The sequence below is a fragment of the Pseudomonas marvdashtae genome (genome assembly GCF_014268655.2).
Classification (GTDB): Bacteria; Pseudomonadota; Gammaproteobacteria; order Pseudomonadales; family Pseudomonadaceae; genus Aquipseudomonas; species Aquipseudomonas marvdashtae.
Map to the genome: position 1 here is coordinate 565,393 of NZ_JABWQX020000001.1, position 55,692 is coordinate 621,084.

The 55,692-nt window shown below is 61.1% G+C and carries 56 protein-coding genes (1 of these 56 only partly in view); 33 read left to right on the plus strand and 23 right to left on the minus strand.

Annotated elements, in window-relative coordinates:
• The first annotated feature begins 52 nt into the window (after positions 1-52).
• From HU742_RS02715 to HU742_RS02750, 8 genes are all read left to right on the plus strand, one after another.
• Complete coding sequence (locus HU742_RS02715; protein ID WP_186641401.1) at positions 53-1,483, plus strand: amino acid permease; 1,431 nt, start codon at positions 53-55, stop codon at positions 1,481-1,483.
• Between the two features lie 58 nt (positions 1,484-1,541).
• A complete protein-coding gene (locus tag HU742_RS02720) occupies positions 1,542-2,426 on the plus strand; it encodes a LysR substrate-binding domain-containing protein (RefSeq protein ID WP_186645343.1) in 885 nt (294 codons plus the stop codon).
• A 19-nt stretch (positions 2,427-2,445) separates the two neighbouring features.
• Positions 2,446-3,810 carry a threonine synthase gene (gene thrC / locus HU742_RS02725; RefSeq protein ID WP_186645341.1) on the plus strand — a complete coding sequence of 455 codons (1,365 nt, stop codon included), beginning with the start codon at positions 2,446-2,448 and terminating at the stop codon, positions 3,808-3,810.
• Positions 3,811-3,821: 11 nt separating this feature from the next.
• Complete coding sequence (locus HU742_RS02730) at positions 3,822-4,259, plus strand: Lrp/AsnC family transcriptional regulator (protein WP_186645338.1); 438 nt, start codon at positions 3,822-3,824, stop codon at positions 4,257-4,259.
• 266 nt (positions 4,260-4,525) lie between these two features.
• Positions 4,526-5,584 (plus strand): homoserine dehydrogenase, encoded by a 1,059-nt coding sequence (locus HU742_RS02735; protein WP_186645336.1) that lies wholly within the window; start codon positions 4,526-4,528, stop codon positions 5,582-5,584.
• The gene (locus tag HU742_RS02740; protein ID WP_186645334.1) at positions 5,581-6,993 is read left to right on the plus strand and encodes an aldehyde dehydrogenase family protein; all 1,413 of its coding nucleotides are present in this window, start codon (positions 5,581-5,583) and stop codon (positions 6,991-6,993) included. The genes HU742_RS02735 and HU742_RS02740 overlap by 4 nt, the downstream gene beginning before the upstream one ends.
• Positions 6,994-7,403: 410 nt before the next feature.
• The gene (fic, locus tag HU742_RS02745) at positions 7,404-8,525 is read left to right on the plus strand and encodes a protein adenylyltransferase Fic (RefSeq protein WP_186645332.1); all 1,122 of its coding nucleotides are present in this window, start codon (positions 7,404-7,406) and stop codon (positions 8,523-8,525) included.
• A gap of 393 nt (positions 8,526-8,918) precedes the next feature.
• Positions 8,919-9,278, plus strand: a complete 360-nt coding sequence (locus HU742_RS02750) for a DUF6124 family protein (protein ID WP_186645330.1) — start codon at positions 8,919-8,921, stop codon at positions 9,276-9,278.
• A gap of 68 nt (positions 9,279-9,346) precedes the next feature.
• Here the strand turns inward: HU742_RS02750 and HU742_RS02755 are convergent, their stop codons facing one another.
• The 13 genes from HU742_RS02755 to exaC all read right to left on the minus strand — a co-directional run bounded on the left by HU742_RS02755 (position 9,347) and on the right by exaC (position 24,584).
• On the minus strand, positions 9,347-9,913 hold the full coding sequence (locus HU742_RS02755; protein ID WP_186645328.1) for a hypothetical protein: 567 nt from the start codon (positions 9,911-9,913) through the stop codon (positions 9,347-9,349).
• Positions 9,914-10,343: 430 nt separating this feature from the next.
• Complete coding sequence (locus HU742_RS02760; RefSeq protein WP_186645326.1) at positions 10,344-11,255, minus strand: restriction endonuclease; 912 nt, start codon at positions 11,253-11,255, stop codon at positions 10,344-10,346.
• Between the two features lie 538 nt (positions 11,256-11,793).
• The gene (locus HU742_RS02765; RefSeq protein ID WP_186645324.1) at positions 11,794-12,711 is read right to left on the minus strand and encodes a XamI family restriction endonuclease; all 918 of its coding nucleotides are present in this window, start codon (positions 12,709-12,711) and stop codon (positions 11,794-11,796) included.
• Positions 12,708-14,303 carry an Eco57I restriction-modification methylase domain-containing protein gene (locus HU742_RS02770; RefSeq protein WP_186645322.1) on the minus strand — a complete coding sequence of 532 codons (1,596 nt, stop codon included), beginning with the start codon at positions 14,301-14,303 and terminating at the stop codon, positions 12,708-12,710. The genes HU742_RS02765 and HU742_RS02770 overlap by 4 nt, the downstream gene beginning before the upstream one ends.
• Positions 14,304-15,147: 844 nt before the next feature.
• Entirely contained in the window at positions 15,148-15,879 is a 732-nt protein-coding gene (locus HU742_RS02775) for a LexA family transcriptional regulator (RefSeq protein ID WP_186645320.1), read from the minus strand.
• A gap of 195 nt (positions 15,880-16,074) precedes the next feature.
• The gene (gene ppa, locus HU742_RS02780; protein ID WP_186641429.1) at positions 16,075-16,602 is read right to left on the minus strand and encodes an inorganic diphosphatase; all 528 of its coding nucleotides are present in this window, start codon (positions 16,600-16,602) and stop codon (positions 16,075-16,077) included.
• Positions 16,603-16,713: 111 nt separating this feature from the next.
• Positions 16,714-17,526 carry a M90 family metallopeptidase gene (locus HU742_RS02785; protein WP_186645318.1) on the minus strand — a complete coding sequence of 271 codons (813 nt, stop codon included), beginning with the start codon at positions 17,524-17,526 and terminating at the stop codon, positions 16,714-16,716.
• Between the two features lie 6 nt (positions 17,527-17,532).
• Positions 17,533-18,189, minus strand: a complete 657-nt coding sequence (locus HU742_RS02790; protein WP_186645316.1) for a DedA family protein — start codon at positions 18,187-18,189, stop codon at positions 17,533-17,535.
• A gap of 365 nt (positions 18,190-18,554) precedes the next feature.
• The gene (locus HU742_RS02795) at positions 18,555-19,016 is read right to left on the minus strand and encodes a GNAT family N-acetyltransferase (RefSeq protein WP_186641436.1); all 462 of its coding nucleotides are present in this window, start codon (positions 19,014-19,016) and stop codon (positions 18,555-18,557) included.
• 106 nt (positions 19,017-19,122) lie between these two features.
• Entirely contained in the window at positions 19,123-19,947 is an 825-nt protein-coding gene (gene eutC / locus HU742_RS02800; protein ID WP_186645140.1) for an ethanolamine ammonia-lyase subunit EutC, read from the minus strand.
• Between the two features lie 11 nt (positions 19,948-19,958).
• Entirely contained in the window at positions 19,959-21,353 is a 1,395-nt protein-coding gene (locus HU742_RS02805; RefSeq protein WP_186645138.1) for an ethanolamine ammonia-lyase subunit EutB, read from the minus strand.
• Positions 21,354-21,410: 57 nt separating this feature from the next.
• Positions 21,411-22,859 carry an ethanolamine permease gene (eat, locus tag HU742_RS02810; RefSeq protein ID WP_186641442.1) on the minus strand — a complete coding sequence of 483 codons (1,449 nt, stop codon included), beginning with the start codon at positions 22,857-22,859 and terminating at the stop codon, positions 21,411-21,413.
• Between the two features lie 204 nt (positions 22,860-23,063).
• Positions 23,064-24,584, minus strand: coding sequence for an acetaldehyde dehydrogenase ExaC (exaC, locus tag HU742_RS02815; RefSeq protein ID WP_186641444.1), 1,521 nt, complete (start codon positions 24,582-24,584; stop codon positions 23,064-23,066).
• Between the two features lie 470 nt (positions 24,585-25,054).
• On the opposite strand from exaC, the gene HU742_RS02820 reads away from it, so the two are divergent.
• From HU742_RS02820 to HU742_RS02835, 4 genes are all read left to right on the plus strand, one after another.
• Entirely contained in the window at positions 25,055-26,959 is a 1,905-nt protein-coding gene (locus HU742_RS02820) for a sigma-54-dependent Fis family transcriptional regulator (protein WP_186645136.1), read from the plus strand.
• A gap of 113 nt (positions 26,960-27,072) precedes the next feature.
• The gene (gene mpl / locus HU742_RS02825; protein WP_186645135.1) at positions 27,073-28,422 is read left to right on the plus strand and encodes a UDP-N-acetylmuramate:L-alanyl-gamma-D-glutamyl-meso-diaminopimelate ligase; all 1,350 of its coding nucleotides are present in this window, start codon (positions 27,073-27,075) and stop codon (positions 28,420-28,422) included.
• Positions 28,419-29,066, plus strand: a complete 648-nt coding sequence (gene ubiX, locus HU742_RS02830; protein ID WP_186645134.1) for a flavin prenyltransferase UbiX — start codon at positions 28,419-28,421, stop codon at positions 29,064-29,066. Before mpl ends, ubiX begins: the two co-directional genes overlap by 4 nt.
• Positions 29,059-29,343, plus strand: a complete 285-nt coding sequence (locus tag HU742_RS02835) for a YceK/YidQ family lipoprotein (RefSeq protein ID WP_186645132.1) — start codon at positions 29,059-29,061, stop codon at positions 29,341-29,343. The genes ubiX and HU742_RS02835 overlap by 8 nt, the downstream gene beginning before the upstream one ends.
• A gap of 141 nt (positions 29,344-29,484) precedes the next feature.
• On the opposite strand, the gene HU742_RS02840 is transcribed toward HU742_RS02835, so the two are convergent.
• From HU742_RS02840 to HU742_RS02850, 3 genes are all read right to left on the minus strand, one after another.
• Positions 29,485-30,126, minus strand: a complete 642-nt coding sequence (locus HU742_RS02840; protein ID WP_186645130.1) for an oxidoreductase — start codon at positions 30,124-30,126, stop codon at positions 29,485-29,487.
• Between the two features lie 27 nt (positions 30,127-30,153).
• Positions 30,154-31,872 (minus strand): C13 family peptidase, encoded by a 1,719-nt coding sequence (locus HU742_RS02845; RefSeq protein WP_186645129.1) that lies wholly within the window; start codon positions 31,870-31,872, stop codon positions 30,154-30,156.
• Between the two features lie 93 nt (positions 31,873-31,965).
• Positions 31,966-32,421, minus strand: coding sequence for a MaoC family dehydratase (locus HU742_RS02850; RefSeq protein ID WP_186641468.1), 456 nt, complete (start codon positions 32,419-32,421; stop codon positions 31,966-31,968).
• Positions 32,422-32,610: 189 nt separating this feature from the next.
• Here HU742_RS02850 and HU742_RS02855 point away from each other — a divergent pair, with 189 nt between their 5' ends.
• From HU742_RS02855 to HU742_RS02865, 3 genes are read left to right on the plus strand one after another with little or no spacing between them, the layout of a single operon-like run.
• Positions 32,611-32,976, plus strand: a complete 366-nt coding sequence (locus HU742_RS02855; protein ID WP_186641470.1) for a CidA/LrgA family protein — start codon at positions 32,611-32,613, stop codon at positions 32,974-32,976.
• On the plus strand, positions 32,973-33,689 hold the full coding sequence (locus HU742_RS02860) for an LrgB family protein (RefSeq protein ID WP_186613720.1): 717 nt from the start codon (positions 32,973-32,975) through the stop codon (positions 33,687-33,689). Before HU742_RS02855 ends, HU742_RS02860 begins: the two co-directional genes overlap by 4 nt.
• A 10-nt stretch (positions 33,690-33,699) precedes the next feature.
• A complete protein-coding gene (locus tag HU742_RS02865) occupies positions 33,700-34,290 on the plus strand; it encodes an LON peptidase substrate-binding domain-containing protein (RefSeq protein WP_186645127.1) in 591 nt (196 codons plus the stop codon).
• A gap of 18 nt (positions 34,291-34,308) precedes the next feature.
• On the opposite strand, the gene HU742_RS02870 is transcribed toward HU742_RS02865, so the two are convergent.
• The gene (locus tag HU742_RS02870; protein ID WP_186645119.1) at positions 34,309-35,625 is read right to left on the minus strand and encodes a bifunctional DedA family/phosphatase PAP2 family protein; all 1,317 of its coding nucleotides are present in this window, start codon (positions 35,623-35,625) and stop codon (positions 34,309-34,311) included.
• 60 nt (positions 35,626-35,685) lie between these two features.
• Positions 35,686-36,366, minus strand: a complete 681-nt coding sequence (locus HU742_RS02875; protein WP_186645117.1) for a DNA-3-methyladenine glycosylase — start codon at positions 36,364-36,366, stop codon at positions 35,686-35,688.
• A 198-nt stretch (positions 36,367-36,564) separates the two neighbouring features.
• On the opposite strand from HU742_RS02875, the gene HU742_RS02880 reads away from it, so the two are divergent.
• From HU742_RS02880 to lipA, 12 genes are all read left to right on the plus strand, one after another.
• A complete protein-coding gene (locus tag HU742_RS02880; RefSeq protein WP_186613712.1) occupies positions 36,565-37,836 on the plus strand; it encodes a glutamate-5-semialdehyde dehydrogenase in 1,272 nt (423 codons plus the stop codon).
• 28 nt (positions 37,837-37,864) lie between these two features.
• Complete coding sequence (gene nadD / locus HU742_RS02885; RefSeq protein WP_186641497.1) at positions 37,865-38,521, plus strand: nicotinate-nucleotide adenylyltransferase; 657 nt, start codon at positions 37,865-37,867, stop codon at positions 38,519-38,521.
• Positions 38,522-38,591: 70 nt separating this feature from the next.
• Positions 38,592-39,086 (plus strand): ribosome silencing factor, encoded by a 495-nt coding sequence (gene rsfS, locus HU742_RS02890; RefSeq protein ID WP_186613710.1) that lies wholly within the window; start codon positions 38,592-38,594, stop codon positions 39,084-39,086.
• A gap of 9 nt (positions 39,087-39,095) precedes the next feature.
• A complete protein-coding gene (rlmH, locus tag HU742_RS02895; protein WP_047229490.1) occupies positions 39,096-39,563 on the plus strand; it encodes a 23S rRNA (pseudouridine(1915)-N(3))-methyltransferase RlmH in 468 nt (155 codons plus the stop codon).
• Between the two features lie 10 nt (positions 39,564-39,573).
• Positions 39,574-41,469, plus strand: coding sequence for a penicillin-binding protein 2 (mrdA, locus tag HU742_RS02900; protein WP_186641483.1), 1,896 nt, complete (start codon positions 39,574-39,576; stop codon positions 41,467-41,469).
• 31 nt (positions 41,470-41,500) lie between these two features.
• Positions 41,501-42,604, plus strand: coding sequence for a rod shape-determining protein RodA (rodA, locus tag HU742_RS02905; protein WP_186641499.1), 1,104 nt, complete (start codon positions 41,501-41,503; stop codon positions 42,602-42,604).
• Between the two features lie 17 nt (positions 42,605-42,621).
• On the plus strand, positions 42,622-43,632 hold the full coding sequence (gene mltB, locus HU742_RS02910) for a lytic murein transglycosylase B (RefSeq protein ID WP_186641485.1): 1,011 nt from the start codon (positions 42,622-42,624) through the stop codon (positions 43,630-43,632).
• Complete coding sequence (locus HU742_RS02915) at positions 43,632-44,660, plus strand: septal ring lytic transglycosylase RlpA family protein (protein ID WP_186641487.1); 1,029 nt, start codon at positions 43,632-43,634, stop codon at positions 44,658-44,660. The genes mltB and HU742_RS02915 overlap by 1 nt, the downstream gene beginning before the upstream one ends.
• 168 nt (positions 44,661-44,828) lie before the next feature.
• Positions 44,829-45,986 carry a D-alanyl-D-alanine carboxypeptidase family protein gene (locus tag HU742_RS02920; RefSeq protein WP_186613701.1) on the plus strand — a complete coding sequence of 386 codons (1,158 nt, stop codon included), beginning with the start codon at positions 44,829-44,831 and terminating at the stop codon, positions 45,984-45,986.
• A gap of 81 nt (positions 45,987-46,067) precedes the next feature.
• A complete protein-coding gene (locus HU742_RS02925) occupies positions 46,068-46,340 on the plus strand; it encodes a DUF493 domain-containing protein (protein WP_186641491.1) in 273 nt (90 codons plus the stop codon).
• Positions 46,340-46,987: a lipoyl(octanoyl) transferase LipB gene (gene lipB / locus HU742_RS02930; protein WP_186645115.1), complete on the plus strand. Its 648-nt coding sequence runs from the start codon at positions 46,340-46,342 to the stop codon at positions 46,985-46,987. Before HU742_RS02925 ends, lipB begins: the two co-directional genes overlap by 1 nt.
• A 1-nt stretch (position 46,988) precedes the next feature.
• Positions 46,989-48,011 (plus strand): lipoyl synthase, encoded by a 1,023-nt coding sequence (lipA, locus tag HU742_RS02935; protein ID WP_434560820.1) that lies wholly within the window; start codon positions 46,989-46,991, stop codon positions 48,009-48,011.
• Positions 48,012-48,064: 53 nt separating this feature from the next.
• On the opposite strand, the gene HU742_RS02940 is transcribed toward lipA, so the two are convergent.
• The gene (locus tag HU742_RS02940; RefSeq protein ID WP_186645113.1) at positions 48,065-48,235 is read right to left on the minus strand and encodes a hypothetical protein; all 171 of its coding nucleotides are present in this window, start codon (positions 48,233-48,235) and stop codon (positions 48,065-48,067) included.
• 91 nt (positions 48,236-48,326) lie between these two features.
• Between HU742_RS02940 and HU742_RS02945 the strand changes: the two genes are divergently transcribed.
• Both HU742_RS02945 and HU742_RS02950 read left to right on the plus strand, forming a co-directional pair.
• Complete coding sequence (locus HU742_RS02945) at positions 48,327-49,637, plus strand: contractile injection system protein, VgrG/Pvc8 family (RefSeq protein WP_186645112.1); 1,311 nt, start codon at positions 48,327-48,329, stop codon at positions 49,635-49,637.
• Complete coding sequence (locus HU742_RS02950) at positions 49,634-50,431, plus strand: DUF4123 domain-containing protein (RefSeq protein ID WP_186645111.1); 798 nt, start codon at positions 49,634-49,636, stop codon at positions 50,429-50,431. The genes HU742_RS02945 and HU742_RS02950 overlap by 4 nt, the downstream gene beginning before the upstream one ends.
• 4 nt (positions 50,432-50,435) lie before the next feature.
• Here the strand turns inward: HU742_RS02950 and HU742_RS02955 are convergent, their stop codons facing one another.
• Positions 50,436-51,785: an MATE family efflux transporter gene (locus HU742_RS02955; RefSeq protein WP_186645110.1), complete on the minus strand. Its 1,350-nt coding sequence runs from the start codon at positions 51,783-51,785 to the stop codon at positions 50,436-50,438.
• 127 nt (positions 51,786-51,912) lie between these two features.
• Positions 51,913-52,206: a hypothetical protein gene (locus HU742_RS02960; protein WP_003197447.1), complete on the minus strand. Its 294-nt coding sequence runs from the start codon at positions 52,204-52,206 to the stop codon at positions 51,913-51,915.
• Positions 52,207-52,369: 163 nt separating this feature from the next.
• Here HU742_RS02960 and HU742_RS02965 point away from each other — a divergent pair, with 163 nt between their 5' ends.
• From HU742_RS02965 to HU742_RS02980, 4 genes are read left to right on the plus strand one after another with little or no spacing between them, the layout of a single operon-like run.
• Positions 52,370-52,678 carry a MazG-like family protein gene (locus tag HU742_RS02965; protein ID WP_186641789.1) on the plus strand — a complete coding sequence of 103 codons (309 nt, stop codon included), beginning with the start codon at positions 52,370-52,372 and terminating at the stop codon, positions 52,676-52,678.
• The gene (locus HU742_RS02970) at positions 52,671-53,420 is read left to right on the plus strand and encodes a methyltransferase (protein ID WP_186641791.1); all 750 of its coding nucleotides are present in this window, start codon (positions 52,671-52,673) and stop codon (positions 53,418-53,420) included. Before HU742_RS02965 ends, HU742_RS02970 begins: the two co-directional genes overlap by 8 nt.
• 12 nt (positions 53,421-53,432) lie before the next feature.
• Entirely contained in the window at positions 53,433-54,041 is a 609-nt protein-coding gene (locus HU742_RS02975) for a DUF4136 domain-containing protein (protein WP_186641792.1), read from the plus strand.
• Positions 54,042-54,061: 20 nt separating this feature from the next.
• Complete coding sequence (locus HU742_RS02980) at positions 54,062-54,619, plus strand: DUF4136 domain-containing protein (RefSeq protein ID WP_186645109.1); 558 nt, start codon at positions 54,062-54,064, stop codon at positions 54,617-54,619.
• Positions 54,620-54,691: 72 nt separating this feature from the next.
• On the opposite strand, the gene HU742_RS02985 is transcribed toward HU742_RS02980, so the two are convergent.
• Both HU742_RS02985 and HU742_RS02990 read right to left on the minus strand, forming a co-directional pair.
• Positions 54,692-55,549, minus strand: a complete 858-nt coding sequence (locus tag HU742_RS02985; RefSeq protein WP_186645108.1) for a MaoC family dehydratase — start codon at positions 55,547-55,549, stop codon at positions 54,692-54,694.
• Positions 55,550-55,551: 2 nt separating this feature from the next.
• Positions 55,552-55,692, minus strand: the 3' portion of a protein-coding gene (locus HU742_RS02990; protein ID WP_186645107.1) for a 3-oxoacyl-ACP reductase. Its footprint extends 1,212 nt past the window's final position; the window shows 141 of its 1,353 coding nt (coding positions 1,213-1,353); its start codon lies beyond the right edge, outside the window; the stop codon is at positions 55,552-55,554.

Below are 55,692 nucleotides of genomic sequence, written 5' to 3' on the forward strand. Positions count from 1 at the left end.
GTCTTACTCGCGCAGACGCAGATGCGCGCCCTGGCATTTCATGAGAACAACCATGTCCATAACAGAACAACAACTCAATACGCGGGCCGGCTTCAAGCAGGAAATGCAGACGCGCCATATTGTCATGCTGGCCTTGGGCGGCGTGATCGGCACCGGGCTGTTCCTGACCTCCGGCTACACCGTCAACCAGGCAGGGCCGATGGGCGCGGTGATCGCCTATATCATCGGCGCGCTGATGGTCTACATGGTGATGATGTGCCTGGGTGAACTGGCGGTGCAGATGCCGGAAACCGGTTCGTTCAGCACCTACGCCACGCGCTTCCTCGGCCCCGGCACCGGCTACACCGTGGCGTGGCTGTATTGGCTGACGTGGACGGTGGCGATCGGTTCGGAATTCACCGCCGCCGGCATCCTCATGACCCGATGGTTTCCCGACACACCGGTGTGGATCTGGAGCGCACTGTTCGCGGGCTTGGTGTTTTTGACCAACGTGATTTCGGTGCGGCTGTTCGCCGAAACCGAGTTCTGGCTTTCGCTGATCAAAGTGCTGACCGTGGTGGTGTTCCTGCTGATCGGCGGTGGCGCGATTCTGGGCCTGTTGAACATCGACCAGGCCCACAGCATCGGCTTGAGTAACTTCACTCGTGAGGGACTTTTTCCTACCGGCTTCATGCCGATTGCGATGACGCTGTTGGCGGTGTCCTTCGCCTTCTCCGGCACTGAACTGATCGGCATCGCCGCCGGCGAAACCAAGGACCCGCAACGCAACGTGCCGCGCGCCATCCGCACCACGGTGCTGCGCCTGGCGGTGTTTTTCGTCGGGACAATTTTTGTCCTGGCGACGCTGCTGCCGCGCGAACAGGCCGGTCTGGTGGAGAGCCCGTTCGTCACCGTCTTCACCTACATCGGCATTCCGTATTCGGCCGACATCATGAACTTCGTGATCATCACCGCCTTGCTGTCGGCGGCCAACTCCGGTCTGTACGCCGCCTCGCGGATGCTCTGGACCCTCAGCGACCAAGGCCACCTGCCCAAGCAGTTCTCGTCCCTGACCCGCATGGGCACGCCGCTCAATGCGATTATCGTCAGCATGGCCGGTGGCGCGGCCTCGTTGCTCAGCAGCGTGTTTGCCGCCGACACCATCTACCTGGCGCTGGTGTCGATTTCCGGCCTGGCCGTGGTGGTGGTGTGGATGAGCATCGCCGCGAGCCAGATAGCGTTCCGTCGACACTTCGTCGCCAACGGCGGCGATGTGCGCGACCTGACGTTCCGCGTCCGTGGTTATCCGTGGGTGCCGCTGGGAGCGCTGGTCTGCTGCAGCCTGGCGTGCGTGGGCATTGCCTTCGACCCAGAGCAGCGGGTGGCGCTGTACTTCGGCTTGCCCTTCATCGCCTGGTGTTACTTCGTGTATTACATTACCCGCAAAGGCCGCCAGCGACGCTTGTCGGTCGCCCTTGCGGCACAACCGTCCGACGCGTTCTAGGCTCCGTCGGCGGGACGGGCAACCTGCTCGGTGCGTGGGGGTCAACGAGGTCCAGACCATGAAGCAAAAAACGCTGCCCCCCTTGAACTGGCTCCGGGCGTTCGAAGTGTCCGCCCGCTGCCTGAACTTCACCCACGCCGCCGACGAATTGTTTTTGACCCAAGGTGCGGTCAGCCAGCAGATCCGCCAACTGGAAAGTCACTTGGGCGTGGCGCTGTTCAAGCGGTTGCCCCGTGGCCTGGGCCTGACCGAAGAAGGCCAGGCCTTCCTGCCCGTGGTCCAGGACGCGATCACGCGATTGGCGGTGGGCACCAACGAGATCTTCGGCCAGCACAAACGCCGGCCGATCAAGGTGCGCGGCAGCCTGGCGTTTTTCGTGCATTGGCTGGCGCCGAAACTGGTGGATTTTCGCCAGGCTCATCCGCAGGTCGACATCCGCTACATCAGCAACATCTGGGTCAAGGAGCTGGACGGTGAGGACGACATGGAAATCCGCTGGGGCCACGGTCAATGGCCTGGCCTGGTGTCGCAGCGCCTGACCTGGGACAGCTTGTTCCCGGTGTGCGCGCCAGCCTTGATGACAACGCTGAAGGAACCGGCAGACGTGGCCAAGCATCCGCTGCTGCACGTGCTGGGCTACGAAGAAGGTTGGGGTTATTGGTTGAACAGGGTCGGCGCGGACTCGGTTGATTCCTCGACCGGCATGCAGTTCGACACGCTGGTCTGCACCTTGCGCATGGCCGAGCTGGGGCAGGGGATTGCCTTGGCGCGGTCGTCGATGGTCAGTGACTTGCTGGCGGACGGACGTCTGGTCGAACCCTTCGCCCAGCGCATCGAAGCCAGCGAATCGTTTTACCTGGTGCGCAGTTCCGGGGCCGAGCAACACCCGGACGCGGCGAAGTTTTCCACCTGGTTGGTGGAGCAGGCGCATCGTTTCAAATGAAGTGTTTACGGAGTTGACCATGCGCTATGTGAGTACCCGAAATTCCGCCGTGCAGGTCGATTTCGAAAAAGTCGTGCTGTCGGCCATCGCCGAGGACGGCGGGCTGTTCGTCCCCACCGAATTGCCGCAATTCGAACCCCAGGACATCGCCAATTGGTCCACTTTGTCCTATGACGAACTGGCCTATCGAGTGATGCGTCCGTTCGTGGGCGAGGCGATCCCGGAAGATGATTTCAAGCGTCTGCTCAAGGAGGCCGGCAGCCAGTTCAGCCATCGCTCCCTGGCGCCTTTGCATCAAGTCGATCGCAACGAATGGGTGCTGGAATTGTTCCACGGCCCGACCCGTTCCTCGAAGGATTTCGCCGCGCAATTGCAGGCGCGGCTGGTGCAATATTTTCTGCGCAAACGCGGACGCCGCGCCGTGGTGATTGGCGTCACCAATGGCGACACCGGCCTGGCCGCCATCGAAGCGTTCAAGCACTGCGACGAGACCGACGTGGTGGTGATTTATCCCGAGGCCGGCGTACCACAAGACCAGCTTCAAGATCTGCAAGCGACGGCCCATCCGCGGGTGCATCAAGTGGCCGTGGAGGGCAGTTTCGATGAGTGCCAGACCCTCGTCACGCAACTGTTCCGAGAGCATGAGGCGATCAGTTTCAACTCCAGCAACTGGGTCAGCGTCATGGCGCAGTTGGTGTTTTATTTCCACGCCGTGCTGCAACTGGGCGGCGGTCAACGGCCCATCGGTTTCAGCGTGCCGGCGGCGAGTTTCGCCGAAGTCTATGCCGGCTACATCGCGCAGAAGATGGGTTTGCCGATCACGCAAATGATCGTCGCCACCAACCAGAATGACGCGTTGCATCAGTTCTTTTTGAAGAATCATTACTCGCGACTGCGCGCCAGCAAGACCCTGTCGCCGGCCATGGATTTGTCGATTTTCTCCAACCTGGAACGGTTTCTCTGGGAGCTCTACGGGCACGATGACCAAGCGGTGAGCGCGCTGATGCACACCTTTGAAACCCGTGGCGAAATGAGCATCGCCAACGAGTTCTGGTTGCAGGCGCGGATGATCATCGACTCGTACGCGGTCAGTGATGAGCAGACGCTGGAGGAGATCACTTCGTTGTACCGCGACACCGGTTATGTCATCGATCCACACACCGCCACCGGCGTGCTCGCGGCCCGTTTGTACCGCCGCAGTCTGGTGGCGCCGATGGTGACCCTGGGCGAGATCTCACCTATTAAATCGGCGGTGTTGCTCGGTGAGCTGGGGATCCCCGTGGCGGCGCAACAGCGTCCGATGTCCGCGCATGGCCCGGCGCAGATCCATCGCATCCAGCCAGACGACCTCGGCGCTCTCCATCAACTGCTCGGCACCCTGTAGCCGGAGGCCCCATGAAGCGAATCCTCGACCCCCTCGACGAACGCATCATCGCCGAACTGCGCCTCAACGCCCGCGCCGCCCACGCGGAGCTGGCGGCCAAGGTCAACCTTTCGCGCAACGCCGTCCGCCAACGCATCGAACGCCTCGAACGCGACGGCGTGATCCAGGGCTACACCGTACGCACCGGCGAGGGCGCGCAAGCGTCGTCGAACATCAACGCGGTGATCTTCGTCTACCGCTACGACCGCATGCGCGGCGCCGAAGTACTGCAGGCCCTGCAAGCCATGCCCGAAGTGCTCCAGTGCGATGTGATGAGCGGCGAGTTTGATTTGATGCTGCGGGTGGCCGCGGCGAACCCGGAGCGAGTGCACAAGGTCTGGAAAGACATCTCGGCGCTGCCCGGCGTGGAAAACACCGTGACGTCGTTTGTGTTGTCGTCGGTGGTCTGAAGCCCGGTGATGCCGATCATTCCCACGCTCCGCGTGGGAATGCCGCCAGGGACGCTCCGCGTTCCGCTTCTGAGAGGTGACGCAGAGCGTCACGGGATACATGCCCACGCAGAGCGTGGGAACGATTGAATCCACACCCACCACTTCGCCCACCCCCTGGTCAAAACGCCCAAAAAATAGAGCAAATTGGCATATTTCACTGCCCACCCCGCACCCCTAATCTTGATCCAACAAACCTCATCACCCGGATCAAGGACATAACAAAAATGACTGAATACAAACTCGCGCTAGTCGGCTTCGGCGGTGTAAACCGGGCCTTGGCTCAGCTGATTGCCGAGCGCAATCAGCAGTGGAAAACCGAACTCGGCTTCACCCTGAAAATCGTCGGCGTGACGGACCTGTTCCTCGGTTCGGTGATGAACCGCCACGGCCTCGACGCCGCGTCGCTCACCCGACTGCCCGCCACCCAAGGCGCCATGGCGCAACTCCCCGGCGGCACCGTCGACGCCCTCAACGAAACCGTGATCAAAGACTGCGGCGCCGACATCATCGCCGAAGCCACCTTCACCAATCCGGTGGATGGCGAGCCCGCCACCTCGTTCTGCCGCTGGGCCCTGGAGCGCGGCAAACACGTGGTCACCACCAACAAAGGCCCCATCGCCCTGCACGGCGCCGAACTCAAGGCCCTGGCCCAACGCAACAACGTCGCCTTCGAATACGAAGGCTCGGTGATGAGCGGCACCCCCGTCATCCGCCTCGCCAAACAATCCCTGGCCGGCAGCGTCATCACCGGCTTCGAAGGCATCCTCAACGGCACCTCCAACTTCGTCCTCACCTGTATGGAAGGCGGCCTCGGGTTCGCCGAAGCCGTCAGCCAGGCCCAAGCCCTGGGCTACGCCGAAGCCGACCCAACGGCAGACGTCGCAGGCCATGACGTGCGCCTGAAAGTGGTGATCCTCGCCAACGAACTGCTCGATGCCAAACTCACCATCAACGACGTCACCTGCAGCGGCATCGCCTCCCTCAGCCTCGACGACATCGAAAAAGCCCGCCACGACAACGCCCGCTGGAAACTCATCGGCGCCGCCACCCGCCAGGCCGACGGCTCCATCAGCGCCAGCGTCGAACCGCGCCTGCTCAGCAACGACCACCCCCTGGCGAGCATCAGCGGCGCCACCAACGCCGTCTCCTTCACCAGCGAACTGCTCGGCGCCGTCACCGTCTCCGGTCCGGGCGCAGGCCGCACCGAAACCGCCTTCGCACTGCTGTCGGACATCATCCACATCCACCAATCGGCAACCCGCAAACAGGAGCACAACCAGTGAACGTATCGCGCCTGGCCCTGGCGGTCGTCGAGCCGCACATCGAAGTCCTCAACCCGTTTGACGGCAGCGTCGTCGGCACCGTCGCCGACGTGTGCGCCTCAGAAGTCCCCCGACTGCTCGAGACCGCACGCAGCGGCGCAAAAGCCTGCGCCGCACTGCCGCGCCATCGCCGCGCAAGCATCCTCGAACACGCCGCCCTCAACATCGAACGCGACGCCAAAGCCTTCGCCCGGCTGATCGTCGACGAAGCCGGCAAGACCCTCAAACAGGCGGAAAAAGAAGTCAAACGCTGCGTCAACACCCTCAAGCTCTCCGCCGAAGAAGCCAAGCGCAACGCCGGCGAAATCGTCCCGTTCGACGCCTACGAAGGCGCCGAGTCGCGCCAAGGCTGGTTCACCCGCGAACCCCTCGGGCTGATCGTCGCCATCACCCCCTACAACGACCCGCTCAACCTCGTCGCCCACAAACTCGGCCCGGCCATCGCCGGCGGCAACGCGGTTGTCCTCAAACCGTCCGAACTGGCGCCGTTGTCAGCCCTCAAACTCGTCTCCTACCTCGTCGCCGCCGGCCTCCCCGAAACCGTGGTCACCGTCGCCACCGGCGGCGCCGAACTCGGCAAAGCCCTGGTCGCCGCCCGCGACGTGCGCATGATCTCCTTCACCGGCGGCTTCGTCACCGGCGAACAAATCGCCCGCACCGCCGGCCTGAAAAAACTCGCCATGGACCTCGGCGGCAACGCCCCCGTCATCATCATGGGCGACTGCAACCTCGACGCCGCAGTCGAAAGCTGCGTCTCCGGCGCTTTCTGGGCTGCTGGGCAAAATTGCATTGGCACCCAACGGCTGCTCATTCATGCACCGATCTACGAAGCTTTTCGCGAACGCTTCGTCAACCAAGCCCAAGCGTTGGTGGTCGGCAACCCACTGCTCGCCAACACCGACATCGGCCCGATGATTACCCAACAGGCTGCGCAGGACGCTGAACAGGTGGTGAACGAAGCCCTGGAGCAAGGCGCCACGTTGCTCTGCGGCCATCGGCGTCAGGGCAATTGCTATGCGGCTACTGTCTTGGAAAATGTCGATCATTCCAGCCGGATTTGGTGCAACGAAGCGTTTGCGCCTGTGGTGGTGTTGCAGGTGTTCGAGACGTTTGACGAGGCGATTGCGTTGGCTAACGAGCCTGAGTACGCGCTGCATGCTGGGATTTTCACCAATGACCTCAGCACCGCGATGAGCGCTGCACGACGGATTGAGGCGGGGGGCGTGATGATTAATGACTCGTCGGATTTCCGGTTTGATGCGATGCCGTTTGGCGGGTCGAAGTATGGGAGTTTGGGCAGGGAAGGGGTGCGGTTTGCGTATGAGGAAATGACCCAGCCGAAGGTGGTTTGTTTGAATACGTTGGGGTGAGGGGTTAGTCAGTCCGAAGGAGTCGCTTTACCTGTCATGTCGCTAAAACACCGTTTTGACGACGCGTTTTGTTCTCATGTCGCCGGCAGCGACATGAGGAGGGAACGTGTCGCAGAAATCAAAAAACAGCGACACGTTGTGTCAGCCCTCATGTGTAAACGGGCTTGTTCACGAAGAGGCCAGCAAACCCAACCCGCAACCAAAATGATGTGCGCCTGAAGACACGTCGCTAAAACGCCATTTCGACAACACGTTCCGCCCTCATGTCGTCGTCAGCGACATGAGAGCAGAACGTGTCGCAAAAATCGAAAAACAGCGACACGTTATCCCCTCGTGTTTACACTGACGACACGAGAGGGTGCCGGATTGAACGCCCTTGCCCTTCAATCTAAAGGACCAGGATCGCCCCCATGACTGCAGCTCCTCACGTCTGGCAGGCCGATAAGCCGTATAACCAATTACCGCCTCTGCCTCCAGCAGCCGAACTGGAAACCCGTGCAGTACTCAAGCGCTGTATCGAGGCGCGCACGGCCTTGGCTGAGTTGAAGCAGGCAGCCGAACTGATACCCAACCAAACGGTACTGATCAACACCATTCCCTTGCTGGAAGCCAAGGACAGTTCCGAAATCGAAAGTATCGTCACCACCACGGACTTGCTCTTTCAGCATGCCCAAGAGAGTGACGGCCATGCCGATCCGGCGACGAAAGAAGCCCTGCGCTACCGCAAAGCCCTACACCACGGCTACCTATCGCTGGCCGAGCGCCCATTATCCACAGGCACTGCAGTCGAAATCTGCCGCACGCTCAAAGGCGTGAACATGGACATTCGACGCGTACCAGGCACTCAACTAGCCAACGACCGTACCGGCGAAATCATCTACACCCCACCGGACGGCGAAGATCATCTGCGTGATTTGCTCGCTAACCGGGAGCGCTTCCTGCACAACGAGACGGATCTGGACCCGCTGGTGCGTATGGCCGTCGGGCACTACCAGTTCGAAGCTATTCACCCGTTCACCGATGGCAATGGCCGTACCGGGCGGGTGCTTAATACGCTGTTCCTGATTCAGGAGGGGCTGCTGAATCTACCAATTCTCTATCTCAGCCGTTACATCATTGCCCACCGAGCCGACTACTACCGTCTCCTGCTCGACGTCACCCGCGAACAGGCATGGGAGCCCTGGTTGCTCTACATGCTTAGCGCCGTGGAAGAAACCGCCCGCTGGACCTGCGCCAAAATCGCCGCCATCCGCAGCCTGTCCGAACACACGACCCAATTCGTTCGTGAGCAACTGCCGAAAATCTATTCCCGTGAATTGGTGGATGTGATTTTCGAACAGCCGTACTGCCGCATCCATAACGTCGTCGAGAAACAAATTGCCGGGCGCCAGGCTGCCTCTCGCTACCTCAAAGATCTCGTTGACATCGGCGTTCTCCAGGAAGCGCAGGTCGGCAAGGAAAAGCTCTTTATCCACCCGAAACTGATGCAATTGTTGACTCGGGATAACAATGAGTTCAGGCCTTATGGCTGACCTGCTCAGTCGAATGCGGTTTGTTTGAATACGTTGGAAACGGGGTGTTTATTGGCGCGCTTGGAATCCAGAGGCGACTGACGTTTTCTTGCGCCATTGCCTACAACTACGCCAGAATCCGCCGGCTTGTGCGTTTTAGGGGCCGCGGGTAGCTTGAGTCTGTCACTGAGCATCAGTGATCGGGTTTCGCAGCCCGGACTCTATAGGCGCACAACGTCACCTTCGAAAGCAGATCGCCCATGTCTGTGATTTCGTCAGAGGTGGCTGTGCGTGGGAGACCCCTTGGGTCTGCCGGTCCCTAGAGTCCCGGTCTGCGAACCCGCGTACAGCTGCCACCCCAACTTCGTTTCGCAGCGAATGGTGGTAGCTCCAACAGACTCTAGGAGCTTTACCATGGCTAAAATTACACCAAACCCTCCGATTACAGACGAGCATGTGTCCCGCGTTCAGGCTGCTCGTAATAAAAAGCTTGATGAGGCTGCCGATCGGGCTTTGGATTTTTATCTAAAGCCTACGCCGAAGAAAGAAACGTCTGACAAGGCCGGCTCCATCTTTCGTATCGCACCTGATATTGATTCGGAGTGTCTGCTCGCCAGTCTCAGTGAAAACCTGGCTTCGGCCAATGCCATGATCAGTGATTTGGCGTTTGATCTGGATGGGTCGCGACGGCGTGTTGCGATGGGGATTTTGCAGGTGATTGAGGTGAGTGAGCTGTTGGCGAATCGGGCTTTGGATATTGTTGAGGTGAGGTAACAAGGGGGCGCGCTAACCCCGGGAATGAAAAAAGGTCTTGCATGGCAAGACCTTTTTTACATGGTGGCTTATAGCTTAGCCATCACTGCCGTATAGATCAACAGGGTCAGTCCAACACCCGTCAGTGAAATCCAGAAGCAGTTGGCAGCAGTTATTTTGGAGTTTTGCTGACCTAGCGGATCATTTTCCAGATGGTTAATTGCCGACTGAACCCGAAGTAGGCAAAACAGGTTAAAAAGCAACGTTGCTGCTGGAATTGCTGGATGAGCTCCTGGTGCGCTCGGCCAGAATGCGGCATAAATCCCGACAAACTCGGAAACTATAAGTGCAAATGCAAGTATGCGCGGGTGCCATTTGTAGCGCGTGTGAGAAATATATAGTTGTCGATCAATTTTCATGTGTAATGAATAAATAAATAGCACGCCCATGATGGTACGTATCAAGGGCAGCACTCTTGCATTGGTGGCGATCCTGTATGTTTTCCAGTTTTTGTACAGCCAGTAGGTGTAATAGTAGCCAAGGGTCAATAAAAACATAACGATGAATTTGTTTTTCGAGACAATGTAGAACCGAGGGGCGGCTAGCAGAGGCGTCACTTTGGTTATGGGGGTCGATTCTTCGGCAGGTGTCGTCATGAGTAAACTCTAAAAGGTTTGGCTGTAGTCATTCGATGGGGTGAGTATTTTAATGAGGTTGTGATACTCGGGGCGAATGGTAGCAAGGTCCTAAAACAAAAAGTTGTAGGATGGCTCCCAAGAGGGGATACGTATTGTCTGGGGTTGAAGCGGAACTTAGATGTAGGAAGTATTGCTGTAGGAATGTTCTGAGAATGCGCGGCTAAAGCGATGGACTCAAATTGTGCAAGAGGTACTTGCACAATTATCGGGAGTTATCCAAGCGGTGAGCACTGAGGTCGTGCAACAGCTTGCTGCACAATTGCCCAGACAAGAGAGGCGTTTTTGTATAAGAGAGCCCGGAAACACACTCAGATGTCCAACAACCTGTTGGACAATTGAACACGTCTGCGAGACATCAGTGGGGCCGATGACCGGCAAGCCGACTGGGTCAATCTTCCACGAAGTAATCGCTATCCAAGTGCTTCACTTCGTAAACCTGTTTGACGTTGCAGCCGAGATTGTTTTCGACCATCAGCCGCGCCAACTCCAACCCATCGATCAACACCACTTTGATATCCAGGCTCAAGGCGGCTTCACGGGCCCCGTTGGAGAAGTCCGAAGTGGTAATGAACACACCCTTGCGAGCGCGTTGGCGGGTGAGGGCGCCGATGAACTTATCGATTTCCGGGCGGTGTACGGTATTGGTCCAACGCTTGGCTTGCAGGTAGATGACGTCCAGGCCGAGCTTGTCCTCCTTGATGATGCCGTCGATGCCGTCGTCGTTGGTTTGTTGCGTCGCTCGACCTGCTTCCTTGCGTGAGCCACCGTAGCCCATGGCGATCATCAGATCGACTACCAGTTGCTCGAAAAAAGTTGGTGAAGCTGCACGCACGAGGGCCAGCAGTTCATCCGCCAATGACTGCGTCAGCGCCTGGTGTGCTGCGGCCAGTTGCTCGTCGGGAGTCGCTTGTTCGACCGGTTCGCTCTGCAAGGCTAACGCTGGGTCATCGGCGGGACTGGTCGTATGGAACGCGGCGAATTCCGGGTATTGCTTGAGCCACCTAACGGTAATACGTGCCGGCCCGCTGTTCAGCGCCTCTCGACCGCGTTCGGTGATTTGCACCAGTCCCTTTGCCGGAATGCTCAGCAGCCCCGCCTTATTCAGATAGGTGCGCGCCCAACCGACTCGATTGTTGATCACCGTTTGCTTGCCGGAAGGTAGGCGTTCGCTGCGCTCCTCCTCGCTGAGCTGAAACTCGTTGGCGATGCGCTCGCGAAGTTCGCTTAGGGCTAGCGGAGTATTGTCGGCGACGGTGGCCAGGATCGGTCGCATGACGCTCTGGAAATCTGGGATGGGCATAGATAACTTCCTGTTCAGTTGCCGGGGCGTATTAAAGCAGGTGCGGATCGAGGTTGTCGTGCGCTCAAACTGATGCATTGCGACCGCGTTTGTCCCTTCATGTGTATCTGCAGCACATTGGCGGAAATCGTTGAGGGCGTGCGCCAGTTCTCCATGGAAAGCCTTGGCCTGGATGGCTTTGGTGGCGTGTGAGACGAAAGGAACTGACTGCTTTGAGAAACAATGTGCTTGACCCTGCATCCTGAATAATGAGCCCGCGTTGTTTGAGCTGGGCACTCTGCAGAAGTGTCGTTGACGGGCTTACTGAAAAACTACCGGGCATAAAAAACCCGCTCAATTTGTGCTTGGCTGCCGGAGCAGCCATAGGCATGGCGGGTATGTTACGCGGGAGCTTATGTGCGGCTGCACCGTTTTACAAGCTATTTGGCACTGCGAGAATGAGCGCGGGTATTGTTTTGTCGGATGGTTTGAAAACCTGTGCACCCGCGTATGCGTAAAGGTAAGCGTCCTCTGTCCGACTTTTCAGGGAAAGACTTCTCTACTTGGTGGATCCTATAAATGCGCCCAGCTTGTCTAGGTCATGCGCCCAAAAAAGGGCGAGGCCACGTTGCTGAGCTTGCTCTAGGTTCATAACCTTGAATACACCTGAAAGCATAGCTGCCGGTACGACCTGTAAGGTACCAAACATCTTGAGCCAGTACTCAGCCTTTACCGCTGCGTCATTATTAAGTCGTTTGACACTGTTGGTTGCGCTATTTGACACCTTGCATTCGATAGCCATCAGGCGAGAGTCATGCAGGCGCACCACGACATCAGCTTTACGCTCACCTAGCAGGCACTCCGCGCAAAATTGCATTGGTTGCGGGCCTTTTACAATCGTTGTTATCGTCGCAGCCGTAACTTCAGTAAAGCCCTGGCTTCGTAGGTAATCCTTTACTTGAGTTTCCTGCCCATCTTTTCCGACAACTCTTCTTTCAGTGGCTATTCGCTGGGCTGCAAGAAGCACGGAGGATGCAAGTAGAGCGGCGTCACGCTCTTGGTCCGTGGGGGCGGTCCCCGCGTTAAGCCATGGGAAGCGATGGATGTCGATTACTCGTTCGATGACCTCAAAAAGTTTTCTGACGTCTTCGGGCTTTTTTTTCAGAACTCCAGGAGCAATCGAGTCCACGTCGGCGATTACCTGAAGATCATCGTCCGAAATTGGCGGACCAGCGAGATAGCGCAGCGTCTCACCCAGACCAGAACCGTAGGCGTCGGCTAGGTTTGCGTCTGTGATTCCGTCGGGATTCAGGTTGTTTAATTTTTGAAATAGTAACTCGAATTTATTGCGAGCATTTTGATAATGTGACTCCCAGGCTCCCGAAACAGATAATCGTTCTGTCCTGAACAATGATGCAGATACAGTGGCGTCCTCGGCTAGTTCCTCAGTTGTCCATCGAGCGGGTGAGCTGGTCATGCCGTTAAAAATTCCAGGCTGGGAACACGCAGACGTTCAATTTCCTTCGGCTCGAACTTAGTCAAGCCACCGGCATATGTTCTGCCACTTCCTGTGTTGATGTTCTCGTTAAGCCACTTAACCAGCCTAGGTAGAGCATGTGGGGCTAGGGTTTCACGAGGGTAAAGACCATGGGCTATGTTGATGTGTCTTGCAGCACAGGTGTTTAGTGTGAACTGAGGTGGCCGTCTAGCCATGTAGGTACAAAGAATGGGCGCTGGAGCTTTGAGGCCCACTGACCACCATGCTCTACGGTGCTGAGCTATGTAGCTCTGATCCGCGCCTTGATTTTTTGCCCACAATAAAAAGTCGTTGATACGCTGACGTTCTTCATGGCTGAAGTCATCAAGGTCTGGCGGTAAATCGATTACTCGACGCAAAACGTCAGAGGAGCTCAAATTTGCTCCTGCTTCAATCAAATCCCGGGCTTTAGTAACAGCAGGTAGCATCACGCGTTCAGGCAAGTCCCTCGCATGATCACCAGCAATCCAAATACTATTCGCCCCTGTTACCTGTCCTCTATGCACACGGAACAATTCGCCGAGCTCAATTTCACCAGCTTTCGTCGTCACCGATGGGCGAACTATGATTGACCAGCGAGCAGCGGCCTGCAGTTGTTCTCGGGGAACATCTGTCCCTTTGGTTAAGCCTTTGAGGCGGGTCAGTTCTGCTACAGAGTGAACTCGTATGGGTTTGCTAGTCTCGCCAACCTGAAAACAGGTTATAGCAGCAGTGGTTGCGGTCCCTGGGAAAGCCTCAATTGTTGGTTCAAGTACATGTAGAGCAATGCCTCCAAGCTCTTCCAATAGCAACTTGCGTAGCGCAGAACCGTAATTGACATCCATCCATTCCGCTGAGGTGATGAAAGCTCCTATGTCTCCTTTCTTGGCCAAGAGGCGTGTCTGCAAGAAGAAATGTACATGCAGTCCGGCCAAGGCACTTGCTTTAATACCTAATCCTGCGAAGCGGGAGGCGTACCATTCTTTCCAGTCAGTACTAATGTCGTGATGTCGGACGTAAGGGGGGTTGCCAATAAAAGCAGTCATACCCTTGCATCGAGGTAATTTGACCTCCCTATAATCTTTGACTAGAACGGTAGAACGGTCATCCCAGCCGCGCACGCTAAGATTTGCTCGCAGCATGAGCGCAGCCAAAGGGTCCATCTCAACGGCTATCAGTTGTGCGGCTGGGAACGCGGCGCCAGCCGCCAGAATGAATCGTCCAGATCCCGCTCCTGGGTCGACAATACGAGCCGGATCCCCGTGGCGTGAGAGCCAAGTCATCATCGAGCGTACAATTGGGTGGGGAGTGTATACCGCGCCAGTAGCACGACGCTCGAAGGGCGATCGAATGGCGGAGAAAGCTTCCCCAAGAGGATCGGCACCGCGCAAAATGGCTTTGCGGACGGTGTTGAGCTCAATCTTGGGTACACAGAGCTCAGATGCTTCTACTGTTTTTGCGAGTTTTTGTTCCGCCTTGGAAAGGCTGTCTTGCCCAGTTTGCAGTAGGGCGAGGCACATGGAGATCACGTCTCGTTCTGTCTGCATTGTCATTTCACTTTCGTTTTGGGTCTGAGAAGAGATAGCCTTGACCGCTGTGCTGTTTCTCGGCAAACGCGCGCATAAAATCCCGCAACACGTCTGCTGCTACACGATCTTGGGCGCGGCAGGCCTGCACGAAAGCTTCGCGCAAATCTCTCTCAACCCTAATTCGCATTCCGGAGTCTTTGATAGCCATGTAGCGAAGGGTAGCATGTGGATGTACAGATGTGTATCCAATTGTGGATTCAGAGCTAGCCTGTCGTTGCCTGCCACTTCTGAGATTTTTACCCGCAACGTTTTTTAGCTTGCTATGGTGTTGGCCGAGTTCACGCATTATGAAATGCATGCATTGATTGGCAAAAACATGCACTTGGCTCTCCCAACCAGCTGTGGGAACTGGTCAGAAAAGGCTCTGATATAGGCTTATAGCCTTTTCTTTCCGTGGATCCATAGAGGAAAAAGTGCTGTGGGTGCCTTCAATGGGTGAAAAAACTTTCCACCAGACATTAAAAAGCCGGCTTATGGCCGGCTTCTCGTTGACTGATTCAGCTCGTTTTTGACAAACCTTACCAGCCTTCAAAACGTACATCCGGCTCTTGCGGCCGGCTGTGGGACTTGGTCAGAAAGTGATCTGCCTTGTCGGTGCGAGGCGTGGGCTCGCAAATGTGGGGCGGAGGATACGCGGGTTTGCTTTGGAATCCCAGTGGTAAGTGGTGTGGAATCATTGGGTTAGGGTGATTTAGGGGGAAAGCAGGGGGCTGCTGCGCAGCCCAGCGGGGATAAATCCCCTCGCCACAAAAAGCTCCTGCCACAGCTCCTATTGCAGTTCCTGCCACGGTTTCTGCTCTTGGGTGGGTTAGTCGGACACCGGCGGTCTCTGTTTGTTGAGCGTTGACCACCAGAACACCCAGCCGATCACGTGGATGTGTTGCGCGTCGATCTGGTCCGCACTGAACACCTCATCAGGATACGCAGCGCTGTTATGGCTACGCAGGCGCAGTCGGTTGCCGGGGATTCTGTGGAGGTATTTGATCCGCAGCATTCCATCATGCTCAAGCGCATAAATCTGGCCGTCGACGATTTGCGTCAGGCCGCGGTCGATGGCGAGGGTGGAGCCGTCTTCGATGCGTTCGGCCATGCTGTCGCCGACCATGGTGGTGCAGATGGCGTCGCTGGGGTCGATTTCCAGGGACTCGAGATGGCTGCGGGGCAGGCGGATGGATTGGTCGGGGATTTCGGTGATGTGGGTTTTGCTTTCGCCGGGGGCGATGGGCACTTCCTTATAGAAAGGCAGTTCGATGTCCGTGGGTTCTTGAATGCTGTAGACGCCGTCGTTTTCGGCGGCTTCATAGGTGATGCCGGGGCCGAGGCCGAGCGGGGTTTGTGGGCCTTCGCCGGTGGCGAGCCATTGCGGGCTGACGGTCAGCAGGCCGGCGATGCTGTAGATGCGTCCCGGTGGAATGCCACGGTTGAACCAGTTGTTCACGTGCTGCGATTTCACGCCGTACAACTTCGCGAAGTCGGCGGATCGGATGTTGGCTTCTTTGAGAAGGGCTCTGAAGCGATCGCCACTGGAAAGTATTTTCATAAACGGAAAGTTTAGAGACGACCGTGCGTTCGGCAATAAACATGTCGTGCAAATTTATAAGATGATCTTTCCGTTTGCAGGAATCGAAACTGGCGCGTTAAACGCATTTAAACGTTGCTAATACGAAGTTGTATTAACTTCCCTGAAAGCATAAAAAAACCCCGGTACGAGCCGGGGTTCTTTCTTAGTTCGGTCTTAGCCTTTGTAGGCGGCAACCGACTGGGTGATCGCTTCGCGGGCGGCGTCTGCACCGGCCCAGCCTTCGATCTTGACCCACTTGCCTTTTTCGAGATCTTTGTAGTTCGCGAAGAAGTGCTCGATCTGCTGGATCAGCAGTGGCGGCAGGTCGGTGTATTCCTTCACGTCGACGTACAGTTGCGACAGTTTGTCGTGCGGTACGGCGATGACTTTGGAATCGCCGCCGCCGTCGTCGGTCATGTTCAGGATGCCGACCGGACGGGCGCGGATGACCGAGCCTGGGGCGACTGGGTAAGGGGTCACGACCAGCACGTCGAGGGGGTCGCCGTCGTCGGCCAGGGTGTTGGGGATGTAACCGTAGTTGGCCGGGTAGAACATCGGGGTGGCCATGAAACGGTCAACGAACAGGCAATCGCTGTCTTTGTCGATTTCGTATTTGATCGGGGCGTGGTTGGCCGGGATTTCGATCGCGACGTAGATGTCGTTCGGCAGGTCTTTGCCAGCCGGAATCTTGCTGTAGCTCATTGGGCGGTGCCCCCGTTAGTTGACCAAATGACTGGTCGGATTGACCAAAAAGTGGCGGCGATTATAGGCATATTCGACCGCTGATGCCACGTTACCAGGGTCGTAGAGACCTTAGTATGACGCCTGATAGACCGGATCTTCGGCCTGAAGTTGCCGCAGCCGGGCCAATGGGTCCTGGCGGTAGAACGCTTTGAGCTGTTCATACACCGCCGGATAGGCCTGGTGCAGCAGGTCCGGGGCGCTGAAGAAGTATTCGCTGGTGACGGCAAAGAACTCCGCCGGGTTTTCCGCCGCGTAGGGATCGATGGCGGTTTCGGCGTCGGGGTTCTGGTCGAGTTGGCGGTTGAGGTCGTCGAAGGCGTGTTGCATGGCCTCGGCCCAGTCGCCGACGCGCATGTCGGCGTGCAGCGGTGGCAGGCCGTTGGCGTCGCCGTTGAGCATGTCGAGTTTGTGCGCCAGTTCGTGGATCACCAGGTTGTAGCCTTCCCAGCCGCCGCTGGCGAGCACGCCGTCCCAGGCCAGGATGATCGGGCCTTGGGGCCAGGCTTCGCCGCTGTGTTCGCCGTCCCACTCGTGTTCGATGCCGCTGGCGTCGCGGTAGCGCTGGGGGCTGAGGAAGTCGTCGGGGTAGAGGACGATTTCGTGGAAGCCCTGGTACCAATTCAATTCGCCCAGGTGCATCAGCGGCAATTGGGCCTGGGCGGCGAGCAGCAGGCGTTGTTCCTGGTGCAGCTCGACGCCGGGCAGGGCGGTGAGGTGCTTGTCGTGCAGGAACAGTACGCAGGCCTCACGCAGCCATTGGTCTTCTACAACGCTGATGCCGTCGAGAAAGCTCAACTGATGACGCACCCGCTGCCAGGTTTCTTCGGTAATGGGGTGTTTGGCGAGGGTGCGTCGGCGGCGCCAGTTGCTTAGCGACCACATGGGCGATCAGCGGGTTTCGGCGTTCGAGCCGCGCTGGCTCATTTTGCTGCGCACCAGGCCGATGATCATCGGCAGCAGCGACAGCAGGATGATGCCGACCACCAACAGCGACAGGTTTTGCTTGATGAAGGGCACGTTGCCGAAGAAGTAGCCGAGGGTCACCAGGCCGCCGACCCAGAGGACGGTGCCGAGGACGCTGAAGCCGAAGAAGCGCAGGTAGTTCATTTTGCCGACGCCGGCGACGAAGGGGGCGAAGGTGCGGATGATCGGCAGGAAGCGCGCCAGGGTCACGGTTTTGCCGCCGTGCTTGGCGTAGAAGTCGTGGGTTTGTTGCAGGTAGTCGCGGCGGAAGATTTTAGAGTTGGGGTTGCTGAACAGTTTTTCGCCGGCGGTGCGGCCGATGATGTAGTTGGTGCTGTCGCCGAGGATGGCTGCGAGCATCAACAGGCCGCCCAGCAGGACCGGGTCCATGGCGCCACCGGCGGCTACGGCGCCAGCGATGAACAGCAACGAATCGCCCGGCAGGAACGGCATGACCACCAGGCCGGTTTCACAGAAGATCACCAGAAACAGGATGGCGTAGACCCATGTCCCGTAGTTGGTCACCAGCAGGTCGAGATAGACGTCGAGATGCAGAATGAGGTCGAGGGGGTTGAAGTCCATGCGTAACACCTTGGTGGCGGCCCGGCTCGGCGGGCTGGTGGGTCTGGCTTTGAGTATGACTACAGCGTGTGTAGCTTTTTCTTACAAGCCGGGAAGAGCGGCATTATACGGCGGGGCGGGGGAAGTGCGGGGTGAGTTTGTAGCTGGGGATTTCTGGGGGAGGGGCTGGATGAGGCCTGACTCGGATCGCTTTTGTGGCGAGGGAGCTTGCTCCCGCTGGACCGCGAAGCGGTCCCAAGGCAGCCAACTTGGGCAGCCTGGTGTACCGGGTGCTCAGGTTTTGGGGCTGCTGCGCGGTCCAGCGGGAGCAAGCTCCCTCGCCACAGGGGTTCACTCAGCCACAGAGGTTCACCCAGCCATAGCGCTCAAAGCCCTTCGCTGATCGGCAGCACGTAGTTCTTGAACTCGGTGTCTTCCTTGAAGCCGATCGATTCGTAGGTTTTCTGCGCGACGTCGTTGTTGCTGCTGGTGGAGACGCGCATGCGGACGGCGTTGGTTTCCTTGGCCATTTTTTTCGCGGTGCGGATCAGGTTGTCGGCGACGAGTTGGCGGCGGGCGTCTTCGGCGACGTAGATGTCGTTGAGGATCCACACGCGCTTGAGCGATAGCGACGAGTAGCTTGGGTAGAGCTGGCAGAATCCCAGCAATCGGCTGTCGTCGTCATCCGGCAGGGCCAGGTAGATGACCGATTCCTTGCGGCGCAGGCGTTTTTCCAGGAACGCCCGGGACGAGTCCGGGTAGGGCAGCGAGCCGTAGAATTCCCGGTATTTGACGAACAATGGGGTCAGCAGGTCCAGGTGTTCCAGCGTCGCTTGGATAATCCGCATGGTAGGTCTCGTCTGCAAAGGTCGACATCAAGTCTGACAACAACGTCGGACCGCCGTGCCAAGATGCTGCCTGAAAGCGGATCGAAAGCGCAATTGCAAATCAGGATCAGCTTGGGGGCGGCGCCAGTAGGAAATTACCTTTCATATCGGCACCATTTTCCGACTCTAGAGTGTGAAGCTGGGCTTCGTCCTTCAGATTGACCCCCGAGAGCTGCCGACGGCAGGCCTCTCGCATCAAGTAGATCAGGCGGTGGGCCGCCATGCCGTAGCTCAGGCCTTCGAGGCGGACGTTGGAAATGCAGTTGCGATAGGCATCGTTCAGGCCGACCTTGGGTGCGTAAGTGAAATACAGGCCCAGGCTGTCGGGGGAGCTGAGGCCGGGGCGTTCGCCGATGAGGATCACCGACATCTTGGCACCGAGCCGTTCGGCCACTTCATCGGCCACGGCGACGCGGCCTTGCTCCACCAGAACGATGGGCGACACCGACCAGCCTTCAGCCGTGATCTGTTCTTCCAGTCGCGCCAAAAACGGCAAGGTATGGCGATGCACCGCCAGCGCCGACAGGCCGTCAGCCACGACGATGGCCAGGTCCACGCCGCCGGGATGGGCTGTGGCGTGGTCCTGCAGAATCTGCACCGAAGCCTCGTCGAGCCGTCGGCCCAGGTCCGGGCGTTGTAGATAGCTGTGTCGATCCGCCGCCGCACTGTGCAGTAGCAGGCTTTCACGGCCGCGCTCAGTGAGTTGCGCGCGGATGCCTTGATGGTCGAACGCCAGGTGCACCGCATCGCGGGCTTGGGCGTGGGCGAACTGGAAGTCCAGTTGCGCCGAGGTCGGCAGGCTGGTGCCGGTGCGGCCCAGGGCGATGCGCGCCGGGGTCAGGTTGCGCAGGTTCAGCCAAGGGTTTTGTGGATCGACAGGTGGTTTATCCATGGACAGGTCTCTTATCCCAAATGTGCGAGGGCGTGACGAAACGCCGGCGGCAGGTTGTCGCCGAACCGCACCCGGCCATCGGCCTGGGTGAAGATGCCCATGTTCGCCAGCCACGTTTCAAATTCCGGCGCCGGTTTCAGGCCCAGGGTCTGGCGGGCGTAGAGGGCGTCGTGGAACGAGGTGGTCTGGTAGTTGAGCATGATGTCGTCGGAGCCGGGGATGCCCATGATGAAGTTGATCCCGGCCACGCCCAGCAACGTCAGCAGGGTGTCCATGTCGTCCTGGTCGGCTTCGGCGTGGTTGGTGTAGCAGATGTCGCAACCCATCGGCACGCCCAAAAGCTTGCCGCAGAAGTGGTCTTCGAGGCCGGCGCGGATGATCTGTTTGCCGTTGTACAGGTATTCCGGGCCGATGAAGCCGACAACTGTGTTCACCAGGAACGGGTTGAAATGTCGCGCCACGGCGTAGGCCCGCGTCTCGCAGGTCTGTTGATCGACGCCGTGGTGGGCGTTGGCCGACAGTGCGCTGCCCTGGCCGGTTTCGAAATACATCAGGTTGTTGCCGAGGGTGCCGCGATTCAGGCTGAGCCCGGCGTCGTAGCCTTCCTTCAAAATGTTGAGGCTGATGCCGAAGCTGGCGTTGGCCGCTTCGGTGCCGGCGATGGACTGGAACACCAGGTCAAGGGGCACGCCGCGGTTCGCCGCTTCGATGGAGGTGGTGACGTGGGTCAGCACGCAGCCCTGGGTGGGGATGTCGTAGCGCTGGATGATGGCGTCGAGCATTTCCAGCATCGCGCAGATCGAGGCGGTGCTGTCGGTGGCCGGGTTGATGCCGATCATGGCGTCGCCGTTGCCGAACAGCAGGCCGTCGAGGATGCTCGCGGCGATCCCGGCCGGTTCGTCGGTCGGGTGGTTGGGTTGCAGGCGGGTGGACAAGCGTCCGCGCAGGCCAAGGGTGCCGCGGAACTGGGTGACCACGCGGATTTTCTGCGCCACCAGCACCAGGTCCTGCACGCGCATGATCTTCGAGACAGCGGCGACCATTTCCGGCGTCAGGCCGGGCGCCAGTGCCCGCAGGCTTTGTTCATCGGCGGCGTCGCTGAGCAGCCAGTCGCGAAAACCGCCGACCGTGAGGTGGCTGACCGTGGCGAAGGCTTGTTTATCGTGAGTGTCGACGATCAGCCGGGTGACTTCGTCGACCTCGTAAGGAATCAGCATTTCTTGCAGGAAATGGCTGAGGGGCAAGTCAGCCAAAGCCATTTGCGCGGCCACGCGCTCGCCATCGTTGAGCGCGGCGATCTCGGCGAGGAAATCCCCGGAACGCGCCGGGCTGGCCTTGGCCATCAGGTCTTTGAGGCTGTCGAAGCGGTAGGTCTGGGCGCCGACCGTGTGTGCAAAACTGGCCATACAGGTTCTCCGTGACGGCGCCGCTGGGCGGCGCCGTGGTTTTCGGCACGTTACGGCTTAGTGCAAGGCTTCTTCGGCTTTTTGAATGGCCGCGAATTCCTCTTCGGGCGTGCCTGCGACCAAGTGATGCCGACTGTAGAAGGCAAAGTAAGCAATTAACACTCCATAGATGATCGCGGCGCCGATCACCACCCTAGGGTCGACCAGGAAGCCCGCCACCACGGCGATGCACGCCAACACCAGGGCCACGCCCGAGGTGAAGATGCCGCCCGGCGTGCGGTACGGCCGGTCCATTTTGGGGCGACGGATGCGCAGGGTGATGTGCGCGGCCATCATCAGCACGTAGGAAATGGTCGCGCCGAACACCGCCACCAGAATCAACAGGTCGCCCTGGCCGGTCAAGGACAGGCCGAAACCGATGATGCCGGGAATCACCAGCGCCAAGACCGGTGCTTTGCTTTTATTGGTTTCCGAGAGTTTGCGCGGCAGGTAGCCAGCGCGGGACAAGGCAAAGATCTGCCGCGAGTAGGCGTAGATGATCGAGAAGAAACTGGCAATCAAACCGGCCAGGCCGACAAGGTTGACGAAGTGTCCCATCCAGGTCGAGCCGCCGTAGGCCTTGGCCAGGGCTTCCACCAGCGGGTTGCCCGACGCCATCAGCGCGTTCGAGCCGGCGCCGCCCGGCCCGATCACCAGGATCAGCAGGGCGAAGGCCACCAACACCAGCATGGCGCCGATCAGGCCGCGCGGCAGGTCGCGCTTGGGGTTCTTGGTTTCTTCAGCGGCCAGGGGCACGCCTTCCACGGCGAGGAAAAACCAGATCGCATAAGGGATCGCTGCCCAGACGCCGACGTAGCCGAACGGCAGGAACGAACTGGCCCCCGCGGCCTCGGTGACCGGGATATCCAGCAGGTTGGCGACGTTGAAGTGCGGGACCATTGCCACCAGGAAAACTCCCAGCGCCAGGGCGGCGACGGCGGTGATGATGAACATCAGCTTGAGGGCTTCGCCGACGCCAAATATGTGGATGGCGATGAAAATGATGTAGAACGCCAGGTAGATCATCCAGCCGCCAATGCCGAACAATGACTGGCAATAGGCGCCGATGAACACGGCAATCGCCGCCGGGGCGATGGCGTATTCGATCAGGATCGCCGTGCCCGTGAGAAACCCGCCCCAGGGCCCGAATGCGCTGCGGGCAAAGCCGTAGCCGCCGCCGGCGGTGGGGATCATCGAGGACAGCTCGGCGAGGGAAAAGCACATGCACAGGTACATCGCGGCCATCAGCAGCGTGGCCAGGAACATCCCGCCCCAGCCGCCCTGGGCCAGGCCGAAGTTCCAGCCGGCGTAGTCACCGGAAATGACATAGGCCACGCCGAGGCCCACCAGCAGGATCCAGCCCGCCGCGCCTTTTTTCAGTTCGCGTTGTTGGAAATATTCGGAGCCGACTTTTTCGAAGTCGACCGAGGACGTTGCCGGTTGCGGATTTGCATGATCGCTTGGCATAAGGGTTTACCTGTTTTTATTGTTTTTTGGCCCTGTTGGAGCGGGGCTGCTCTTGAAACCAATGTTGCATTGGATCGTTCCCACGCTCCGCGTGGGAATGCCTCTACGGACGCTCCGCGTTCGGCTCTTTGGGACGCGGAGCGTCCCTGGCTGCGTTCCCACGCAGAGCGAGGGAACGATCAGCCGGGCGCAATTTCCCGCAGGTTAGAAGAACCCCAACGGATTGATGTCGTAGCTCACCAGCAGGTTCTTGGTCTGCTGGTAGTGATCGAGCATCATCTTGTGGGTTTCACGCCCGACGCCGGACTTCTTGTAGCCACCGAACGCGGCGTGCGCCGGGTACAGGTGGTAGCAGTTGGTCCAGACGCGACCGGCCTTGATCGCCCGGCCCATGCGGTAGGCGCGGTTAATGTCGCGGGTCCAGAGGCCGGCGCCAAGGCCGAACTCGGTGTCGTTGGCGATCGCCAGGGCTTCGGCTTCGTCCTTGAAGGTGGTGATGCTCACCACCGGGCCGAAGATTTCTTCCTGGAACACGCGCATCTTGTTGGTGCCCTTGAGCAGGGTCGGCTGGATGTAATACCCGGTCGCCAGGCTGCCCTCGAGTTTTTCCACCTTGCCGCCGGTCAGCAGCTCGGCGCCTTCGCCCTTGGCGATTTCCAGGTAGGACAGGATCTTGTCGAATTGCTGCTCGGACGCCTGGGCGCCGACCATGGTGTCGGTGTCCAGCGGGTCGCCGCGCTTGATCTGCTGGATCTTTTTCATCACCACTTGCATGAATTCGTCGTAGATCGACTCCTGCACCAGCGCGCGGGATGGGCAGGTGCAGACTTCGCCCTGGTTGAAGAACGCCAGCACCAGGCCTTCGGCGGCTTTTTCGATGAAGCTCGGCTCGGCCTGCATGATGTCTTCGAAGAAGATGTTCGGCGACTTGCCGCCCAGTTCCACGGTGGACGGGATGATGTTCTCGGCGGCGCATTTCATGATGTGCGAGCCCACCGGGGTGGAGCCGGTGAAAGCAATCTTGGCGATGCGCTTGCTGGTGGCGAGGGCTTCGCCGGCTTCTTTGCCGAAACCTTGCACCACGTTCAGCACGCCCGGCGGCAGCAGGTCGCCGATCAGTTCCATGAGCACGCAGATGCCCAACGGGGTTTGCTCGGCGGGCTTGAGCACTACGCAGTTCCCGGCGGCCAGGGCCGGGGCGAGTTTCCAGGCGGCCATCAGCAGCGGGAAGTTCCACGGGATGATCTGCCCGACCACGCCCAGCGGTTCGTGGATGTGATAGGCCACGGTGTTGCCGTCGATCTCGGCGGCGCTGCCTTCCTGGGCCCGCAGGCAACCGGCGAAGTAGCGGAAGTGGTCGGCGGCCAGGGGGATGTCGGCGTTGAGCGTTTCGCGCACGGCCTTGCCGTTATCCCAGGATTCGGTGATCGCCAGGGTTTCGAGGTTCGCTTCGATGCGGTCGGCGATTTTCAGCAGGATCAGCGAACGGGCCTGGGCCGACGTAGCGCCCCAGGCATCAGCGGCGGCGTGCGCGGCGTCCAGGGCCTTTTCAATGTCTTCGGCGGTGGAACGCGGGAATTCGGCAATCGGCTGGCCATTGACCGGGGACGTATTGGTGAAGTACTGACCTTTGACCGGCGCGACGAACTCGCCGCCGATGTAGTTGCCGTATTTTGCCTTGAACGAAACGATAGCGCCTTCAGTACCGGGGTGAGCGTAACGCATGATGAGTTCTCCTTGGCTTTTGTGCTTAGTAGGGAGCCGCGCAAAAACGCGCTGGTACTTAAGCCTAGAGCAAAGGTTGGGCCATTGCCTTGCAGGGCCCGGAAATCAAGACTTTAGAAGGAGTTGGCCGGACAAACGGAGGGCCTGTGTCACGGTTGCGATACGCAAGGTGTGACAGTTTGTGCCAGATACGAGACGGTCTGTGACCGGCAGGTCGCGCCAGCATTGCAAAGGCGATTGGGCTGGAGGATGCTGGCTCCGACGGCGAGGCCATGGACGGACCGCTTTTGTGGCGAGGGAGCTTGCTCCCGCTGGACCGCGAAGCGGTCCCAAGGCAGTCAACTCGGTCAGCCTGATACACCGCAAACTCAGGTTTTGGGGTTGCTGCGCAGCCCAGCGGGAGCAAGCTCCCTCGCCACGGGGTAATGTGTCGGCAGGTCCAAAAGGTCCTTCGGGGAGAACAATAAGAAATGCACAGCAACCATTTGAGTCGCCATGCCCAGCAAGTCCTGACGGTCACCCAAGGCAAGGCCCATCTGCAGGGCCCTGGCAGCGATCCGTCGATTGCCCGTTCCTGGCTGCGCTGCCTCGAGGACTATCACCTCGACCCGGCCCAGAACCTGGCGCCGACGGTGCTGGAGCATGGCCGTGTGCTGGAAAGCCGCGAGCGCCTGCAACAAGTGCTGCACATCGCCGGCAATGAAATGACCAGCCTGCACCAGCAACTGTCCGGCGCTGGCCACGCGGTGCTGCTGACCGACGCCCGGGGCGTGATCCTCAATTGCGTCACCGCCCCCAGCGAACGGAAGATTTTCGAACGGGCCGGCCTCTGGCTCGGCGCCGACTGGAGCGAAGCCTGCGAAGGCACCAACGGCATCGGCACCTGCCTGGTGGAGCGCCAGGCCCTGACCATCCACCAGGAAGAACACTTTCGTGGCCGCCACACCGGCCTGACCTGCTCGGCCAGCCCGGTGTTCGATCCTCATGGCGAGCTGTTGGCAGTGCTCGACGTGTCCTCGGCCCGGCCAGACGTCTCGCGCCAGAGCCAGTTCCACACCATGGCCCTGGTCAATCTCTCGGCGAAGATGATCGAGAGCTGCTATTTCCTCCGTTGCTTCGACAATCAGTGGCTGCTGCGCTTTCATTTGCAGGCCGAGTCCGTGGGACTGTTCAGTGAGGGTTTGCTGGCGTTCGACGGCGAAGGGCGGATCAACGCGGTCAACCAGAGCGCGTTGAACCTGTTGGGACACATCCGTGGCAGCCTGCTCGGCCAGCGCGTCGAGGACTTTTTCGATTGTTCGCTGGATGAGTTGCTGGGCCGGGCCAGCGCCCAGGCGAGTGCAAGTTGGCCGTTGCGCACTCGCGACGGCCGGCCGCTGTTCGCTGTCCTGCGCGGCCAGCCCCGTAGCGTGCCGGCGCCGGTCGCGCCGACGCTCAAAGTTGTCGAACCCGCACGCCTGCCGGGCATCTGCCTCGGCGACGCGGCGTTGCAGGAGCATTTTCGCAAGGCGCTGCGAGTCTTCGAGCGCGACGTGCCGCTGTTGATCCACGGCGAAACCGGCTCCGGCAAGGAGGCGTTCGCCAAGGCGGTGCACCACGCCAGCCAGCGCGCCGGGAAAAATTTCGTCGCGCTCAACTGCGCGGCCATCCCGGAAAGCCTGATCGAGAGCGAGCTGTTCGGTTATCGCGGCGGCAGCTTCACTGGCGCGCGCAAGGAAGGCATGCGCGGCAAGCTGCAACAGGCCGACGGCGGCACGCTATTCCTCGATGAAATCGGCGACATGCCCCTGGCCTTGCAGACCCGTTTACTGCGGGTGCTGGAAGATCGCCAGGTAGTGCCCATCGGCGGCGAACCCGAGGCGGTGAACGTGCGCATCATCAGCGCCACCCACCGGCAATTGCTCGACCGGGTCCAGGACGGCAGTTTTCGGGAGGATTTGTATTACCGGCTCAACGGCCTGGAAATCCCGTTGCCGGCGTTGCGCGAGCGCAGTGATAAAGCCCAACTGCTGGATTTCCTGCTGGCCGAGGAGAGTGGCGCCGACACCGTGTTCATCGACGAACCGGCGCGCCAGGCACTGCTGGGATTCGATTGGCCGGGCAACGTGCGGCAACTACGCAATGTGCTGCGGACCCTTGCCGCGTTGTGTGATGGCGGGCGGATTGGGATCGAGGACTTGCCGGCGATGATTCGCCAGCGTCCGGTGGCAGTGGTTGAAACGGTGGCGGAGCGGCCGCTGGAAGACGCCGAGCGCCTGGCATTGCTCGATGCCCTGGAGCGCCAGCGCTGGCACATGACCCACACGGCGGCGCAACTGGGGATCAGCCGCAATACCCTCTACCGCAAGCTGCGCAAACACGCCATCGCTCGCTGAGCTACGGACGATCGTACCCACGCGGAGCGTAGGAACGATCAATCGATCAGATCAGAAAGAGTGCGATTTCCCCCTCCCTACGCTAACCTGCGGCCATGTTTACGAGGTCGACTATGCACATCCATATTCTCGGTATTTGCGGCACTTTCATGGGTTCGATGGCGGTCCTGGCCAAGGAGCTGGGCCATCACGTGACCGGTTCCGACGCCAACGTCTACCCGCCGATGAGCACGCAACTTGAAGCCCAGGGCATCGAGCTGACCCAAGGTTATGACCCGGCGCAGTTGGACCCGGCGCCGGACCTGGTGGTGATCGGCAATGCCATGTCCCGTGGCAACCCGGCGGTGGAATACGTGCTCAACAAAGGCCTGCCGTATGTGTCCGGGCCGCAGTGGCTGGCTGATCATGTGTTGCAGGGGCGTTGGGTCCTGGCCGTGGCCGGTACCCACGGCAAGACCACCACCAGCAGCATGCTCGCCTGGGTGTTGGAGCACGCAGGCATGAGCCCTGGCTTCTTGATTGGCGGCGTGCCGCAGAACTTCTCGGTGTCGGCACGCCTGGGCGGTACGCCGTTCTTCGTGATCGAGGCCGATGAATACGACAGCGCGTTCTTCGACAAGCGTTCGAAATTCGTCCACTACCGTCCGCGTACGGCGATCTTGAACAACCTGGAGTTCGATCACGCCGACATCTTCCCTGATCTGCCGGCCATCGAGCGGCAATTCCACCATTTGGTCCGCACGATTCCAAGCGAAGGCCTGGTCATCCATCCGACCACCGAGCCTGCTCTGCAGCGCGTCGTCGAAATGGGTTGCTGGACCCCGGTGCAGACCACCGGCGCGGGAGGCCAATGGCAGGTGAAGTTGCTCAAGGATGACGGCTCGGAGTTCGAAGTGATGTTCGAGGGCCAATCCCAAGGCGTGGTCGAGTGGGACATGACCGGCCAACACAACGTCGCCAACGCCCTGGCCACCTTGGCGGCAGCACGGCATGTCGGCGTCGTGCCCTCCATGGGCATTGCCGCGTTGAGCGCCTTCAAAAGCGTAAAACGGCGGATGGAGAAAGTCGCCGAGGTCAACGGCATCACCATTTATGACGACTTCGCTCACCACCCGACGGCCATCGCCACCACCCTTGACGGTTTGCGCAAGCGCATCGGCGACGCGCCGCTGATTGCCATCATCGAGCCGCGCTCCAACTCCATGAAGCTCGGCGCGCACCGTGATGGCCTGCCGGAAAGCGTGGTCGATGCCGATCAGGTCATCTGGTACGCACCGGCCAACCTCGGTTGGGACCTCGGCGCGATCGCCGCGCTGTGCACGGTGCCGTCGATTGTCAGCGATTCCCTGGACGGTATCATCGAGCGTGTGAAAAGCCAGGCCCAGCCGGGCACTCACGTGGTGATCATGAGCAACGGCGGCTTCGGCGGCCTGCACGGCAAACTCGCCGAGGCGCTGAAATGAGCACTCTTTTGCAGGACGGCGGCCCGGAGCGCATCACCCTGGCAATGACCGGTGCGTCCGGCGCCCAGTATGGCTTGCGCTTGCTCGATTGCCTGGTGCGCGAAGACCGCGAGGTGCACTTCCTGATCTCCAAGGCCGCGCAACTGGTGATGGCCACCGAGACTGACGTGACCCTGCCACCCAAGACGCAGATGATGCAGGCCTTCCTCACCGAATACACCGGTGCGGCGGCGGGGCAGATTCGCGTGTACGGCAAGGAAGACTGGATGTCGCCGGTGGCTTCGGGTTCCGGTGCGCCGGCGGCCATGGTGGTGGTGCCGTGTTCCACCGGGACGCTGTCGGCCATTGCCACCGGGGCTTGCAACAACCTGATCGAGCGCGCCGCGGACGTCACGCTCAAGGAGCGCCGCCAGTTGATCCTCGTACCGCGGGAAGCGCCGTATTCGAGCATTCACCTTGAGCACATGCTCAAGCTGTCGAACATGGGCGTGACCATCCTGCCGGCCTCGCCGGGCTTCTATCACCAGCCGCAAACCATCGACGACTTGATCGATTTCGTGGTCGCGCGGATTCTCAATCTGCTGAACATCCCCCAGGACATGTTGCCGCGCTGGGGTGAGCATCATTTGAGCAGTGATGAATAAGCTGCTGATCGTGCTGCTGGCGCTGCAACTGACCGGTTGCGCCACCGCCCGCACGCTCGACGCCGCCAAACCGGGTGCGCCGGTGGTATACGCGGGCACGCGCCTGGATCTTTACGCCCTGAACGGTGGTTGCTGCGCCAAGGACCGCTTTGGTGCCGAAGCGCCGAGTTATCCGGGTGTGGATCTTCCGGGCAGTGCGCTGCTCGATACCTTGTTGTTGCCGCTGTCGTTGTTGACGGCGCTGGGCGTAGGGTTCCAGGCTACTGGCGGCATGTAACAGACGCCTAGAACCCTGTGGCGAGGGAGCTTGCTCCCGCTGGGCCGCGGAGCGGCCCTAAGCTTCTTGGGCTGATCCAGATCCGAGGGCGACGGGAGCAAGCTCCCTCGCCACAATGACGTCCGACTCGGCATCACAGGGCTATTTACCCAGCTTGCGCAACTCATCCGACTCCACCACCCGCATCCCATCCTCTTCTTCCAGCGCCAGCCGCCACATGGCCCGGGCCAATTGGCAGGCTTCGATGCCGTGGTACTTGCCTGGGATCAGCTTCGACAAAGGCCCGGCCAGTTGCTCGGCCAGTCGCGGTTCGACGCGGTCGCCCAACAACAGGGAAGGGCGGCAGATAGTCAGTTGCGGCCAGTCCTGGGCCTTCAGGGCTGCTTCCATCTCGCCTTTGACCCGGTTGTAGAAAATCGACGACTTCGCATCGGCATTCAGGGCGCTGATTACGATCAGGTGTCGCGCGCCGAGTTCGCGGGCGCGTTTGGCGAAGGCCACCACCAGATCCAGGTCCACCGCCCGGAAGGCTTGTTCGGAGCCGGCTTTCTTGATCGTCGTGCCGAGGCAGCAGAAAGCGATATCGACCGGGCCGGCCAAGCTTGGCAGCACCTCGGCCGGTTCCCCAACCGGATTCTCCAAGTGCGGATGCTCGGCCAGAGGCCGGCGGGAAGGCGCCAGTACCCGAGTAATGGTCGGCTCGTTGAGCAGCCGGTCCAGTAGATGTTCCCCGGTCAACCCGGTCGCGCCGGCGAGCAAAACATGCTGAGGCGTCAAGTACATAGTGTTTCCCCCTTGATACGGTTCAGCTTAGTTGCTCTTTTTACCCTCGTCGTTCAGTGCAGCACTTTGCAATGCTTTTCGCGCCTGTTGTTTGCGCAGCAATTGCCAGTGGGACAACACGGTCCGGGGCGCCCAGATCTGCGGCTCCGAGGCTTCGAAGTTGTCCGCCTGCTCCCGTTCGGCAACGATGCCCTTGGCGAGCTTGAAGGCTTGTTCCAGGTCGTCGGTCTGGTTCAGCGCCTGGGCGAACAGGGCGTCGCCGAAGTAGGTGAAGTTGGCTTCTTCGGAACAGCCAAAAGACACCCGGTCGGCCCGGGACGCGGTCATGACCAGCGTGCGCTCATTTTTCAGGGCCGGGATGAAACCGCCGGAATAACAGGCTGAAATCACCACGATCTTGTCGCGATTCTTCAGCGGCGCCAGGACCACGGCCAGTTCATCGGCGGGCAGGTCGGCCAGTTCCATGCGTGGTTGATCGAGCACCAATTCATGCTCGCTGGTGCCGTGGCTGGTCAGGTAGATGAAGATCAGGTCTTCCGGGCCGCTGCGCTCGGCCAGGGTAGCGGCGGCACGGCGCAGGCTTTCACGGCTGGCCATGGGCCGATCGCCGAGGTGATCGCGGTGGTTCACCAGTCGGATCTGGCCAAATGCGTTGAAACGGCTGGCGAGCATGTTGGCGACGTAGTCGGATTCGCGCAGGAACACGCTTTGCTTGCCGTCGCCGCCCAGGGTCAAGCTGTACAGTTCCACGGCCGGGGTCGAGGCTGGGATGTTGGCGAGGGCATCTTCCAGCAGCCGGCCTTGGGCCAGGACGCCGAGTTCCAGGACGTCCGGCAGCAGCTTGCCGTCGGCGTCGCGTATCCGCTGGCCGTTGGCCCAGGTGCCGCTTTGCACAGTGCCGTCGGTCAGCACCAGGGTGCCGCGCCCGTGGTAGCTGTCGCCTTCGAACTGGCCGATGTAGAAGCTGCCGTCGGGCAGGTTGAGGCGGCCCTCACCGGTGAAGCGCCATTCATTGAAGCGGCCGAGGTAATGGCTGCCGTCGGCGCCAATCAACTCGCCCTTGCCGGTCAGCGCGCCGTCCTTGAACTGACCGATCCAGACGTCGCCATCGGCATTTTCGTAGCGGCCACGACCGTTGAGTTGGTTGTTCCTGAAGCCGCCGACATAAACGTCGCCATCGGCGCTGTTGAAGGTGCCCTTGCCCTGGAGCTGGCCGTCGACGAAGTGCCCGGTGAATTGGTTGCCGCTGGCATCGAAGCGCTGGCCTTCGCCGTTGGGCTTGCCGTTGGCGAAGGGGCCCTGGTATTGGCTGCCGTCGTCGAGCTCCAGGCGTCCGAGACCGGAGTAGCGGTCGGCCTTGAACTCGCCCCGGTAGGTCATGCCGTTTTCCTTGAGCGTCCCTTCGCCGTCCCGCCGGCCCAGCTTGAAGCTGCCGGTGTAGCTGCTGGTCGGTGTAGTCAGGCTGCCCTGGCCGTGGAACAGGCCTTGCTGGAACTGGCCGCGATAGACTTCGCCATTGCTGCCATGCCATTCCCCGGTGCCATGCCACTGGCCTTTGTCGAATTGGCCGGCGTACCAGCTGCCGTTGGGGTAATCGATGCGGCCCTGGCCTTGCAAGAGCCCATCCACCAGATCGCCGCGATAGCGCCCGCCGTCGGGCAGGCGCGCATCGGGGGGCAACAGCGATTCGCCGTCGCCACAAGCGGTGAGCAATAGGGCCAGAGTCAGGGGGACAAGTGCGCGCATAACCGGATCCAAGTAATCAGGCGAGGAGTATGCCGCAGCTATGCGCGTTGAAGCGATGCGAAACTGCATGAGCGGTTTCGCGACCGCGGGGGTTTACACGAAGCAGAGCGACAGCGGCTCGGCAATGTAGGCCGGTTTGTCCGACCCTTCGATTTCCAGGGTGGCGATGGCCTTGAGCAGCCATTGGCCGGGTTTTTTCTCGGTGACTTCCACCAGGTCGACCTTGAGGCGGACCTTGGAGTCGACTTTTACCGGTTGGATGAAACGCACGCTGTCCAGCCCGTAGTTGACGACCATTTTCACGCCCTCGGGCAGGATCAGGATGTCTTCCATCAATTTGGGCATCAGTGACAGCGACAGGAACCCGTGGGCGATGGTGCTGCCGAACGGGGTCTGCGCGGCCTTGACCGGGTCGACATGGATGAACTGGAAGTCGCCGGTGGCTTCGGCGAACAGGTTGATGCGGTCCTGGTCGATGGTCAGCCAGTCGGAACGTCCAAGTTCCTTGCCGACATAATCTTTGAGCGCTGTTACGGGAACGTAGGGCATTGAGACTCTCCTTGGTTCATCTGTCCTGCTTTTTTGGAACGGGGATCTGCGCCCCCGAGAACCACTGTAGATCAACATGGCGCGCCGGGAAGGTCATCGACCATGCTTTTTACGAATGCCGAACCATAGCGCCGGCGTGCTTATAATGCCGGCGCATTCTTTGAGTAAGTGTTGCAGGGGAGAGAGCGGATGTTGTTACGGGGCCTGACCTGGCTGGTGCTGTTCCAATTGCTGGGCACCGCCTTGAATCATTTGTTCCTGCCAATCCTGCCGGGGCCGATCATTGGCCTGCTGCTGTTGCTGGGCTACCTGATCATCCGCGGAGAAGTCAGCGAGCCGTTAAACCTGGCCGCCAGCAGCCTGTTGCGTTATCTGCCGTTGCTGCTGGTGCCGCCGGCGGTGGGGGTGATGGTGTACGCGCGGGCGATTGCCGCCGACTTCTGGGCGATTGTCGGTGCACTGGTGTTGTCCTTGATCCTGTCCGTAGCGTTGACGGGCGTGCTGATGCAGCGCCTGTCCCGGCGTCACAGTGTCGAGCCGGAGGACGCCCAATGATGTTCGACTGGCAGGGCGCCTGGACTTCGGTGATTCATCATCCACTGTTCGGCATCGGCATTACCCTGGGCGCTTATCAACTGGTCTTGGCGGCGTTCGAAAAGACCCGCTGGGTGTTCCTGCAACCGGTATTGATGTCGATGCTGCTGTTGATCGCTGTGCTGGTCGGCTGCGGCATCAGTTACGCGGAGTACCGCAAGAGCACAGAAATTCTCAGCATTCTGCTGGGTCCGGCCACGGTGGCGCTCGCGGTGCCGTTGTATTTGAACCTGCGGCGAATCCGTCAATTGTTCTGGCCGATTTTTACTACGCTGGTGATAGGCGGGGTGTTCGCCACCGGTTCTGCGGTGGTACTGGGCTGGGCCTTCGGCGCCGAACACATGATTCTGATGACCATGGCGCCCAAATCGGTGACCTCGCCAATCGCCATGCTGGTGGCCGAGCAGATCGGCGGCGTGGCGGCGATGGCGGCGGTGTTCGTGTTGATCACGGGCGTGCTCGGGGCGATTTTGGGCCCGAGCATTTTGACCCGGCTGGGTGTCCACAGTCCTGAGGCCCGTGGCATGGCCCTGGGCCTGACCGCCCATGCGGTGGGTACGTCGGTGGCGTTGCAGGAAAGCGAGGAGTCGGGTGCCTTCGCGGCACTGGCGATGAGTCTGATGGGCGTGGCCACGGCGGTGTTGCTGCCGCTGGTGGTGTCGATGACTGTTTAAGGAATGGGTTATGAGCTTGCCGCTGTTCCCGTTGAACACCGTACTGTTCCCTGGTTGCACTCTCGATCTGCAGATATTCGAGGCGCGTTACCTGGACATGATCGGGCGCTGCATGAAAAAGGGCGAAGGCTTCGGCGTGGTCTGCATCCTCGACGGCGAGGAGGTTGGAATCGCGCCGGACGGCTATGCGCGGGTAGGTTGTGAAGCGCTGATCACCGATTTTTCCCAGCAAGAGAATGGCCTGCTGGGTATTCGCGTGTTGGGCGGACGACGTTTTCTGGTGCACAGCAGCAGCGTCCAGGCCGATCAACTCACCGTGGCAGAGGTCGAGTGGCTCGAGGACGAGCCGGAACAACCGCTACAGGATGAAGACGCCGATCTGGTCGCCTTGCTCAAGGCCCTGGCCGAACACCCCATGGTCGAAGCGCTGAACATGGGTACCGAAGCGACCGGCCAGCAATCGCTGGCCAATCAACTGGCCTATCTGCTGCCGTTCAACGAACTGGACAAGATCGACCTGCTGCAACTCGACGATCCCCAGCAGCGCCTGGATGCGATCCAGGCCTTGCTCGATGAATTGCAGGGCGAACTGTTCGCCTGACACGACTGCGCCGATGCATCAATAGGCATACCGCAACATCGCGTGCGGCAGATGCCGCAGGGCGAAGAAGCTGAACGCCGCCATCAGTGCCGGGAGCACCAGCCACCAGACTTTTGGCGACATGGCGCGAAGCGGCTCCTGGCGCTGGCTCAACCACAGGACCGCGGCGCAGACGGTGGCGGCGAGCATGGCGCCGGCGACAACGTCGCTCGGCCAATGGGCGCCGAGGTACACCCGCGACAAGGCAATGGCCAGCGCCGGCAACGAGGCGAGTAACAGCCAGGTCAGGCGCAGGCGTGGCGGTTGGCCGCGCCCGGCCAGTATCGCCAGGGCCAGGAACAGCGCAAAGGCGCCGGAGGCGTGGCCGCTGGGCATGCTGTAGCTGGTCAATGGCTCGCTCAGGATTTCAGGGCGCACGCGGGCGAAGAACAGCTTGAAGCCAGTGTTGGCCAGGGCGGTGAGCAGCATTGTGCCGCCGGCAAAGATTGCCTGCCGCCATTGTCGTGCCACCAGCAGCAACCCGGTCACCAGGCTGCAGACAATCAACATGTAGCGGAATTCGCCGATCAGCGTGAAGGTCACGGCGATCTCGTCCAGTGTCGCGCTGCGATGTTCCTGGACCAGGGCTATCAGGCCTTGGTCGAACGCCGTCAGGTAGCGAAAACCGATAAACAGGCCGATCAGGATCGCCAGGCCAACCACCGCGATGATCGCCGAGGCGTGGCGATGGCGACGCAGGCTGCTGTTGACGCTGAGTCCAAGCATCACGGCGATGCTGCCGATGACGACACCGGCCTGTGGCCAGAAACCTTCGGGCAGCGGCAGGCGGAACGCCGCTCCGGTGGCCCAGCCCGGCAGCAGGTACGCCACGGTCCAGCCTGCCGCCGCTACCAGGCTGACAGCGGCGAAGCGCAGGAACGGCATGTCGCACATCCCGGCCACCATCGGCAGCATTGGCCGCAGCGGTCCGATAAAGCGCCCCACCAGCAGGCTGGCGATGCCGTAGCGTTGGAAGTAGCTCTCCGCCGCGCCCATCCATTCCGGATGTTGCCGCAGCCCCGGCAGGCGCCGGATGTTCTGGTGGAAATGCCGGCCGAGCAAGTACGACACCAGATCCCCGAGCAGTCCCCCTAGAAGGCCCAGCAGCAACGTTTCGCCCAAGGACAACGCGCCGCTGCCGGCCAGCACCGCAATCGCGAACAACAGCACCGTGCCCGGTACGATCAGCCCGGCGATGGCCAGGCATTCCACGCAAGCGACGACGAACACCGCCACCGCCAGCCATTGCGGATTTACAGTCAGCCAGCCGGTAATGCTATCGAGCCATGGGCCCATAAAGACAACTCCATTGTTGTTCAAGCGGTCTGCAATTTTTGTCAGGGAGCGGTGCTGCGTTCAGGCAAGCAAAAAATAATCACGGCCCTCGACCTGGCCGCGCCGCAACGGATTGCGGGTGCACCACGGTGCGTAGGCGGCATCGACGAAGCGGTAGGGCAGGTGTTCGTCCCGTCCCAATGGGATGCCCAAACGAGTGGTCTGGATCACATTGACCGTCGGCACGCCCACATCTTCCACCAGCAACCGTTCGGGGTCGAAGCGCTTCGCGTCCCAGTCCGGCACTTTCAGTCCCAGCGCCTTGCACAGCAAGGTCTGTCCTGCACAAAGCTTTTGCGGTGTGCGTGGTCGACCCTGGGCGTCGGGGTTGTTGAGCAGCATCTGCGCCAGGCTCGCCGGGCCGCTGATGGCGTCGACCCAGGGATACGCCGATTTGATCAATACCGCGTTGCCCGGGCCCTGGGCGCTGAAGTTCAGCGAATCGCCGCCGCGGGCGTAGTACATATAGATGTGGCCGCCATCCAGAAACAACGCCCTGCGTTTTTCCGTATAGCCCAGGGAGGCATGGCTGCCTTTCTCAGCGAAGTAATACGCTTCGGTCTCGATGATTCGCGCGCCGAGCCACACGTCACCGACTTTGTGGCGAATGACCTTGCCCAGCAGATCCTGGGCGAGTACTTGGGCGTCGCGATCAAAAAAAGCGTGGGGCAAGGCAATGGGCGCGGTTGGCGAATCGGTCATGGCGAGGAACGGAGTAGGGCCAAAGATAGCGCGATGATAACAACGCAAAGCTTAATTACCGCTGAACATTCGCGGGAATACCTGCGAATAGTGCCGGTTTTGCTCCTCCGCCGGTCACCGCTGCGAGTCCATGCTGTTAGTCGAGGGTTACGACAGCTATAATCTGCCGCTTTCCTCTTTGCCAAGACCACACAGACCATGACTGAGTCCGTTCTTGACTACATGACCCGCCTGGGTCGCGCCGCCCGCGAAGCGTCGCGCATCATCGGCCGTGCCAGCACCGCGCAGAAAAACCGCGCCCTGCAGGCCGCCGCCAATGCGCTGGACGCCGCGCGCGCCGAGTTGTCCGCCGCCAACGAACTGGACCTGGCCGCTGGCCGGGCCAATGGTCTGGAGCCGGCGATGCTCGAGCGCCTGGCGCTGACTCCGGCGCGTATCGACGGCATGATCGTCGGTCTGCGTCAGGTCGCGGCACTGCCGGACCCGGTCGGGGCGATCCGCGACATGAGCTATCGGCCGTCGGGTATCCAGGTCGGCAAGATGCGCGTACCCCTGGGCGTGGTCGGGATCATCTACGAGTCGCGGCCGAACGTGACCATCGATGCCGCGAGCCTGTGCCTTAAGTCCGGTAACGCGACCATCCTGCGCGGTGGCTCCGAGGCGATTCATTCCAACCGCGCCATCGCCGCCTGCATCCAGCGCGGCCTGGCTGAAGCCGATCTGCCGGCGGCGGTGGTGCAAGTGGTGGAAACCACCGATCGCGCGGCAGTCGGCGCGCTGATCACCATGCCTGAATTCGTCGACGTCATCGTGCCGCGCGGCGGCAAGGGGCTGATCGAACGGGTCAGCCGCGACGCCCGCGTGCCGGTGATCAAGCACCTGGACGGCATCTGCCACGTCTACGTCAGTGCCCACGCCGAGCTGCCGAAAGCCCAGCGCATCGCCTTCAACGCCAAGACTTATCGTTATGGCATCTGCGGTGCGATGGAGACCCTGCTGGTGGACCAGGCTGTCGCCAAGGATTTCCTGCCATCGATGGCCGCCCAGTTTCGCGAAAAAGGCGTCGAGCTGCGCGGCTGCGAGCGGACCCGGACGATCATCGACGCGGCGGTCGCCACCGAGGAAGACTGGAACACCGAGTACCTGGCGCCGATCCTGTCGATCCGCGTGGTCGACGGGCTCGACCAGGCGATCGAGCACATCAATCGCCATGGCTCCCACCACACCGACTCCATCGTCAGCGAACACCAGGGCGAAACCCGGCGTTTCGTGGCTGAAGTGGACTCGGCGTCGGTGATGATCAACACCCCGACTTGCTTCGCCGATGGCTTCGAGTATGGATTGGGTGCCGAGATCGGCATTTCTACTGATAAGCTGCACGCCCGCGGCCCGGTGGGCCTCGAAGGCCTGACGTGCGAAAAGTACATTGTGGTCGGTGACGGCCAGCTGCGCGGCCAGGAGCCGGTCTGACTTGGGCGATCTCGACCCACTGGCCTCTATGACTACGACCGCGCCAAAGCGCATCGGTATCCTGGGCGGCACGTTCGACCCGGTGCACATCGGCCATCTGCGCGGCGCACTGGAAGTCGCCGATGCCCTGGGCCTCGATGAGCTGCGCCTGACGCCAAGCGCCCGGCCACCTCATCGGGATACGCCGCAGGTGTCGGCGCAAGACCGCCTGGCGATGGTCGAGTGCGCGGTGGCCGGTGTGGCGCCGTTGGTGGTGGACGCCCGCGAATTGCAGCGGGACAAGCCGTCCTACACCATTGATACCCTGGAGCTGATGCGCGCCGAACTGGCCGCCGATGCCCAGGTTTTCCTGCTTCTGGGCTGGGACGCATTTTGCGGCCTGCCCACTTGGCATCGCTGGGAAGAGTTGCTCCAGCATTGCCACATCCTGGTGCTGCAACGCCCGGATGCCGACAGCGAACCGCCGGATGCCTTGCGCAACCTGTTGGCGGCGCGCTCGGTGAGCGACCCGCTGGCCCTCAAGGGGCCGAGCGGACAGATTGCATTCGTCTGGCAGACACCGCTCGCGGTATCCGCCACCCAGATCCGTCAACTGCTGGCCAGCGGTAAGTCGGTACGTTTCCTGGTGCCCGACGCGGTCCTGGCCTACATCGATGCGCACGGTCTGTACCGTGCGTCGAACTGAACAAGGTGTGCTTCGCCGACACGAATCAACGTGTACCGAAGTGCCCGAACATGAGCAAAACGAGTTTTATATGACTGACAAAGACCTGAACAAAGTAAAGCGCAAGGGCACCTTCAAGAGCGCCCCGCTGCCGGTAGAGGCGCATACCGGCGTGGTGCTGGCTGGCGAAGAGCTGGTCAAGGTGGCCGTGGCGGCCCTGGAAGACGTCAAGGCCCAGGACATCCAGGTGATCGACGTTCGTGAAAAGCAGAGCATCACCGACTACATGATCATCGCCACCGGTACCTCCAATCGCCAGATCGGCGCGATGCTCGACAAGGTCCGCGAAGCGGTCAAGGCCCAGGGCGTCAAGCCGTTGGGCGAAGAAGGCAAGGGCGACAGCGACTGGGTCCTGTTGGACATGGACGACGTCATCGTGCACATGATGACCGCCTCGGCGCGCCAGTTCTATGACCTGGAACGCCTGTGGGCAGGCGCCGAGCAGAGCCGTTCGGCCAGCGCCGCGCACCACAGCCCGGAAAACCCCCATGAGCACTTCACCAAGCTCAACAAAGACCAGCAATAAGGGATCGCTGTGCGACTGCGCCTGATCGCCGTCGGTTCTCGCATGCCCAAGTGGGTGGAAGAAGGCTGGCATGAATATGCCAAGCGTCTTCCGTCCGAGCTGGCCTTGGAACTGGTGGAAATTCCGCTCAATACCCGTGGCAAGAACGCTGACGTGGCGCGCTTCATCCGCCAGGAAGGCGAAGCCATGCTGGCCAAGGTCGGGCCGAACGAGCGGATCGTCACCCTCGAAGTCCATGGCAAGCCCTGGAGCACCGAGCAGTTGGCAGTCGAGCTCGATCGCTGGCGGCTGGATGCGCGCACGGTCAATTTCATGGTCGGCGGCCCGGAAGGGCTGGCGCCGGAAGTCTGTGCCCGAGCCGATCAACGCTGGTCCTTGTCGCCCCTGACGTTGCCGCACCCGCTGGTGCGGATCCTGATCGGTGAACAGTTGTATCGTGCCTGGACAGTCCTGTCCGGGCACCCTTATCACAAGTAATCCTGCCCTCATGCCCCAGCCGATTCGCATCAAGGACCACGAAAAAGACGCCCGCCTGGTGCGGGGCCGCGTCGTGTTCGGTGCTATTGCGGTGGTCACGCTGATCGGCGTGCTGATCGCGCGGCTGTATTTCCTCCAGGTGATCCAGTACGAGTACCACTCGACCCTGTCGGAAAGTAACCGTGTACATGTTCAGCCGATTCCGCCGACCCGCGGGCTGATTTTCGACCGCAATGGCGTGGTGGTGGCCGACAACCGGCCCAGCTTCAGCCTGAGCATGACCCGCGAGCGCTCCGGTGACTGGCAGCAGGTGCTCGACGTGATCGTAGAAGTGTTGCAACTGACGCCCGAGGATCGGGCGATCTTCGAAAAGCGCATGCGCCAGGGCCGGCGTCCCTTCGAGCCGGTGCCGATCATGTTCGAGCTGACCGAAGAACAGATCGCCCTGATCGCCGTGAACCAGTTCCGCCTGCCGGGCGTCGAGGTGGTGGCGCAACTGGTGCGGCATTATCCCCAAGGGCCGCACTTCGCCCATTCGGTCGGCTACATGGGACGGATCAACGAAAAAGAGCTCAAGACGCTCGATCCGGTCAACTACAGCGGCACTCACCATATCGGCAAGACCGGCATCGAGCGTTTCTACGAAGCCGAGCTGCACGGCCAGGTGGGTTACGAGGAAGTCGAGACCAACGCCCGCGGCCGCGTGCTGCGAGTGCTCAAGCGCACCGACCCGATTCCCGGCAAGGACATTGTCCTGAGCCTGGACATCAAATTGCAGGAAGCCGCGGAAGCAGCGCTGGGCGGACGGCGTGGCGCGGTGGTTGCCTTGGACCCCAATACCGGCGAAGTCCTGGCGATGGTCAGCCAGCCGAGTTTCGACCCGAACCTGTTCGTCACCGGCATCAGTTTCAAGGCCTACGCCGAGCTGCGCGATTCCATCGACCGGCCGCTCTTCAACCGTGTGCTGCGCGGGCTCTATCCGCCGGGCTCGACCATCAAGCCGGCCGTGGCGATTGCCGGGCTGGACGCTGGCGTTGTGACTGCGTCGAGCCGGGTCTACGACCCGGGTTACTACCAATTGCCGAACTACGACCACAAGTACCGTAACTGGAACCGCACCGGTGACGGCTACGTGGACCTGGAAACGGCGATCATGCGTTCCAACGACACCTACTTCTACGACCTGGCCCACAAGCTGGGGATCGACCGGTTGTCGTCCTATATGAACAAGTTCGGCCTCGGTCAGAAGGTGTCCCTGGACATGTTCGAGGAATCCCCTGGCCTGATGCCATCGCGGGAATGGAAACGGGCGACCCGCCGCCAGGCCTGGTTCCCCGGCGAAACCCTGATCCTGGGGATCGGCCAGGGCTACATGCAGGCAACGCCCTTGCAACTGGCCCAGGCCACGGCCCTGGTGGCGAGCAAGGGCAAGTGGTATCGCCCGCACCTGGCCAAGACCATTGAAGGCCAGAAACCGGTGGACCCGGACCCGGTGCCGGACATCATCCTGCGCAACCCGTCGGACTGGCAGAAGGTCAACATCGGCATGCAGCAGGTGATGCATGGCGCCCGGGGCACCGCGCGCAAGGCGGCCATTGGCGCGCAATATCGCATCGCCGGCAAGAGCGGCACGGCCCAGGTCGTGGCGATCAAGCAGGGCGAGAAATATGACCGCTCCAAGGTTCAGGAGCGCCATCGTGACCACGCCTTGTTCGTCGGCTTCGCGCCGGCCGAAAATCCCAAGATCGTTGTGTCGGTGATGGTCGAGAACGGTGAGTCCGGTTCTGGTGTCGCCGCGCCGGTGGTGCGCCAGATCATGGACGCCTGGCTGCTGGATGAGCACGGTCAGCTCAAGCCCGAATACGCAAGCCCCACCACTGCGGAGGCTACGGCCCGTGAAGAATAATTTCGACCGCATCCTGTCCAGCGAAGACGTGATGCGCCGCCGCGCCACTTTGCTGCAACGCATGCACATCGACGGGCCGTTGCTGATCCTGCTGCTGACGCTGGCTGCCGGCAGCCTGTTCGTGCTGTATTCGGCCAGTGGCAAGAGCTGGGACCTGCTGGCCAAACAGGCCACCTCGTTCGGCATCGGCCTGGTATCGATGATCGTCATCGCGCAGCTCGAACCACGGTTCATGGCGCGCTGGGTGCCGCTGGCCTATGTCGTAGGCGTGGGTTTGCTGGTGGTGGTGGACATCATGGGCCACAACGCCATGGGCGCCACCCGCTGGATCAACATTCCCGGGGTGATCCGTTTCCAGCCCTCGGAATTCCTCAAGATCATCATGCCGGCGACCATCGCCTGGTACCTGGCCAAACGTTCCTTGCCGCCGCAGCTCAAGCATGTGTGCGTCAGCCTGTTGCTGATCGGCATCCCGTTTATCCTGATCGTCCGCCAACCGGACCTCGGCACCTCGCTGCTGATCCTGGCCGGCGGCGCCTTCGTGCTGTTCATGGGCGGGCTGCGCTGGCGCTGGATCCTCAGCGTGATCGCCGCCGCCGTGCCGGTGTCGGTGGCCATGTGGTATTTCGTGATGCACGACTACCAGAAGCAGCGCGTGCTGACCTTCCTCGATCCGGAAAGCGATCCGCTGGGCACCGGCTGGAACATCATCCAGTCCAAGGCCGCCATCGGTTCCGGCGGGGTGTTTGGCAAGGGTTGGCTGATGGGCACCCAGTCGCACCTGGACTTTTTGCCAGAAAGCCACACCGACTTCATCATCGCGGTGATGGGCGAAGAGTTCGGCCTGGTGGGCATTTGTGTGCTGCTGCTGATCTATTTGCTGCTGATCGGCCGGGGGCTGGTGATTACCGCCCAGGCGCAGACGTTGTTCGGCAAGTTGCTCGCGGGCAGCCTGACCATGACGTTTTTTGTTTATGTTTTCGTCAATATCGGTATGGTCAGTGGCCTGCTGCCGGTCGTGGGGGTGCCGTTGCCATTCATTAGCTACGGAGGAACTTCGCTGGTGACACTACTGTCAGCGTTTGGGGTTTTGATGTCGATTCATACGCACCGCAAGTGGATCGCACAGGTTTGAATAAGGTGAAGAGTTCAATGCAAGCAATGCGTGGCTGGTCGACGCGATATGCGCCGTGGGTCGGCCTGGTCGGCTTCCTGGGCTGCGCGCCGCAGGCCCTGGCCGGCGAATACGAGGGCTCGCCGCAGGTGGCCGAGTTCGTCGGTGAAATGACCCGTGACTACGGTTTCGCCGGTGAACAGCTGATGGGCGTGTTCCGCGAGGCCGAGCGCAAGCAATCGATCCTCGACGCGATTTCCCGGCCCGCCGAGCGCGTCAAACAGTGGAGCGAGTACCGGCCGATGTTCATCACCGAGGCGCGGATCGCCCGGGGCGTGGACTTCTGGCGCCAGCATGAGGCGGCCCTGGCCCGCGCCGAGCAGGAATATGGCGTGCCGGCCCAGGTCATCGTGTCCATCATCGGCGTCGAAACCTTCTTTGGCCGCAACACCGGCAATTTCCGCGTGGTCGACGCACTGTCGACCCTGGGCTTCGATTACCCGCCGCGCGCCGAGTTCTTCCGCAAGGAGCTGCGCGAGTTCCTGCTGCTGGCCCGCGAAGAGCAGGTCGATCCGCTGACCCTCAAGGGATCCTACGCAGGCGCCATGGGCCTGCCGCAATTCATGCCCAGCAGTTTCCGCGCCTACGCGGTGGACTTCGACGGCGACGGCCACATCAATATCTGGACCAACCCGACCGATGCCATCGGCAGCGTCGCCAGCTATTTCAAGCGTCACGGCTGGGAGGCTGGCCAGCCTGTGGTCAGCCGCGCCGACGTGCGTGGCGAGCAGGTGGACGAGGGCTTGACCGAAGGTATCGAGCCGACGAAAACCGTCGGGGAGTTGCGAGCGCTGGGCTGGTCGAGTCATGATGCGCTGCGTGACGACATGCCGGTCACCGCGATGCGCCTTGAAGGCGAGCAGGGCCCTGAATATTGGATGGGCCTGAAGAATTTCTACGCGATTACGCGTTATAACCGCAGCGTGATGTACGCCATGGCCGTACATCAACTGTCTGAAGAGCTGGTCAAAGCACGGGGCGTCAAATAATGCGGGCATTGCCTACCTATCAACCCCTGAAAGCCAGGCCCCTCAAGCTGGTGGCATTGGCGGCGCTGTCGTTGTTGGTCGTCAGTTGTTCGACCAGTCGCGCACCGACCCAGAAAACCCCCACCACCGCCGTGCGCGCCACGCCGGGCCTGGACATCAACCGGGCCCACAAGGACGGCGCCCCGTGGTGGGACGTCGATGTCTCGCGCATTCCCGACGCGACGCCGACGCTGCACACCGGTCCCTACAAGGCCAATCCGTATACGGTGCTGGGCAAGACCTATTTCCCGATCGCCGAATCCAAGCGCTACGTCGCTTCGGGCACGGCGTCCTGGTACGGCACCAAGTTCCACGGCCAGAACACCGCCAATGGCGAAGTGTACGACCTGTACGGCATGAGCGCGGCCCACAAGACCTTGCCGCTGCCCAGTTATGTACGGGTGACCAACCTGGACAACAACAAGACGGTGATCCTGCGGGTGAACGACCGTGGGCCGTTTTATTCCGATCGCATCATCGACTTGTCGTACGCGGCGGCGAAAAAGCTCGGTTACGCTGAAACCGGCACTGCGCGGGTCAAGGTCGAAGGTATCGATCCCCAGGAATGGTGGGCCCAGCGTGGCCGTCCGGCGCCTTTGATGCTCAACGAGCCGAAAGTGGCGCAAAATGCCGCGCCGACCCTGACGGCCTCCACCGGTACGGTCGAGCAATGGACCCCGCCGCCGCAGCAACATGCCGCGGCCGTGGTGCCTGTGCAGGTCGACGCAAAAAAAAACGCTTCTGCAACAGCGTCTGGCCAGTATCTGCAAGTGGGCGCGTTCGCCAACCCGGACGCTGCAGAGCTGCTCCGATCGAAGCTGAGTTCGATGGTCAGCGCGCCGGTGTTCATCAGCTCGATCGTGCGCAACCAGCAGACACTGCATCGGGTGCGCCTGGGGCCGATCGGTTCTCCGGGTGAAGTCCAGCAGGTACAGAACAGCGTGCGCCTGGCCAATCTCGGTTCGCCGAGCCTGGTCACCGCCGAGTAACTGATTGAAAGCCCGCTGCGGTTGGAGCGGGTCAGGTTGTTGGCTCCATGAATAACAAAAGCCCGGCAAGGGTTGTGAGTGAGCAACTTAAATACGCGGCAGCTCCTTGATGAGTTGCCTGTTTTAGTTCTGCCTTCGGGCAGTTCCATTAGCGATTTCGAGAGACGGATGAACATCACCACCTTTGCCAAGCGCCTTTGCCTGCTAGTCCCGCTGCTTCTTTCACCGGCCGCGTTCGCGGTCGAGATGATGCCGGCGCCCCCTCAATTGGCCGCCAAATCCTTTGTGCTCATGGATGCCAGCAGCGGCGAGGTCCTGGTAGAAAACAACGGTGACCAGCGCCTGCCACCGGCCAGCCTGACCAAGCTGATGACCGCGTACATCGCGACCCTGGAGATCCGTCGTGGCCAGATCGGTGAAAACGATCCGGTGACCGTCAGCGAAAACGCCTGGCGCACCGGCGGTTCGCGGATGTTCATCAAGGTCGGTTCGCAAGTGACCGTCAGCGACCTGCTGCACGGCATCATCATCCAGTCCGGCAACGACGCCAGCGTCGCCCTGGCCGAGCACATCGCCGGCAGCGAAGATGCGTTCGCCGACATGATGAACAAGACTGTCGCCGACCTCGGCATGACCAACAGCCACTTCATGAACCCGACCGGCCTGCCGAACCCGGAACACTATTCGTCGGCTCACGACATGGCACTGCTGGCGCGGGCGATCATCCACGAAGACCCGGCGCACTACGCCATTTATTCCCAGAAGGAATTCTTCTGGAACGGCATCAAGCAGCCTAACCGCAACCTGCTGCTGTGGCGCGACAAGACCGTCGATGGCCTGAAGACCGGACACACCGAAGAGGCCGGCTATTGCATGGTGTCCTCGGCTGTCCGTGACGGTATGCGCCTGATCGCCGTGGTGTTCGGCACCAACAGCGAAGTGGCTCGCGCCGCCGAGACCCAGAAGCTGCTGACCTACGGTTTCCGCTTCTTCGAAACCCAGACCTTCTATCAGAAGGGCACCGAACTGGCCCAGGCCCAGGTCTGGAAAGGCGCCACCAACCAGGTGAAGGCCGGCCTGGCCCAGGACCTGACCATGACCTTGCCGAAAGGCCAGCTCAAGAAGCTCGCCGCCAGCATGACCATGAACCCGCAACTGACCGCGCCGATCGCCAAGGGCGACGTCATCGGCAAGGTCGAAGTCAAACTGGACGACAAAGTGGTGCACAGCGCCGACCTGATCGCGCTGGACGCGGTCGAGGAAGGTGGTATCTTCCGCCGCATGTGGGATAGCATCCGTCTATTCTTCTACGGCTTGTTCAACTGATTCGAGTGTTGACCTGCATGGCCCCGTTCCTTTCCGGCACGGGGCCATGTTCGTTACCACGGCTTGCGAGGCCGTTACGCCATGACAGACGAAGTAAAGGCGCCAAAGATCGAATTTCCCTGCGCGGATTATCCGATCAAAGTAATCGGCGACACCGGTGTGGGTTTCAAGGACAGGATCATCGAGATCCTTGAGAAGCACGCCACCGTTGACCACAAGACCCTGGCCGAGCGCCAGAGTACCAACGGCAAGTACACGACGATCCAGTTGCACATCATTGCCACTGGCCAGGAACAGCTCTACGACATCAACAGCGAGCTGCGAGCGACCGGTTTCGTGCACATGGTGTTGTGATGCCGGGCACGCTGGGCTTTCGCGAGCTGGGCACCATGGCTTACGAGCCGGTCTGGCATGCCATGCAGCGCTTCACCAACGAACGCGGCACCACCGCCGGCGATGAAGTCTGGCTGGTCGAGCACCCGTCGGTGTTCACCCAGGGCCAGGCTGGCAAGGCCGAGCACCTGTTATTGCCAGGGGATATCCCGGTGGTGAAGGTCGACCGGGGCGGACAGGTGACTTACCATGGCCCCGGCCAGTTGGTTGCCTATCTGCTGCTGGACGTGCGCAAGCTGGGGTTCGGCGTGCGCGAGTTGGTCACCCGCATGGAAACGTGCCTGATTGACTTGCTCGCCAGCTACGGTGTGAGCGCGGCGGCCAAGCCGGATGCACCAGGCGTGTACGTCGACGGGGCGAAGATCGCCTCGCTGGGCTTGCGCATCCGCCATGGCTGTTCGTTCCACGGCCTGGCGTTGAACGTGGACATGGACCTTGAGCCGTTTCGACGGATTAATCCCTGTGGCTACGCAGGGCTGGCGATGACCCAGCTGCGCGATCACACAGGATCGATTGAATTTGCCGAGGTAAGTGCCCGGCTGCGTGCGCAGCTCGTCAAACACCTCGACTATGCTGAGCAGACGACCCTCACGGGCGGAATCGACTGATATGACTACTGATGCAGTGCAAACCATGATCCCGACGCTGGACGTCACCGAACGTCCGGCCCCGCGTGCCAAGGTAGAGGCCGGCGTCAAGCTGCGCGGCGCCGAGAAGGTTGCACGCATTCCGGTCAAGATCATCCCGACCACTGAACTGCCAAAGAAACCCGACTGGATCCGCGTGCGCATCCCGGTTTCCCCGGAAGTCGACCGGATCAAGGCCCTGCTGCGCAAGCACAAGCTGCACAGCGTCTGCGAAGAAGCCTCCTGCCCGAACCTGGGCGAGTGCTTCTCCGGCGGCACCGCGACCTTCATGATCATGGGCGACATCTGCACCCGTCGCTGCCCGTTCTGCGACGTCGGCCACGGTCGTCCGAAGCCACTGGACACCAATGAGCCGCAAAGCCTGGCCATCGCCATCGCCGACTTGAAGCTCAAGTACGTGGTCATCACCTCGGTGGATCGCGACGACCTGCGTGACGGCGGTGCCCAGCACTTTGCCGACTGCATCCGCGAGATCCGCAAGCTGTCGCCAAACGTCCAGTTGGAAACCCTGGTGCCCGATTACCGTGGCCGCATGGACATCGCCCTGGAAATCACCGCGGCCGAGCCGCCGGATGTGTTCAACCACAACCTGGAAACCGTGCCACGCCTGTACAAGGCCGCGCGCCCCGGTTCGGACTACCAGTGGTCGCTGACCCTGCTGCAACGCTTCAAGCAGATGATGCCGCACATTCCGACCAAGTCCGGCTTGATGCTGGGCCTGGGTGAAACCGACGAGGAAGTCATCGAGGTCATGAAGCGCATGCGCGAGCATGACATCGACATGCTGACCCTGGGCCAATACCTGCAACCGTCCCGTAGCCACTTGCCGGTGCAGCGTTTCGTGCACCCGGACACCTTCGCCTGGTTCGCTGAGGAAGGCTACAAGATGGGCTTCAAGAACGTTGCGTCCGGTCCGCTGGTACGGTCTTCGTACCATGCTGATGAGCAGGCGAAACTGGTCAAGGCAGAGCTGTTGGGTTCCTGATCGGTACCCAAATGCAACAATGACTGCAGGGCTCATCGGCGGCCCGTAGCGGTTCACTTATGGAAAAGGCGCTTCTCCTGAAAGGGAAAAGCGCCTTTTTTGCTTTGTTCCGAGGCCTGTGTCTGCCTGTTGGTGAGGGAAAAGGGGCCATTGTCGCGCTGCCGTGTGTACAGCTTGTTTGTTCCAGCCTCCTGTTCACCTAATCGCTGCTTTCCGTATTTCATGTAGTCCTTTTCCTATTTTGCAGTTGAGCCCTCTACTCGACCCCGGCTCTCAGCGAGAATGCCCGGTCGCCCCTCCTGTAGAGAAACGCCGATGTCCGATCCAGCCTGCGAGTTATCATTTCGTCTGGAGATAGCCGGTCTGTCCGAAGCTCTTACCGTCGTGGCCTTCACGGGCCGTGAAGCCATCAGCGAACCTTTTGTTTTCGAGGTGGAACTGGTGCTCGGCGACCTGACCCTGGACTTGGCGGGATTGCTGTACCGCGACGTATGGTTGAGTTTCGGGGCGCCGGATCGGGGCATCCACGGACAGCTTCACGAGCTTGTCCACCGGCATGGCGAGGCCTGTCGCGTGCGCATCGGGCCGAAGCTGGCGTGCCTCGCCCAGCGCTTTAGCCAACGGGTGTTCAATGCTTGTTCGGTGCCGCAGATCATTCGCCAGGTGCTCAAGGGGCATGGCATCAGTGGTCGCAACTTATGCCTGGACCTGAGCGGCGAATATCCGCCGCAGGATGTGTGTACCCAATATCGAGAATCGGACCTGCACTTCCTCCAACGGGTGTGCGCCCAGGCAGGGATTCACTTCCATTTCGAACACGCTCGGGATCGGCAGTGCCTGGTTTTCGCTGATACGGTGGTCGGAGTTCCCATCGCCGCCAAAGCGGTTTGCAGCGATGAAGGGCAAACCGGCGCAGTGCAGGCCTTCAGGGTACAGGTTGACGCTTCGGGAGTGCCGGTGGCACAAGGTCGCAGCGATCTGATGCACTTGCGTGCCGAGCAGGTTCTGTCTCTGACCGCACATTCATTCGAAAGACGGAACCAGCGCTGGCGATTGACCAAGGTGGAGCACCGAGGCCAGTCCGGCCTATATGGCAACCATTTCCGGGCCATTCCCTGGGAGTGGCCTTTCGTGGCGGACAGGGTGCCAGCCAAGCCCGTCATGGTGAGCAGGCAACGCGGATGGGTCGTGGAGGTCGACGAACCACCGCTGGCCGGACGAGTGGCGGTTCAGTTCGACTGGGCCTATCAGGGGGAGGGCGCCAGCCCCAGCCATTGTTGGCTGCCATTGGCGCCCGAGTTGGCGTCGCGCGGTGCGGGGGCCATTCGCGAGGGCACCGAAGTATTGGTGAGTTTTATCGAAGGCGATCCTGATCGGCCTTTGGTCTGCGCATTTCTCGGCGCTTCTGCCGACGCCCAGACGCCACAGACGGCCTCGTCGGCCCCGTCCTCTCAGGCGTCCTCGGAGCCGTCTGGAGTCGACACTTCCTTGTTGTCCGCAATCCAGGCAGGCGAGCCGCTGGTCTTGCTTTGCCTGCTGCCCGGCGGGGGACGCTTCAGTCCTTGTGCCGAGCCAGTGTGTACGTGCCGCATGTTGACGCGGCACGGCGCGGGCGCTGCTCCATGACTGTCGCAATCCTGCCTGGCCCGGCCCCGCAATGGTTGCTGCTCGATGTGCCGGACGCGCCGGAGGCTGCGCAGCGCCTGCGCGAGCAATTCACAGAGGCGCGACGGTTCCCCCTGCTCGAAGACACCGAGTTCGACGAACTGAAGAAGCACGGCCCGTTGTTGGTGGATTTACGCCAGTCGCCCGCGCTGGCCAGCCTGTGCCAATTGGACGCCCAGTCCTGGCCAGGGCTGCTATTGGTGAGCGCGACGCCGGTCGAGTCGCTGCTGGCGCATTTGCGTCGCATGTTGACCGTGACGCTTGGCCTTCACCACAAGGCTTTGTTGAACTATTACAACCCGCACACCGCCAGCTATTTCTTCGATGGTTGCGATCCTCGGGAGCTCAGCTGCTGGCTCGGGCCGATCAGCGTATTGCGATGGTTCGGTGGTACTTGGGCTGACCGGGCGATGGGCTGCCAAGGTTGGCAACAGCTCTCTAATCCAAGGCTGCCGGTGCCGGCGCTGGAGACCGAACATGGTCTCAGCGACCGGCAGCAAATCAGGTTGCAGGAGTGCCTGCTGGAGCGTCACGTCTGGCAATGGTCCCGCTCCACGGGGCATGACTATTGGGTGCTCTGGGAGTATCTGCAACAGGGCCGGGCGCTGGGGTTCAGCGAGCAGGCGGTTGTCGACGGCTGGTTGTGGTTACGTCTGCAATATCCCGATGACCGGCCAGTGCCAGGGCTGGTGGGCGGCTCGCAGCGAGAACGTCTCGATCATCTGCGTCGGCTGTGGCAGGACGATGAAGGCTGAGCCGTCATCGAGCGGCAGCGTCGAGCCAGCCATCACGCCGGTGCAAGCGCCAGGCGACGGCGCCGAGCGTCAGGCTGCGCAATACCATGAACGACAGGAAGCTGATCCACAGTCCGTGGTTACCCAGTCCTTGCAGCGCCCAGGCGAATGGCAACGCCAGCAACAGCGTCAGCAGCATGCCGTTGCGCATTTCCCGGGCGCGGGTGGCGCCGATGAACAAGCCATCGAGCAAATAGCTCCACACCGCAATCAACGGCAGCGCCGCGAGGTAAGGCACGTAGTGGTAGGCGGTGTCGCGCACATCGGGGATGTTGGTTTGCATATCGATGAATAAATGCCCAGCAAGCAGAAACAGCAAGGCAAATCCGACGCTTGCGATGAGCGACCAGCCGCAGGCGACCACCAGCGAGCGGCGCAGGGCCAGGCGATTCCGGGCGCCGATGGCGTGGCCACACAGCGCCTCGACGGCGTGGGCCAGGCCGTCCAGGGCATGGGCGGTCAACAGCAAGCCATTGAGCAGCAGGGCGTTTGCCGCCACCGTCGCATCCCCCAGGCGGGCGCCTTGCACGGTGATCAGGAAAAATACCGATTGCAGGATCAGGCTGCGGATGAAAATGTCCCGGTTCACCGCCAGCAATGGTCGCCAGCTCTGCCACAACCCCAGGGCCGCCCAGGCGATTCGTCCTGGCCAGGCGCGCAACGTGTGGCGGGCCAGGGCCAAGCCCACCAGCGCGCCCGTCCACTCGGCAATGACTGACGCCCGCGCCGAACCGGTCACGCCCCAATCCAGACCAATGACGAACCAGAGGTTCAAGGCGATGTTCACCAGATTGGTGACCAGCAGGATCACCAATGGCGCGCGAGCATTCTGGGCGCCGAGAAACCAGCCCACCAGCGCGTAGCTGGCCAACGCCGCGGGCAGGCCGAAGAGTCGGGTGTGAAAGAAATCCCGCGTCAGCTGATCGAGTTCGGCCGATGGCTGCATGAAATGCAACGCGACGTCGCTCAGCGGCACGCCCACCGCGCCGAGCACAATCGCCAGCCCCATCGCCAGCAGCAGTCCTTGCAGCAACACCTGCCGCAACGCCGCCCCGTCACCCCGCCCGGCTGCCTGGGCGGCGAACCCGGTGGTGCCCATGCGCAGGAAACCCATGGCCCAGGCCAATACGGTATACAGACTCGCCCCGACGGCCACCGCGCCCAATTGATGGGCGTGCGGCAAGTGGCCGATGACGGTGCTGTCGACCAGCGCTACCAGCGGCACGGATATGTTCGAGAGAATCATCGGCGCGGCCAGCGCCCATACCCGGCGATGGGTGAGGCGGTCGCGCCAGTCAGCGATCAGGTTGGACATGGTGGCTCCTGGATGGAGCGCGATTGTAGCGGCTTCCAGTTGATCGTTCCTCTGCGTTCGGACTCATTGTGGCGAGGGGATTTATCGCCTCGCCACAATGGTATGCGGCTCGGGATCGATCAGAGCTTTAGTGAATGATCCAACTCAACAACCACAGCCCCAGTACCAGCCAGATGATGCCCATCACAATCGACGCCCGCATGAACGCGCGGATCGCCGAATACAGCAGCATCAGGCCGAGGATCAGCGCGATGATGCTGATGATCGACGTGTCCATGCCGAGGGTGCGGGACAAGCCATCGACGAAGTTGCCGCCGGCATTGGCCAGGGTATTGAACAGGCCGCTGAGCAGATCGACGATAAAACGGATCACCGAACCGAGCGCCTGGCCAAGCCATTCGAAAAAGCTTTCTACCTGCATGTGTGCATCCTGATGAAGGGGGATCGAAATCGAGCCTGGGCTCCTGATAGTAGGAGCGATGGAGGCTGCGATGGTTCGATTATGGGGTATTTCGCCGCTTCGTACCGAGACGCTTGCCTTCCCCCCATCATCCCCCGAAGCTATGCGCATTCAGGAGAGCCCGATGAACCTTGTTGAACTGACCGAACGCCTGCACGCCATACGTGACCGTAACGATTGGCGGCAATTTCACAGCCCGAAAAACCTCGCCATGGCCGCCAGTGTGGAGATGGCTGAGCTGGTGGAGATCTTCCAATGGTTGACCGAGGACCAGTCGCGCCAATTGCCGGGGGATAAACTGGCCCATGCCGGGCAGGAGATCGGCGATATCGTGTTGTATCTGCTGTTGCTTTGCAGCGAGCTGGGGCTGGACATGGACGCCGTGGTACGCAGCAAGTTGGCCGACAGCGAGCGGCGGTTCGCCAATGAGTGACCGTCATTTCGATCAGCTCGCCACGCGCTTCGCTGAAAAAATCTACGGCGGCGCCAAGGGCGCGATTCGTCTGGCCGTGCTCCAGGCCGATCTGCTTGAAACCTTGCCAGACCGCCCGCTGCGGGTATTGGACATTGGCGCGGGGCTTGGACACATGTCGTTGTGGCTGGCCGAGCGGGGCCATCAGGTCACCCTGGCCGAGCCGGCCGAGCCCATGCTCGAAGGCGCCCGCCAGCGGTTTGCCGAGGCCGGCCAGAGCGCGACGTTCATCCAGGCGCCGTGGCAGGACCTGCTCGGCCAGCTCCCCGAGCCTTACGACCTGGTGCTGTGCCATGCGGTGCTCGAATGGCTGGCCGAGCCTCACGCGATCCTGCCCGTGCTGCATCAACTGACGGTGCCCGGCGGCTGGTTGTCCCTGGCCTTCTACAACCGTGACGCGCTGGTTTATCGCAACCTGCTCAAGGGGCATTTTCGAAAACTGCGCAAAAACGACATGGCCGGCGAAAAACAGAGCCTGACGCCGCAACAACCCCTTGATCCGCGGGAATTGGCGGCGCAACTTGAAGACTTGTGGCAGGTCGAAATCCAGAGTGGCGTGCGGGTTTTTCATGACTACATGCCGGTGGAGTTCCAGGGGCGCGTAGAGCTCGCGCAGTTATTGGAAATGGAACTGGCCCACCGTCGCCATCCGGCGTTTGCCGGTTTGGGACGTTATCTGCACTGGGTCTGCCGTCCGGTGTGACTGGAGAGCGAAATGAAAGGTCGTTCAGGGTTATTGGTGTTGTGCCTGGGACTGGCAGCCTGCCAGGGCAGCAACCCGTATGTGGCGACATCCAATCCGTTGCCGCCGGCTCCGCCGGAGGCCGCCAAGGTGTTCGATCGCAGCGCCTATCCGGCGCCGCCCCGTGACTATGGGCGCTACCGCAGTTGGGCCTGGCTCAATGGTCGGCTGCCACCCGGCACGGCCTGGGCGGATTCGGCCCAAGTGGCCGAGGCGGTGAGCGAAGCCCTGGACCAGCGTGGCCTGCGCCCGCTGCATGACAATCGGCCGGCGGACCTTTTCGTCAGCGCCGACCTGCGCCTGGAGACTCGCATCCGCCAGGTTCGGGAAGATTATGATTCGGGTTATTACGGCGGCTACAACCGCTACGGCCCAGGCTACGGCATGTACAACACCGTTCCGATGGTGCGCACCTACCAGGAACAGGTCGTGGTGGTTCGGGTGGACCTGTTCGATGCCCGCAATGGCCAGCCGGTATGGAGCGCCAGTGCCGAGACGAGCCAGCGAGGCGATCAAAGCGAGCGCACCGACGCCATTCGTGAAGCAGTGGAAAAGGCCATGTCGGCTTATCCCCCCAGTTGATTACGCAACGGAGAAAAACCATGTTTCGCCGTCTTGCCTTGTTTGCCCTTGTCCTGTTGCTTGGCGCCTGTGCTTCCAATCAGGTCAACCATGATTTCGACACCAGCCGCGATTTCGCCGCCTACCGCAGCTGGAGCTGGAAAGAGCCGGCGTTGCAGTATCGCCCCGACGACCCACGCATCCAGAGCGACCTGACCGAGCAGCGGATCCGCCAGGCCGTCGCCGATCAACTTGACCAGCGTGGCCTGCGTCCGGCGCCTGCCGGTGCCCGGGGCGATGTGCAAGTCCAGGCCTACCTGATCGTCGAGGATCGCCAGCAGCAAGTGACGACCAATTACGGTGGCGGTTGGGGCGGTCCTTGGAATGGTTACTGGGGCGGGCCGATGTACAACGAAACCCGCAACGTCAGCTACAAGGTCGCGACGGTGCAGATCGATCTGCTCGATGGCAAGGACGGCAAGCTGGTGTGGCGCGGCAGCGATGAGCAACTGCTGAGCAATTCGCCCAACCCGACCGATCGCAGCACCAAGGTGCGCGAGACAGTGGGGCGGATCCTGTCCAATTATCCGCCGCGCTGACCGTGAAAATTCTTGTCGGGAGCGAGCAGATTCGCTCCCGACAGAGGATTTATCGCCAAAACCGTCTGTTGCTCAAGCCACCGCCGGCCGCCACGTCCCGATCATATGCTCCAGCTCCCCAGCGCCTACCAATCGCAGCTTCCCGCTGGACCCCGCGGCGCTCGCCAGCAGTGTCACTTCGCTGGGAAGGCGTACCGGTTTCTTGAAGGTCACGTCGATCTCGATGTTGGCCTCGGGCAAATGGTCATCCAGCGCCGCCAAGGTCCGCGCCTTGTTCCATAGGCCGTGGGCAATGGCGCTAGGGAAACCGAACAGACGGGCGCTGGCGCTGCTCAGGTGGATCGGATTGTAGTCACCCGACACTTTCGCGTATTGCCGGCCAATGTCAGCCGGTGCGGTCCAGCGCGCCACTTCGGCCAACTCGTGGTCGACCTGCGGAGGGTCTTCGACCAAGGCACCATCAAGCTGGACGCCCTTGCACAACATCTGGCTTTCGGCCTCCCACAGCGGTCCCAATTGATCCTCGATACGGGTCACCAGATCGAACACCGCACCCTTGGCATGGGCTTGCAGGTTTTCGACATTGACGCTGGCCCGTACCTGACCGACCCCGCCCATGGGCCGCAGCACGCGGATGCGATTGCTCAGGTGGATCAGCCCCAGCAGCGGGAACGGAAAGTCCCGGTCGGTCAATAATCGCATTTGCAGGGCGAACGCCAGGACGTGCGGATAAGTCGGCGGCAGCAGCCCGCTTTCAGCGAAACCGCAGACCTTGCGATACGCCGCCAGGCGTTGCTGATCGACTTGGATCATCTGGCGCAGTCCAACGTCCGGCAACGTGGTACCGGTGATCTTGCGGCGTGTCGCGGCCTTTGCGTACAGCCCGGACATCGACGGCGCGGCGGTTATTTCATGCCATTGGATCGTCATGGTCATGCCCCCAACAGGCTTTGTCCGCAGACTCGCAGCGCCTGTCCGGTGACGGCGCCGGTTCCCGGTTGGGCGAGCCAGGCCACGGCTTCGGCGACATCCTGAGGCAAGCCGCCCTGGCCCAGCGAGCTCATGCGCCGCCC

Bases quoted from the DNA above. Each gene is read 5' to 3' on its own strand.
- HU742_RS02970 (WP_186641791.1), top strand. From the start codon at position 52,671: ATGAGTGACCGTCATTTCGATCAGCTCGCCACGCGCTTCGCTGAAAAA.
- HU742_RS02860 (WP_186613720.1), top strand. From the start codon at position 32,973: ATGATGTTCGACTGGCAGGGCGCCTGGACTTCGGTGATTCATCATCCA.
- HU742_RS02755 (WP_186645328.1), bottom strand. From the start codon at position 9,913: ATGACGACACCTGCCGAAGAATCGACCCCCATAACCAAAGTGACGCCT.
- rsfS (WP_186613710.1), top strand. From the start codon at position 38,592: ATGACTGACAAAGACCTGAACAAAGTAAAGCGCAAGGGCACCTTCAAG.
- HU742_RS02920 (WP_186613701.1), top strand. From the start codon at position 44,829: ATGAACATCACCACCTTTGCCAAGCGCCTTTGCCTGCTAGTCCCGCTG.
- HU742_RS02870 (WP_186645119.1), bottom strand. From the start codon at position 35,625: ATGGGCCCATGGCTCGATAGCATTACCGGCTGGCTGACTGTAAATCCG.
- HU742_RS02875 (WP_186645117.1), bottom strand. From the start codon at position 36,366: ATGACCGATTCGCCAACCGCGCCCATTGCCTTGCCCCACGCTTTTTTT.
- nadD (WP_186641497.1), top strand. From the start codon at position 37,865: ATGACTACGACCGCGCCAAAGCGCATCGGTATCCTGGGCGGCACGTTC.
- HU742_RS02840 (WP_186645130.1), bottom strand. From the start codon at position 30,126: ATGTACTTGACGCCTCAGCATGTTTTGCTCGCCGGCGCGACCGGGTTG.
- exaC (WP_186641444.1), bottom strand. From the start codon at position 24,584: ATGCGTTACGCTCACCCCGGTACTGAAGGCGCTATCGTTTCGTTCAAG.
- HU742_RS02735 (WP_186645336.1), top strand. From the start codon at position 4,526: ATGACTGAATACAAACTCGCGCTAGTCGGCTTCGGCGGTGTAAACCGG.
- eutC (WP_186645140.1), bottom strand. From the start codon at position 19,947: ATGGATAAACCACCTGTCGATCCACAAAACCCTTGGCTGAACCTGCGC.
- HU742_RS02955 (WP_186645110.1), bottom strand. From the start codon at position 51,785: ATGTCCAACCTGATCGCTGACTGGCGCGACCGCCTCACCCATCGCCGG.
- HU742_RS02985 (WP_186645108.1), bottom strand. From the start codon at position 55,549: ATGACGATCCAATGGCATGAAATAACCGCCGCGCCGTCGATGTCCGGG.
- HU742_RS02785 (WP_186645318.1), bottom strand. From the start codon at position 17,526: ATGTGGTCGCTAAGCAACTGGCGCCGCCGACGCACCCTCGCCAAACAC.
- HU742_RS02865 (WP_186645127.1), top strand. From the start codon at position 33,700: ATGAGCTTGCCGCTGTTCCCGTTGAACACCGTACTGTTCCCTGGTTGC.
- ppa (WP_186641429.1), bottom strand. From the start codon at position 16,602: ATGAGCTACAGCAAGATTCCGGCTGGCAAAGACCTGCCGAACGACATC.
- HU742_RS02975 (WP_186641792.1), top strand. From the start codon at position 53,433: ATGAAAGGTCGTTCAGGGTTATTGGTGTTGTGCCTGGGACTGGCAGCC.
- HU742_RS02805 (WP_186645138.1), bottom strand. From the start codon at position 21,353: ATGGCCAGTTTTGCACACACGGTCGGCGCCCAGACCTACCGCTTCGAC.
- HU742_RS02960 (WP_003197447.1), bottom strand. From the start codon at position 52,206: ATGCAGGTAGAAAGCTTTTTCGAATGGCTTGGCCAGGCGCTCGGTTCG.
- HU742_RS02715 (WP_186641401.1), top strand. From the start codon at position 53: ATGTCCATAACAGAACAACAACTCAATACGCGGGCCGGCTTCAAGCAG.
- mpl (WP_186645135.1), top strand. From the start codon at position 27,073: ATGCACATCCATATTCTCGGTATTTGCGGCACTTTCATGGGTTCGATG.
- mltB (WP_186641485.1), top strand. From the start codon at position 42,622: ATGCAAGCAATGCGTGGCTGGTCGACGCGATATGCGCCGTGGGTCGGC.
- HU742_RS02925 (WP_186641491.1), top strand. From the start codon at position 46,068: ATGACAGACGAAGTAAAGGCGCCAAAGATCGAATTTCCCTGCGCGGAT.
- mrdA (WP_186641483.1), top strand. From the start codon at position 39,574: ATGCCCCAGCCGATTCGCATCAAGGACCACGAAAAAGACGCCCGCCTG.
- HU742_RS02950 (WP_186645111.1), top strand. From the start codon at position 49,634: ATGACTGTCGCAATCCTGCCTGGCCCGGCCCCGCAATGGTTGCTGCTC.
- HU742_RS02965 (WP_186641789.1), top strand. From the start codon at position 52,370: ATGAACCTTGTTGAACTGACCGAACGCCTGCACGCCATACGTGACCGT.
- HU742_RS02750 (WP_186645330.1), top strand. From the start codon at position 8,919: ATGGCTAAAATTACACCAAACCCTCCGATTACAGACGAGCATGTGTCC.
- ubiX (WP_186645134.1), top strand. From the start codon at position 28,419: ATGAGCACTCTTTTGCAGGACGGCGGCCCGGAGCGCATCACCCTGGCA.
- HU742_RS02940 (WP_186645113.1), bottom strand. From the start codon at position 48,235: ATGAAATACGGAAAGCAGCGATTAGGTGAACAGGAGGCTGGAACAAAC.
- lipB (WP_186645115.1), top strand. From the start codon at position 46,340: ATGCCGGGCACGCTGGGCTTTCGCGAGCTGGGCACCATGGCTTACGAG.
- lipA (WP_434560820.1), top strand. From the start codon at position 46,989: ATGACTACTGATGCAGTGCAAACCATGATCCCGACGCTGGACGTCACC.
- HU742_RS02720 (WP_186645343.1), top strand. From the start codon at position 1,542: ATGAAGCAAAAAACGCTGCCCCCCTTGAACTGGCTCCGGGCGTTCGAA.
- thrC (WP_186645341.1), top strand. From the start codon at position 2,446: ATGCGCTATGTGAGTACCCGAAATTCCGCCGTGCAGGTCGATTTCGAA.
- HU742_RS02915 (WP_186641487.1), top strand. From the start codon at position 43,632: ATGCGGGCATTGCCTACCTATCAACCCCTGAAAGCCAGGCCCCTCAAG.
- HU742_RS02880 (WP_186613712.1), top strand. From the start codon at position 36,565: ATGACTGAGTCCGTTCTTGACTACATGACCCGCCTGGGTCGCGCCGCC.
- HU742_RS02980 (WP_186645109.1), top strand. From the start codon at position 54,062: ATGTTTCGCCGTCTTGCCTTGTTTGCCCTTGTCCTGTTGCTTGGCGCC.
- fic (WP_186645332.1), top strand. From the start codon at position 7,404: ATGACTGCAGCTCCTCACGTCTGGCAGGCCGATAAGCCGTATAACCAA.
- HU742_RS02765 (WP_186645324.1), bottom strand. From the start codon at position 12,711: ATGACCAGCTCACCCGCTCGATGGACAACTGAGGAACTAGCCGAGGAC.
- HU742_RS02790 (WP_186645316.1), bottom strand. From the start codon at position 18,189: ATGGACTTCAACCCCCTCGACCTCATTCTGCATCTCGACGTCTATCTC.
- HU742_RS02835 (WP_186645132.1), top strand. From the start codon at position 29,059: ATGAATAAGCTGCTGATCGTGCTGCTGGCGCTGCAACTGACCGGTTGC.
- HU742_RS02845 (WP_186645129.1), bottom strand. From the start codon at position 31,872: ATGCGCGCACTTGTCCCCCTGACTCTGGCCCTATTGCTCACCGCTTGT.
- HU742_RS02855 (WP_186641470.1), top strand. From the start codon at position 32,611: ATGTTGTTACGGGGCCTGACCTGGCTGGTGCTGTTCCAATTGCTGGGC.
- HU742_RS02770 (WP_186645322.1), bottom strand. From the start codon at position 14,303: ATGACAATGCAGACAGAACGAGACGTGATCTCCATGTGCCTCGCCCTA.
- HU742_RS02795 (WP_186641436.1), bottom strand. From the start codon at position 19,016: ATGCGGATTATCCAAGCGACGCTGGAACACCTGGACCTGCTGACCCCA.
- eat (WP_186641442.1), bottom strand. From the start codon at position 22,859: ATGCCAAGCGATCATGCAAATCCGCAACCGGCAACGTCCTCGGTCGAC.
- HU742_RS02730 (WP_186645338.1), top strand. From the start codon at position 3,822: ATGAAGCGAATCCTCGACCCCCTCGACGAACGCATCATCGCCGAACTG.
- rodA (WP_186641499.1), top strand. From the start codon at position 41,501: ATGCGCCGCCGCGCCACTTTGCTGCAACGCATGCACATCGACGGGCCG.
- HU742_RS02775 (WP_186645320.1), bottom strand. From the start codon at position 15,879: ATGAAAATACTTTCCAGTGGCGATCGCTTCAGAGCCCTTCTCAAAGAA.
- HU742_RS02945 (WP_186645112.1), top strand. From the start codon at position 48,327: ATGTCCGATCCAGCCTGCGAGTTATCATTTCGTCTGGAGATAGCCGGT.
- HU742_RS02820 (WP_186645136.1), top strand. From the start codon at position 25,055: ATGCACAGCAACCATTTGAGTCGCCATGCCCAGCAAGTCCTGACGGTC.
- HU742_RS02850 (WP_186641468.1), bottom strand. From the start codon at position 32,421: ATGCCCTACGTTCCCGTAACAGCGCTCAAAGATTATGTCGGCAAGGAA.
- HU742_RS02760 (WP_186645326.1), bottom strand. From the start codon at position 11,255: ATGCCCATCCCAGATTTCCAGAGCGTCATGCGACCGATCCTGGCCACC.